This window comes from Pseudoxanthomonas sp. LjRoot127 (assembly GCF_964253495.1).
Classification (GTDB): Bacteria; Pseudomonadota; Gammaproteobacteria; order Xanthomonadales; family Xanthomonadaceae; genus Pseudoxanthomonas_A.
On sequence record NZ_CAXUQR020000001.1, the window covers coordinates 1967443 to 2025113 of the forward strand.

Here is a 57671-nt window from a genome sequence, read left to right on the forward strand (position 1 = left end):
AATAGGGGACAACCAATGAAACAAGCGGCTACAGCCACGACCTGGCTGGCGGTGGCGCTTCTGGCTGGCTGTGCCGGCGGCACACCGGCCTGCGGCGATGACGGGGCGCTCGAACTACTGGATCAAGCGATCGAAAGCGAGGTCGAGAAGTACGCCCCACAAACCCAGCGGGGGACGCCCGAGGAGTTCATGGCCATCCTCGACACCTACGAGATCACGAACATCCGGACGTTAGCCCACAACAAAGACATCGATAGCTACCGCTGCGATGCCCGTGTCACCTATCGCTACTACGAGCGGGAGAGGTCGGTGGACTTCAGCTACCGGGTCGATACCGACCAGGCCAGCGGAGAAACCCTGATCGAGTACCAGAACAAGATGCTCAACCCAATCCTTGGCTACGCCATGGGCTTCTGAGCCAACACACCACCGAACTGCAAGGAGCACCACCGCATGGGCGTCATCCTCTACAACCTGATGTTAGTCGTGTTCATCATCCCGGTAACGCTTCGGGCCTATCTGAGCCTGAAGAACAACCGTTTCCCACTGCCGCACTTTCAAAACAACCTGGTGGTCAGTCGCGTCAAGCTGCGCAAGGCCATCGGGGTGCTGTCGCCTATCTTGTTCTGGGGCTTCCACACGCTCTGGCTGTTCTGGATGATCGTGTTGGAGGCGTGGCTTGGCGTCGTGGCTACGATCGTCTACATGGTGGTCAGCGCGTTGCTGGCGGGCCAGATCAGAGCCCGACAAGTACACGTGGTTGCCGAGCACGCGGCCGCTGGATCGTCCGCGGCTGAACACGACTGAGGTCTGAAACGAGAACGGGGAAGGAGCCAGCGGCTCCTTCCCCGTGCGGAAACTACATTGTTTCTTGCCCAGATACCCCGTTACCCGCTACTAGAGGGTCCCTTGGCTGGGGTAACCCAACAAGCGTACGCACAGACGCGAGCGCAGAAACTTAGTGGCCACCTCGCCATCGAACCTCAGGCGCGCCCACGCGGTGCTCAGCGCGCGCGGGGAGAGCCCTGACAGCAGCTCCACCTTTTCGACCGAAACCCAGTCGCTGCCCTCCTTCCAGGACACCTCGCCGATGCGGTCCTTGAGTGTCTGGGCGTGCTGCGCTGGACGGGACTTCTTGGGGCGCGCTATCTGGCGCGCCGGCTTGGGTGCCTTGGACTTGTTCACCTCCATTGCGATGGCCTGGACGAAGATCTTGCGATGCTGCGACAGGGACCACTGGATGATCTCCCAGGCCCGGTAGACCATCTCCACTCGAATCGGGCCGCCGCCTTCACACATGACCTGAAAGACGGCGGCCAGGCGCAGCGTGTTTTCCGACGCCCGATTGGCTGCCCTGTGGACGTCGGCATATTCAGTCTTCTTCCACCGGCGCAATCGATCCTTCAGTTCCAGCATGAAGGCAGTGGCATCTTTGTCCAGCTTGAGTACCTCACGCGTGAGCTGGCCTGAACGTGCACGCTCTTCAGCGCGCGTCAGGAGCGATGAAACTGTCTTGTGGAAGTTTTCCAGGTCGGCGCCACCAGCACGCGGAACAAGAGAAACGGCCGGCTCGTGGAAGTTATCGGGGTCATAACATGCCGCGATTGCTCGCGGCCAAAGTCCTTGAACCACCGTGGCAAGCTTGGTCTTGATGAGGAAAGGGTAGAAGATCTCCGGCTGGATGCGCATGCCAAACGCGCAGCGGGCCTCCCTCGCGGAAAGCGAGACGCGGTGGACCTTGTACTTGATGGGAGGATTGCCGCTCCAGCCCTGCGTAAGCTTGTCCGGATGCTTCTTGATCAGATCAGAATGGAGAAAGCCTTGTCCATCCTCCTCCTGGATGGACAGATTGCGGCCGTTGCCGTGCAGGGCGCCAGCCAGCGCTCGAAAGCTGCACTCCTGCAGCAACAGTTCACACTCTTGGTCTTCAGATCCGTGTTCTGCCTCGAAGTCGTAGAACGGCTTGAAGAACCCAATGTAGGAGGTGCCTTTGCCGACGCCGCTGCCACAAACGGCGACCGTGTTGATGGTGCAGGGCATCTGGCGGCCATCAGGACCGGCCACGTCGTAGGTCATATGAACCGTACCGGCACCAGCGCCGATGGCGTCGGTCACCAATACTTCGAGGGGGGTCTCGCGGTCCTGAAGATGGAGGCTGTAGATCGCGTTGTAGAACAGGTCGGGCAATGCCCAGGTGGGGCAGGTGCCCGAATGGTCTGGAAACGGGTTCAGTCGGTTTGTGTTGTTCATGGTTGGAGTTCGGGAATGAGGAGGGGACAGGCGATGCGCTCAGATGGGGATGCCCTCCAGTGGCCTGTTACGGGGGCCAGAAAACACAAGGTCGAACGTGGACAAGCTGTCTGGGTGCTTGCGCGGCGCTCCGCGCTTGTGACCTGTCTTCAGGCGAGGCTTGCTGGTGCGGAAGTGCTGGTCTTTGCCGCTGTCGAACTTGAGGACGCAGTCGCGCTTAGTCATGTAGGTCAGCGCTGCGCGAAGACCGATCAGCTTCTGGATGTCACCAACATGGATCATGCCCAATCCGTTAAACTTGAAACGATGGGCCCGCGAGTAGCAATTGAAGTAGCTTGAACGTGCCTGCCCTGCCTGCCGCATCCAGTCCTCGCCGATCTGGCGGCTGAGGCCGTACGCATTGCGGCGATGATGGCCGTCAAGCAGGATTAGCGCGTGCCAGTGTGCCCCCCGGCTGATGCCGTCCTCTCGCTTGTAGATGCAAGCTAGGAAATCCGGCACAACCCGGCCGTCGTACAGGCGACGTTGGAAGTTCCGCATAAGGCGCTCAGCTTCTTTGCTCGTGCCGACGGACTTGGCCCACGGACGGAAGTACAGGTCCACGCGCAGGGCCAGCAGGCGAGACCGGCGAGAGAACCAGTGGCGCAGGAGTTCGCGGCCACTGGCAAAATTGCTCTCTGCCTGCCGCTCGAACTTCTTCTGCTCGTTCTTGAAGGCCCAGGAGCGGCACACGCGGCGAATGAAGCGCGTCAAGCCACGCATGGCATGGACGGCGTCCATGTCGGGCGAGTCACTGCTCACAGAAGTGTCAGCAACGAGCCAGAGGCCCACGCGCTTGGCGTAGCGCGACATGGCGCGCAACATGACGGTGATGTCAGGGCGGAAGACGTAGTCCGCATAGGCCAACAGCCAGTCAGCCCTCTGCTCCTCCTGCTTGAGGAAGTTGACGCAGCAGGCGCGCAGGAGGTGACCCAGGCGGGTGAGGCGGTAGTACGTCACCCCTGAGCCCTGCTCGCCCCTCCGAGGGGGACGTTCGAGACAGGGCGAGTGGTCGTCGCGAAGGATGCGGCGATTGAGCGCGTCGAGCTGGTCCATCAGGTCCTTGATGGTGCGATCCTGGGTGTCGATCTCGAAGCGCTGACCCTCTTGGGTCTGCCAGCACACGAAGCGCTCGGCGGCATGCTGATGCTGCCGCTCGCGCTGCAGGATGTCCCGCGTGGTCTGGTCGAAGTAGTCGTCCTGCTCCTGGTCGAAGGCCAAGAGCGGGTCAGGTGCAAGCGGACGCAGGCCTTCGGCCAGCGCGCGTTGACTGACGGGGTAAGTGGTTACGATGCCCATAGGTATGGTGATCGGGTGATGCGCTATTCGCTATTGGATATAGATCCGGAAATACGACGGGGTAGAAACGTGGACTATTGGCCGGCCTGGAGAACCAGATGTCCAAGGATCTTCCCGATCTCGTTAGATCGAATGTCCGTCGAATTAGCGTTCAACGATTAGGCAGCGAACTGGCGTTCGGCAATCCAGGCATACACCTCGCTCGCATACCAACCCACAGCGCGAGGGCCTAACTTGCGAGGCTTGGGGAACAGGCCCTTGCTGATGTAGAGGTAAATCGTAGATCGGGACAAGCCCGTGGCTTCAAGCACACGGGCCAATCGGTAGATGGTTTCCGGGGGGGTGTAGCTCACATCGTCCTCACCTTCTGAGTAGTGGAAGAGAGATGTTGAGCGGCTTACCGAGGCGGCGCGACGTTTCCATTTGGAAGGTTCCAACTTTCCAAATGGAGCGGGTTGGAAGGTTCCAACTGTGCGGGAACAGCCAGTTGGGAGGTTCCAACTCTTCAAGGCCCGGTGTTCTTCAATGCAGCCGGCTCCCAGCCATGCCCGGCAGGCGGTAGGGGCATCTCCATAGAACTCAGCCGATCATCCTCCGTAACTCGCCGGACAGGACTTTTGCATTACGCAGAGATCGGACGATCTGCCAACTGATTAGACGTAAGCCGCTGTGCTTGATATGAGGTGCGAAGGGGTTAACTTGACTGTGTCCATTGCCGTCCGATTGGCCGTACTAGCCATCTTTCGGCGCGAGTCGTTCCGCCTACAGACGCATTACACTTCCGCGCTTAGAATCTCGAAGGACTCATATGAACAACAAGGTCGAATGGTGGCCTAGGAACGTGATTCCCAGAAATGGGGGGTCGGGTGATTTGAAGTTTGGCGAAGCAGAGGTTCCTTCGGATCCGCTGCGCTTAGCCCGGTACTTGGACGTACCGTGGCATCAAGTCAAGGAAGCAAGGGACAACCCGACTGACTACCTGCGGCGAATGGGTATGCCTGTGTATGCCAGGATCGGGACCGGCGGGAATGTAGTCAGGGTCTATCGGGCCAAGGGAAATATTGACGGCCTCTCCCTTGTCAGTGACAAGGAGGACATTCAGTATTTTCGCTTGGACGATAAGTCACTTGTCTCGTTCTCTATATCCAAGAGTATTGAACTGACTGAGTTCACGGTCGGGGGACTCGTGCCCGTTGACGTAGCCGAAGATGGTGTTCATGGGCGCCCGGTTGCTTTCGAGCAGAGTTACGTACTGGGAAACAAAGAGGATCTGGACGCAGCACGTGCATTGGGAGAGATTGGATTCTCAGACTATCCGCGGTTCGCACTCAAAGTGGCTGTCAGAGAGGACAACCTTTGGTTGCTAACTCGTGATGTGGATAAGATTCTGAATGTCGGGCATTTGCTGGGGGAAGAGAATCACCCCTATCCAGAATCTCTAAGACCTGTCTCTGCGACATACCTAATGTTTCAAGCTGCTTACCGGCTTAACCGTCTCGGCAAGTTTCAAGTGGACACAGGACTGGATAGACCGAGATGGAGCGATGTGCGCGATGCGATCGTCGAATTCTTGCAAGAGGGTGAGCCATCGATTTTCAGCAAGAATGTCGCTAAAGAAGCCGCGAAGTTTGTGAAGTTGAAGGTGCATCGTCGCGCAGGAACGAACGGCAAGCAGCGAGGTGGGAAGCAAATTTCCTTGGGAAAGCTTGCGGAATTCGCTGGAAAGAACGAAATTTCTGACTTGGGCTTTGTCAGCGAAGGTTTGCTTGCGCTCATGGTGGCGGCTGACTGGTGGGTCAGCCGCTCTGATGATCCGGACCCGCAGTGCCCAAAAGTTAATCCTGGCGACCTGCTGAAGGTGCTACGGAGCATGAACTTTGGCGGAAATGAGATGGGGCATCTGATTGCATTGATCAATGGCGGAACACAGTGGAATGGAATTCCTGTTCTCAAATATCTATCAGATCCAACGGCTGTGGATGACGCCGTGTCTGATAAAGCTCCGGCGCCGGCCTAGCCGTGTCGGCTAGCTCGAAGACCTTGCGAAGCGAACACCTGAGGCTTGGTGCGACGAACTCCGCATACAAGCCTATCGGCCACTTCATTGGCGGGGAAGCCGTCGATCCGCCAGGCCTCGCTTACATCATTTTTGGCAGTGGACGTGCGGGCGAGAGTCGCACTGGCGAACTTGTCGCCCTGCATTTTTCCAAGTGGAGATCCAGGTGCTGGCTGAGGATTCGAGACGCCTAACGCCGCACCGGTCCGCGTTCGACAAGTGAATCACTCAGGGCTAGGCTGCGCTGGCCAATACCAGCCAGCGCAGGCGCACCTGCAGTCCTCCTAGTGAGGAGGTGCCCAGCACCAGGTGGCCTCGGGTGACCTCGATGATGTCGCGCGCAATAGACAACCCCAAGCCGTGGTTGCCGCTAAGGTTTCATCCAGGCGGCCCCCGCGGGAGAGGGCCTCCTCGGTGCTGATGTTCAAGCCAGGCCCGTCATCTTCGACCAACAGGTCCAGCGACTGCTCGCTCGCATGGCCGGCCACGCGCACTTGGCGACGCGCAAATCGTTTGGCGTTCTCCATTAGCGCGCCCAGCACTTCCATCAGGTCATCCGGGGCAATGGGCACCTGAAGGTCATCAGGCATGTCGATGTCGTAGAGCCAACTCAAGGCAAGACGTTGGCCGTCATGCAAGTCTCTGGCGGTTCGCAATCCTTCAATGCGGTGAATCAGCCCCGTGTACTTGGACGCTGGATGCGCATGATCACGATCCCAAATCAGTCATCCGTTGCGAAGGCATTCAACGAGTTCGACGAGGATGGGCGCATGAAGCCCTCCGCGTTCTACGACCGTGTCGTGGACGTCGTGGAAGAGCTAGTGAAATTCACGCTACTGACGCGGGATGTCTCACCATATCTGGTCGATGGCTATAGCGAACGGAAGGAAAGCGCGGAAAAGCTTGCCAAGCGGGTCAACCTCCGCGCCATCTAGGTATGGAAGGTGGCCCGCTGATCTCTCTGGTCGGCGGCCCATGTCCGCTTCTGGCCGGTAGCGGACATCTTCATGAGTTCAGCCCAAGGCGTCTTGCCAGTTGAGCCACCAAGCCTTCGGGGGACGAGGCATTCGCTCCCACCAGGAGTTCATGGCATGCACACTCCCGCGCGACCAGGCTTCGCGATGACCGGCTTCGATAGGTTCTCCGAGAAGCGCCGCCAGTTTCGGATAGACCGGCCCCGAAGCAAGTACTGGATAGCGGGTCAGGAGGCTGAGTAGTGCGAATCGGTCTAAAGATGTCGCCTGATCTGCAACTTGTTGCTCGAAGTCGGGCGGGCGCATGCCTTGGGTCAGCGCACTGTCGAGTTGTTCGACGGCTTGGCGGAAACTGATCGATGCGGTAGTCGCGAGCGGAATCCCCCCCCGTTCAGCGTTGAACGCTAGGCTCGATCCGGCAGGCACCAGCGTTTCCTGGCCTTTCACCCGATGCATGATCCAGCCACTAGTGACATGGATCGTGCCGTTGCCGTGCAGGTCGCGGTCCATCTCAAATTCACATCCCAGGTCGACGGTTTCGCTGGCACCGGCTGCAATGGCGAAATATCCAGGGGGTGCCCAGATACGGGCACGCACACGTCCGCTCACCAATTCCAGACGATGATGGCCGGCGCGGGTATCCAGCAGTTTTACTTGCGTGCCTGGCGTCACCTCCATGCGACCGATGCGAGCCACCTTCACCATCGCCGCCTGGCTGGCATCGGTGGTCAGCGTGTCACCAACATCCAGCGCGGCTGGCAGAGATGCGGCCGCAGTGTCGATGACCCATTGCCGACCATCCTGCCACTGCAGACGCCAAGGCATCCAGACTGCAAGACCTGCCACGCAGGCTACCAGCGCCGCTGCGCCTGTGAGCATCATCCGACGCCTACGCCCGCAGGGAATACGTGCCGGCCGTATCGACCACGCATGGTCGGAGGGGGGCGCGTAACGGTAAGCGCCGAGCAGCGACGTCAGGCGCTGAAGCGCTTCGTCACCCGGCAGAGCGGGGTCCCAAAGCGGATCCGGTGTTTCGGACATCATTCTTCTCCTTGCTCCACAGCGATCCCCAGTGCCTGACGCAGCTGGGTCATGCCACGATGCAGATTCACCCGAACCGACGACGGCGTCAGTCCCGTGAGGTTGGCGATCTCGGGGCCACTCAAGCCTTCAACCAAACGCAGGATCAGGGTCTCGCGGTAGGCCTCGGGGAGCTGTCGGATTGCACGCAGTGCTTCATCGGCCTGTGCCGCCGATTCGGGACTGGTACCGGCCCAGACGGGCTCGTCGGCTTCCGCCAGATCCCGCTCGCCCACATCCCCATGCGGTCGATTCCGGCGGGCGATCGTGGCGATCCATGGGCCAAAGCTCGCCGCGTCGCGCAACTGATCCAGCCTGCCGAACGCGATCACGAACGCTTCTTGGGTCAGTTCCTCCGCCCGCGCACGCGAGGTCATGCCCAGATGGATGGCGTATACGAGCGGCGCGAACGTGCGATAGAGCCAGGCAAAGGCGGTCTGCGACCCCCGTCGGGCGTCCTGCACATAGCCGGCAATGTCGGCGGGATCGAGAACGGCCTTCATGGCCTCGTTATCTGGACGGTCGTGAGAGCTAGAGGGTTGCAGAAAGCGGAGTGTTAACGGGCGAGCCGTCGTTAACGGAGTGGCCGGAAGCATGCTCTTCCCGAGCACATCCCGCCGGAGATTCCCATGCCACGCCTTGCGTACCCGTCCTTCATCCCCGCCTTCTGCTTTAATCAGGCAATGGCATTGTGGCTGTTCCTCGCCAGTGCGCCAGCGGCTGCGGCCACGCCCATCGTCGGTCTGCCTTGCGAGGATTGCGAGGTGCCCCTCATTGGGTTGCCAGCCCATCCTCCATCCACGGCTCAACTGGCGCCGGAAGGGGAGCCGGGCCAAGCTCTGCGCTTGACCGGACGAGTCCTCGATGCCGCCGGACATCCGCGCGGCGGCGTGATCGTGTATGCACACCAGACGGACCAAAGCGGAATCTATCCGGGAGAGCGCTCGAACCGCGACCCTGGCATCCGGCGACACGGGCGCCTGCGCGCTTGGGCCACAAGTGATGCGGAGGGCCGGTACACGTTCCTGACCGTGCGCCCCGGCAGCTATCCAGGCACCACCATGCCGCAGCATATCCATCTGTACGTCATCGAGCTAGGCTGCGCGCTCTACTACATCGACGACGTCCTGTTCCGCGACGACCCGCACCTGACGCCAGCGGCTGCCCGAGGGGCCGACCAGGGGCGAGGCGGCAGCGGGATCGTCACGCCCCGGCGCATCGGAAGCGGCTGGGTGGCGCAGCGCGACATCATGCTGGGTCGGAACATTCCCGGCTATCTATCGTGCACGCCATGAGCGGGAGTCCTCGGACACGTTATCCGCTGCCCCTGTGCGTGCTCCATTGGGGACTGGCTTTCCTGCTAGCGGTGCAGCTCTTGCTCGGGTTCGCAGCAGAGCACTGGACGCCACGAACGATCTCTGAGGCCTTGCTGGCGGTCCATTTTCGTCTGGGCATCCTGATCTTGGGACTGATGCTTGTCCGCCTAGCCCTGCGGCTCGCGCTACCTCTGCCAAAAGAGCACATGTCGCGCTGGCGAAGGAACGCCAAAGGCTCGGTGCATGGTCTTCTCTATTTTCTGGTCCTGGCGCTACCCATCAGTGGGCACGTCATCTGGGTCTGGATGGGAGCGGACCGGACGCTGTTTGCGGGGATCCAGATGCCAGCGTTGTTTGTACCGCCTGACAACGAGACGGGGCGTGCAGTCGCTTGGTACGTGCATGTATACGCTGCATGGGCGCTTTTGGGGGTTGTGTTTCTTCATGCGGGTGCTGCGGTGCTTCAATCAATGCGGACACCGGGATTTATAGCTCGACGGATGGGGTTTGGGGGAGCGGGTCGCAAGCAAAGTGGAGCCATGGAGCCGCGCCAATGAGTCGCAGCTGTCGACCCGAAGAGGACTTCAGCCGCTACAGCCCCCGCAGCACACCGAAGGCATGCGCACGATGTCGTCGGGAAGGAGCCGGTAGCCGGCGTGCGAGAATGCGAGCAGCAGCTCCACGGCGAGCGCGCTGGTCGAGCAGCGCAGCTGCCCGGTGACCACGTCGCGATCGACGAGCATGGCGGGGTCGAGGTCCAGCAGGTGGTGCGCCAGGATGGCGAGATCGACCCGTCGCTCGCCCACCCGGATGACGTATTCCATCGCAAGGCTCCTGAAGCGGATGCGCCGCCCTGGGGCGGCGCATCGGGTCGGCTTACTTGGTGACGACCAGCTTGCCCTTCATCAGCGTGGAGTGGCCGGGGAAGCTGCAGAAGAAGCTGTAGTCACCGCCGGCAGTGAGCTTCTTGCCGGGGAAGGTGATCTTGGTCTTCTGCCCGCCGCCGATCAGCGACGTGTGCGCGATCACGCGGGCATCGCTCGCTTGCACATAGGCGCCGGCCGCGCCGGCCTTCATGCCATCGCGCGCGACGCCGGCCAGGTCGGCGGTCTTCGACACGACCACGTTGTGGCCCATCGCGGTGACCGGCAGCTTGCCGCTGTGGGTCAGCTCGATGGTGATGGTGGGGCAGCTGGCGGAGACGGTGGCCTCCTTCAGGTCGAACTTCATCGCGTCATCGCCCTTCAGGCTGACGGTGCAGTTGCCGGCCGCCTGGGCCATGCCGGCGGCGCTGAGTAGGGCGATGGTGGCGAACGTGCGGGAGAGTTTCATGGTGTGGCTCCTTGGAGGGAAAAGCAGGATCGGGAGGGGTGTGGGTGCCATGTCATCACGGCTCGGCGAGCAGCGCCTTGATCTGGATCAGGAAGGCGGGGTCGGCGGCAGCGCCTGTCACTTCGCTGCGGGCGCGCACCCGGCCCTCGGCGTCGAGCAGCACCAGCACGCTGGTGTGGTTGATGCTGCCGTCGTCGCGGAACCGATAGCGCACGTCCAGCACGCTGGCGATCGCGCGGACATCGTTGTTGTACGGTGTCAGGAACTGCCAGTCCTGCGGAACACGATGGCGCTGCGCGACCTCGCGCATCGCCGCCGGCGTATCGCGCGCCGGATCCAGGCTGAGCATGACGATGCCAAGCTTCTTGCGTTCAGTCGCCGACAGCTGCTTCTGCGCGCTCTTGGCGTTCTCGATGATCAGCGGGCACATCAGGTGGCAGTTCGTGTAGAACATCGACACCAGCCGCGGCTGTCCGCGCAGCGACGCCCACGCCACGGGCGCACCTTCCGCGTCCTGCGTGCCGGCTTGCAGGTGGTAGACCGAATCGCCAGGCAGCGACTGCGCGTGCAGCGGCGCGGCGACCACCAGCAGAATGGAGAGGAACAGGGAAGTGATCTTCATGGCGTGCTCCTTGCACAGCGGAAGCCGAGGTTGCCCAGCGTGGCGTCGGGTGGCAGCGCGGACAGCAGCACGAAGCGCTTCACCACGCCGTAGTCGCCGGGATCGTTGAAGCTCATGGCGGTCGCGCCGCAGTAGCGCAACGCGTCGCCGTCCTGCTGGCCGCGGCGGTCGCCATCGCCCAGCAGCGAGGCGACGTCCTCGCTCCACTCCCAGTGCGCGCCGTGCAGGTCGTGGATGCCGTAAGCATTCGCGGGCGCGTCGGGCACCGCATCGATGGCGTGCGGCGTGCCGTCGTTGACCTGGCGCATCCGCCACGCAGTATCGTGGCGCGCGTCACGACGCGTGGCGTCAGCCGCCGCTGCGTATTCCCATTCGACGAAGCGTGGCAGCCGCGCCTGCTGCGCGCGGCAATAGGCGTCGGCGGCATACCAGTTGACGTGCACGACCGGTGCATCGGGATCCAGCGCCGGACCAGGCGCCCCTGCCGTGGCCCAGTGGCCGAGATAGCCCGGGCTGGCGAACACGGCGGGGATGCGGTCGCGCCGCCATTGCGGCTGGCGGGCGACGAACGTGGCGAATTCGCGGTTGCTGACAGGACGTTCCATCAGCGAGAACGAGGCCACCCGCACCACGCGGGTGGTCTCTTCGAAACGTACCGAAGAACGAAAGTCGCCACCCTCGATCCACCGGTAGCCGCCGCCGGCATCGCCGGCGACGGCGAGTGCCGACGCCAGGGCGAGCAGGAAGAGCGTGGCGGTCGGGGGCAGCGTCCGTTTCATCCGTGCCTCACTTGCTGCCCGCGGGCTTGGCTTCGGGGTACTCGATGTCGTGCTGCTGGCCCGTGTAGATGTCGGGGTTCTTGTCGCCCTCCACCTTCAGGATGCCCAGCGAGCCCTTGTGGAACGTGCGGAAGATGCTGTGGTCCACCAGCACGAAGTTGCCCGGCACGTCCGCCTTGAACTCGACCATCGCCGAGCCGCCCGCCGGAATCAGCGTGGTCTGCACGTTCTCCTGGTACTTGCTGCCGCCCTCGGTCCAGACCTTGTCGAAGATCTCGCCGATCACGTGGAAGCTGGAGACCAGGTTCGGCCCGCCATTGCCGACGAACATGCGGATCGTCTCGCCGGCCTTGGCCTTCAGCGCGTTGTCGCCCTGCAGCGCATCCACCGAGCCGTTGAACACCACGTAGGTCGGGTGCTCGTCGATCGCCTTCTCCAGGCTGAAGGGCTGCAGGCCCGGTTCGCCGTACGCGCCTTCGGTGTAGAAGTCGCCCTGCACCACGTAGAACTCCTTGTCGACCGGCGGCAGGCCTTCTTCCGGCTCCACCAGGATCAGGCCGTACATGCCGTTGGCGATGTGCATGCCCACCGGCGCCATCGCGCAGTGGTAGATGTACAGGCCGGGGTTCATCGCCTTGAACGAGAACTGCGTTTCCTTGCCCGGCAGGGTGAAGGTGGCTTCCGCGCCGCCGCCCTGGCCGGTGACGGCATGCAGGTCGATGTTGTGCGACATGTGCGAGTCGTGGCGGTTCTTCAGCTTGAACTCCACCGTGTCGCCCTTGCGCACGCGGATGAAGCTGCCCGGCACGGTGCCGCCGAACGTCCAGAAGTTGTAGGTCACGCCGTCGGCCATGCGCATGTCCTTCTCGATCATCTCGAGATCGACGACGACGTGGGCGGGCGTCTTGCGCGTGATCGGCGGCGGCACCATCGGCGGCGCCGTCAGCACGGCGTGGATCGTTTCGCCGGCGGGGGTGATCTTGCCGCCCTCGGCGAGGGCGGGGCCCGCGAACAGCGCGGCGAGGGCGCAGGCGAGCAGGGACGGGTAAAGGCGTTTCATGGCGTTTCCTTCGATGGCTCTCGGTGGGTGTGTGGCCATGGTGGAAACGCGACGGAAGCACGACGTTGATCTCGATCAATCCGACGGGGTCGGACGCAGGGATTCGTGCGCGGGCTTGACCAAAGTCAAGCGTCGCCATGCCTGCGACAACGCGTCGCATCTGCACTCCAGGGTGCGTCGCGAGAATGGCCGCATCACACGAGGAGAGGCGTCATGAACCGTCATCTGTTGACCGTCGCCCTGCTGGGCGCACTCGCGAACATGCCGCTGGCGCACGCGGACGACGCGCACGCCGCGGTGCATGTCGACACGATAGCGACGACCACGCTGGACGGCATCGTCGTGGTCGGCGTCGCACCCGCGATGGCGACCACCTTCATCACCGACCCCAAGCTGCCGCGCCAGCCGGTACCGGCCAGCGACGGCGCGGACTACCTGAAGACCATCCCCGGCTTCGCCACGCTGCGCAGCGGCGGCACCAACGGCGATCCGGTGCTGCGCGGCATGTTCGGATCGCGTATCAACCTGATGACGAACGACGGCGCGATGAGCGGCGCCTGCCCGTCGCGCATGGACAATGCGCTGTCCTACATCGCACCGGAAACCTACGATCGCCTGGTCGTCATCAAGGGGCCACAGACGGTGCTCTGGGGCGGCGGTGCATCGGCCGGTACGGTGCGCTTCGAACGCGAGATCCCGTACTTCGCCGAGCCCGGCGTGCAGGCCTCCGGCAGCGCGCTGGTCGGCAGCGGCAACCGCAACGACCAGGTGCTCGACATCAGCGCCGGTACGCCGCGCGGCTATGCGCGCGTATCCGCCAACCGCTCCGAGGCCGACGACTACGAGGACGGTAACGGCGACCGCGTGCCGTCCGCCTGGAAGAAGTGGAACGCCGACGCCGCCCTCGGCTGGACGCCGGACGAGGACACCGTGCTGGAACTCAGCGCCGGCATCGGCGACGCGCAGGCGCGCTACGCGGGTCGTGGCATGGACGGCGCGCAGTTCCGTCGCGACAGCCTGGGCCTGCGCTTCGAGAAGAAGCACATCGGCGGCGTGCTGGATGCCGTGGTCGCCAATGTCTACCAGAACGACGTGGACCATGTGATGGACAACTACAGCCTGCGCGATCCCGACCCCACCAGCAGCATGCCGATGCCGATGGCCAGCAACGTGGCGCACCGTACGCGCGGCGGCCGCGTCGCCACCACCTGGCAGTCCGGTCGCTGGGAAGTGACCACCGGCCTGGACCTGCGCGACAGCCGGCACAGCCAGCGCAGCGCCAGCGGACGCGGCGCCTACCTCGCCCTGCCCTGGCAGGTGGACGCGAAGTTCCAGAGCTGGGGCGCGTTCGCCGAATCGCACTGGCACATCACCGACACGCATCACCTGATGAGCGGCGTGCGCCTCGATCGCGCCGAAGCGCAGGATCTGCGCGCGACCACCGGCGGCATGATGCCGATGCCCAATCCCACCGCCGGCATGACGCGCAAGGAATCGCTGCCCAGCGCGTTCGTGCGCTACGAGTACGACCTGGGCGGCCGCTGGGGTGCCTACGCCGGCCTGGGCCACACGCAGCGCATGCCCGACTACTGGGAGCTGTTCTCGCCCACGCGCGGTCCGGTCGGAGCGCCGAATGCCTTCGCCGGCGTGCAGCCCGAGCGCACCACGCAGCTGGATATCGGCCTGCAGTTCAAGGGCGCGAAGGTCGATGCGTGGGCATCGTTATACGCCGGGCGCGTGCAGGATTTCATCCTGTTCGACTATTCGGCCGGGATGATGGGCAGCAGCACGCGCGCGCACAACGTGGATGCCGACATCCGCGGCGGCGAGGCCGGCATCGACTGGCGTCCCGCGCAAGGCTGGAAGCTGTCGGGCGCCGCGTCCTACGCGTGGGGCGCCGTGCGCGACACCGGCACGGCGCTGCCACAGATGCCACCGCTGGAAGCGCGCTTCTCGGTCAGCCATGAACGCGGGCCGTGGTCGTGGGGCGCACTGTGGCGCGTGGCGGCCGCGCAGGAGCGTGTCAGCACCAGCCAGGGCAACATCGTCGGCCGCGACCTCGGGCCGAGCGCCGGCTTCGCGGTGTTCTCGGTCAACAGCGGCTATCGCTTCAACGACCGCCTGCAACTGACCGCCGGCATCGACAACCTGTTCGACCGCGCCTACAGCGAGCACCTCAACCTCGGCGGCAACAGCGCCTTCGGTTACCCGGCCGATCCGGTGCGCATCAACGAACCCGGCCGCACCGCCTGGGTGAAATTCAACCTGCGCTACTGACGGGCCGGTCTGCGGTTTCGGCCATCAGCCGGGACCGTCGGCCTGCCAGGTCCACGCCTGCCGCCAGCACCGCCGTTTCGCGTGCAGGCTGACCGCATACGCCAGGGCCAGCGCGACGCCCGCGAGCCGCGCGACGGCGGGGGCGAGCGTCGCGACCACCACGAGTGCGCCGGCGATCGCATGCAGGAGCAAGGCACGCCGCTTGTCCGCTTCCTCGAACAGGCTGCCCACACCCGGCACGCGGATGCCGCGCGGCACGCGCTGGCGCAGCGCGATCCAGGTGAGGAAGCCGGTGATCTCCAGCGCCATGCCGACCACCAGCAGCGGCAGGCCGAAGCCGAGCACCAGTGCGCCGGCCAGCATCGACGATGGGCCAGGCCACGCGATGACCCCGCTCGCTACGAGCAGGCAGGTGCAGCCCGCCTGCCAGGAGCGGCGCAGTACCGGATTGCGGCGATGCGGGGCACGTGCCTGCAACAGGAACACAGCCAGGGCGAACATCGCGAACGGCCACGCCGCCATGCGCGCGACGGCATGCGGCACCGCACCGGTTTGCCACGCGCCCATCAGCCCCAGCGTCGCCAGCAACGCCACCTGCCACGCACGCGCGCCAGCGTTCGATGGAGCGCGCGTGCCTTGCAGCATCGGCAACGTCACGCTGCCGACGGCCGCGAGCAGCCCGAGCATCCAGCCGATGCCACCGATCGCGGCATGCAGGTCGACCAGGCCTGGTGGTGCAGGCGTGCGCCATCCGGTGCGTGCGGCGAGCAGCACCAGCCCGAGGATCGTTGTGGCCACGAGCGCGATCAGCGCCAGGCCGATACCATCGCGAGCCACGCGCTCGCCGTTCCCGCGCGCCACTGCGACCAGCGCGAGCGCCGCGAACATCACCAGCGACCCGCCGAGCAGTCCACCCGCAGGCCATGCCAGCGCACGCAGCTGCCATGCCAGCGTCGCCAGCAGCGCGACCAGCCCCCCGTTGAACACACTGTGCAGCCACGGCACGCATCGTGAGCACGGCCATGGACTTCCCGCGGCCACCGGCAGGAACTGCACCAGGCTGCCCAGCATCGCGTTGCCGAGCACGCCCAACGCGAACATGTGCACCAGCACCAGCGTGGCCGGGGTCCAGCGCGACAGCGCGACGGCATCGCCGTGCCACGCCAGCCACAGGCCCGCCACGACGCCCCAGGCCAATGCCGTGGTCAGGAAACGCATCGGCAACGCGGGCGGCGGCGCCTGCGCGAACGCCAGTCCTGTCATGCGGCGCGCGGGGGCTGCAGCGCTTGCCGGTCCTCGGCGTGGCAGATGGCGATGCAGGCGTCGCCGGTGGCCGCGGCATAGACGTGGTAGGCGAACCCGCCTTCGTCCAGGATCGGCAACAGCGGCAACGGAGGCCGCGGCGTCAACGCGAGCAGGCGTTCGCCACGCTGCAGGCTGCCCAGGCAGTCGAGGATGCGCTCCATCGGTTCCGGTGCAGGCAGCGCACGCAGGTCCAGGCGTTGCAGGGTCAGGGCAAGCGCCATGCATCCTCCCCGCCCTCATCCATGGCATGCGCGCAGTCCAGCGAAACGCCGGCCGCATCCAGCGACTCGCGCACGCAGCAGGCGCAGGCGCCGAAGGCGTCGGGCAGCAGCGTGCTGTCGAATGCGTTCTCCATCTCAACCTCCCTCTCCGTCATCCGGCCAGCCACAGCAACCAGCCCCATGGATCGTGCGCCCGTGCGATGCCGTATACCTGCATGAAACACAGCGCTGCCGCGGCCACCAGCATCGCCCGCTTGCCAGGCGTCCATGCGGGGCGGAACGCCGCGATGCCCAGCCCGATGTAGGCGAACAGGAAGGCGATCTTGGTGGCCAGCCAGCCGTTGGCGAACAGTCCCGCCGGCAGGATCGTCAGCAGCATCATCGCGCCGGTCAGCAGCACGGTGTCGATGGTGTAGCTGGTGTAGCGCACCAGCGCCGCGCGCGGCCAGCGCATGCCGGCGAGCAAGCCCAGCGCACGCAGCGCGAACAGCGTTCCGCTAGTCATCGCCGCCGCCACGTGGACCAGCTTGATGTCGGGATAGAAGGTCATCATGGTGCTCATCCCGGCCGCCCGTCCGCGCGCGGACTCAGGTAGATGCCGCCGATGCGGCCCACCCAGGGCGCCAGTGCCAGCAGCCAGCCGATGGCGGCGGCGGCCTGCCACGCCATCGCATCCGGCGCGAGGTCGGCGACGATGCGCATCACGGCGACCACCTGGATCGCGACGAATGCGAACCACGCCACCTTCGTCATCGCCAGTGGTCGCCCGGAGTGGCCCTGAGTCACCCGCGTGACCATGGCCACCAGCAGGCTGCCGAAGAAGCCGACGAACATCGCATGCATCGGCGCACGTCCCAGGATGAAGTCGTCCGTCGCCAGGAACGTCACGCTTTGCACGACGTACAGCAGGAAGGTGATCGGCAGCCAGGCCGTGCCGATGAACAGCACCGCCAGCAGCCCCGGCATGCGCCCGCGCGGCCACCAGCGATGCACCGCCCATGCGGTCAGCACCAGCAGCGGCGCATCGGCCAGCCACAACCACGCGTAGGCATGCACCAGTTCCAGCCCCAGGTGCACCATGAGCAGCGCCCACACCGCGCCCAGCCATGGCAGCGAGCGCCACGGCACGTAGCCCGGCACCACGTTGCCGGCGAAGAACGGGAACATGCGGTGCGCGACCGTCACGTAGACCGGCAGCAGCAGGCCGAAGCCGCCCAGCTTGATGCTGGCGAACGCCCACGTCGGCGATGCGCCCAGCGCGAAGGCGATGAACATCGCCAGCCCCAGCCAGCCCAGCAGCAAGCCAGCGAAGCACGAGCGCGCGTGCCAGGTCTTCGCGGTGTCGTCAGCGAGCAACCGGCCCAGCGTCAGCAGCGCCGCAGTCCAGCCGGCCAGCGCCATCCACAGGCCGACGGTCAGTCCCGCCTGCCAGCCGGCCACGCCCAGCAGGATCGCCAGCTGTCCGCCCATCAGGCCCAGCCCGACCGGCACGTAGTGCCAGCGCTTCAGGTCGGGCATGCCCATCCAGCGCGGGAACACGGTCAGCAGGAAGCCGAAGATGAAGCTCGGCAGCACCAGGTACTGCATCAGGAACGCATGCAGCCAGCCCGCGTAGATCGGCGTCTCGGGCATCGTCCACAGGCCCCAGCGCGTGGCGACCAGCCACAGCGTCCACCACAGCATCGCCAGCAGCACGTTGCCGGCACCGATGAAGAACATCAGCCGGTGCGGCGCATGCGCGAGCCATGCGGGCGAGGGGCCGGGCAACGGGGCGGCGGTGCGGGAGCGGGGCGGGGCGACGATGTCGATCTTCATGCGGCCAGCTTGCGCGCGGGCGCGCGGCATCGCCTTGACGTGGATCAGGCGGGCGACGATTTGTCGCCCGCGGTGGCCTTGATCCGGGTCAAGGCCGGCCGGGCGGCGAGCGCCTACAGTCGCGCCATCCGCGCAACCGCGCGCCGACCACAACGAACACAGGAAGCCCGATGTCCGACCACCCTGCCCACCCCACCTCCGAACAACGCCAGCACGCCATGACCGAGGCGCTGCGCGCCTGGGACCCGGAAGCCGAAGTCACCCTGGAATCCGGCACCGGCCGCCTGATGGTGATGACCACGCTGCCGACCGAGCGCGTGGTCGCGATCCTCAAGGAGGCCGGTGAACACGCCGAAGCCGGTGATGCCGAACCGCGCGGCCACAAGGCCGGGCAGTGCTGCGGTGGGTGTTCGCACTGATCAGCGCAGGATCGTGAAGCCTTCCGGCGCCACGTCCGTCAGCATTAGGTAATCGCTGTCCTGGCCGGGATTCGCTCCACCCGCAACAAGCGGGTAACCCGGGGCGCTGCGTGTGTCAGGGCAGCGCTGGCCCATTTGAAAACTGCTACGCTTTTCCAGACCAGTCACACTGGGGGTGGACTTTGGTAGCCAGCAGACAAGTACTTGCTCGCATTGATGGAACTCCCGAAAAGCGGATGTTTCTAGCGATTATCAGTGACTACAACCTTCATACCGGAATCTGCGAGCTTGTCGACAATGCGCTCGATTTCTGGCTCTCGAGTGGAAAAAAACCAGGTCTAAAGGTTGATGTCCAACTCGACGTTGAGCGTCAAATGATTCGCGTCTCCGACAATGCGGGCGGTGTTCGCGAAGGGGATATACGGCTACTTATTTCGCCCGGCGCCAGTAGCATTCGAGATCGCCACCAAGTAATAGGCACGTTCGGCGTAGGCGGAAAGCGTGCTGGCGTAGCCCTCGGCGAACAGGTGGAGATCCGCTCGCGTTTTGGTCGCGGGAAGAGCATTCAAGTTGACATCACCAATGATTGGCTAAACAGTGACGATTGGCATCTCGACGTTCATGAAATTCCTGACCTTCCACCAGGCACCACGTCGGTCGACATCACCAAGGTACGCCAAGGCTTCAACAATGCGGATGTGGATCGACTGCGTCTACATCTTGGCGAAACCTACTCCTGGTTTATAGATCAGGGCTGCGATATTAGGCTGGGAGGACACCCCATAAAGGCTGTTGTCTTCGACAATTGGGCCTACCCGCCAGACTATCGGCCCCGCACCGCAACGTTCGAAATGTCGCCGGCAGACGAAAAGAGTCTAAAGGTAACCCTGCGATCAGGGCTTATTCGCGATCGTGTACCTGAAGCAGAGAATTATGGGGTCTATTTCTATTGCAATAATCGCCTAGTCGTGAAGGAGCTACGTACGCGTGATGTGGGTTACTACATCTCCGCCGAGGCCGGAGTTCCACATCCAGATGCTTCGCTCTGTCGCGCGATCATTGAACTCAATGGTCCACCTGAGGCTATGCCGTGGAATAGCAGCAAGAGCGACCTGAATTACAGCCACCCAGCGTTCATCCAAATTCGACCGCGGCTGATCAACTTTGTCAGTTATTTCAGCTCACTTTCCCGTCGACTCAAGCATAGTTGGGATCAGGATGTATTCGCCTACTCGAAAGGCGAGATGGAGATTGTCGACCCCACCGACGCTTTGTCTACTAGGCGTACAGTCTTGCCCGCGCTGCCTCGCACTCGCAAAATTTCCCGAGTCGACCAGCTGCGTGCCTCGAACAAGCGGGTCATGGACGCGAGGCCATGGACGATAGGTCTTGTGGAGGCGATGGGTCTCATCGAGGTGATTAGCAAGCAACGGCTGGAGACTAAGAATCGAGCTGCCCTCATTCTTCTGGATAGCAACTTAGAGATCGCGTTCAAGGAGTTCATCGTCAGTCGCGCCGACTTGTTCCCACCACACAAATACAGCGATGCAAAAATTCTAGAAATATTCGCGCGACGATCCAGCGTAATCAAAGAAGTTTCTGCTCACGTAACTATTAAGCCGGATGTCATAACTAAGATCGATCACTACTACGGGCTGCGCAATAAGCTCATTCACGAGCGCGCTACCGTTGGAATTACAGATCGCCAAGTCGACGACTATCGGAAAACCGTCGAGGCTGTGCTTCGCTCTTTATTCGACCTGAAGTTTCCAGCAATCTGAAGGTGAAGAAAGTAGCCTGAGTTAGGCCAAAGAACGCACCTTGGAAGACTTAGCTTCCCCGTGTGAAGCGCCCTAGGTGCGCTACGCTTACCCGGGTTGCGTTGGCTTGAATGGAGTTTTAGATATGTAATCTAAATGCGTTTCCACGCAAATCGAGTAGCCTTGCCATAATGAAAACCAAGCGACGAACGCAGGTTGACGTAGAACGCATTGCCCTTTCTTGGATGTAAGTTTTGCTTTATTGCCGCGCGGACCTGCTGCCAAGTAGTTGTAGACTTCGGTGCAAGAGCGATGGACGTCTTGGTTTGGAGGGTCGTTACCTTTCCGAGCGTTCTTAGTGCGCGCAGCATCGTGCGAGAGTCAGCTGGATCGGGGTTGTCCCAGGAGATGAAGTAGTGCCATCTTTTTACTTCTGAGACGAGCATGGATCCTCCTTGTGGGTCTCACTACCTAATAGCTCATAGGTTGGGGTGAGCCTGCGAACCCCAACGGGGTGATTTGCGAAGTCAGTGTGCGTGTTGGGTACGCCTTGCTCAGCCCAACCCACGGACCTAACCTAGGGGGTAGCGCATTAGTTGGTTCGATAGCCAGATACTCGCCGAGATCATGAGCACGGTACATAGAGCACCGAAAGCCCAGCTAGCGAGGTTACGAGGACCGAACATCTCCTTTCGAGGCCGCCACTTGATGTCTCGCTCAAAGAAGATATGCGCGAAATAGCCCCACATCAGCACGATAAGTAGCCACCAAATAGCCTGCAGAGGCCATTCTGCTGTTTTCTGCTGCGCAAACCGGATCGCGGCCAGGATCAGACACCAACCGATCCATTTGAAGGCATTGGGGGCAGCCGTTTTTTGGAATTCCTGCGTCGCGCGGATCCATCTTTCAATCTCGTCCCGCTCGGGTCCCTGTGAGGGCGCCATTCGACTCATTACCTTCTCCAGCGACGTGTCAGAAATTCTGATGGTTCGGAGCCCAGCATGCCCGGGCAAGACCAAAGGCCGCACGCGGAGAACATAACATCCCGTGGAAACGCCCCGGGTGCGCTGCGCTTACCCAGGCTACGCGGGCCAAATTTTGGCGAAGCAGGCAGTGTCGGGCCGTTCGTGCATGCGCGTGTCGAGTGGGAGGAGTGGACATTGCGCCGGAAGAGCTTCCGGACGCACATGGGTCTGCAGCTTCGGCGCCCCTCATCCGGCCTTCGGCCACCTTCTCCCCGTGAACGGGGAGAAGGATTTCAGTCTGATGCCCGCAAAAAAAAGAGCCGCTGTCGCGGCTCTCTCGCTGCAACCCGCAGCAGGTGGCCCGGCCTCCCCACCCGGAGGGGCCGGTTCCAGGGTCAGGCTTCGTTCGCTTGTGCGACCGGCAGGGGCTCGCGGCGCGGGGCCAGCCACAGGCTGATCACGAACCACACCAGCGACAGGGCGCCCACGCTGAAGAGCGTGTCGGCCGGAACGCGCATCCACACCAGCATGTCCACAATCGGCTGCTGCATGAACTCCGCCGAGCGCGCGAACCAGTAACCGTGCTCCAGCGCCGCGTTGAGCTGCAGGATGCCCAGCGGCAACAGTGTCAGCAGCGACATGCCGCCCAGGCCGATGTTGAGCGACCAGAACGCCGTCTTCAGCAGCTTTTCGTTCCACACCACGTCCGGCTTCAGGCCGCGCAGGCAGAACAGCATCAGGCCGATGCCGAGCATGCCGTACACGCCGAACAGCGCCGTGTGGCCATGGTTGGGTGTCAGGTTCAGGCCCTGCATGTAGTACAGCGGCAGCGGCGGATTGATCAGGAAGCCGAACAGGCCCGCACCCACCAGGTTCCAGAACGCCACCGCGATGAAGAACATGATCGGCCAGCGGTAACGCTGCATCCACGGCGTGGCCTTGCCCATCTTCCAGCTGTGGTACGCCTCGAAGCCCACGTAGGCCAGCGGTACCACTTCCAGCGCCGAGAAGCTCGCACCGATGGCGATCACCGCCGTCGGCGTGCCGGTGAAGTACAGGTGGTGCAGCGTGCCCAGCACGCCACCGGCCATGAACACGATGGTGGCGAACAGCACCGCGACCGTGGCGCTCTTCGTCTGCAGCAGGCCCAGGCGGGTGAACAGGAAGGCGATCACCGCCACCGCGAACACCTCGAAGAAGCCTTCCACCCACAGGTGCACCACCCACCAGCGCCAGTACTCGACCATCGACAGGTGCGTGTGTTCGCCCCACATCAGGCCGGCCGCGTAGAACAGGCCGATCGCCACCGTGGACAGGAACAGCAGGCTGACGATGCTGCGCGACTCACCGCCGTTGCGGATGGCCGGCCACAGCGCACGGCCCACCAGCACCAGCCACAACGTCAGGCCGATGAAGAGGAACCACTGCCAGAAGCGGCCCAGGTCGACGTATTCCCAGCCCTGGTGGCCGAACCAGAAGTTGTGCTCAAGCCCCAGCTTCTGCATCACCGCGAACCACTGCCCGGTGAATGCGCCGACCACGATGATGATCAGGCAGGTCCAGAGGAAGTTGACCCCCAGGCGTTGGAACTTCGGTTCGTGGCCGGAGATCGCCGGGCCGATGTACAGGCCCATGCCCAGCCACGCGGTCGCAATCCACAGCACCGCGAGCTGCGTATGCCAGGTGCGCGTCAGCGAGTACGGCAGGATGTCGGCCAGCGCGAAGCCGTAGGCCTCCTGGCCTTCCACTTGGTAATGCGCGGTGATCGCGCCCAGCAGGATCTGCACCACGAACAGGGCGATGACCACCCAGAAGTACTTCGCGGTCGCGCGCATCGAAGGCGTGACCTTGATCTTCGCGAGCGGATCGCTCTTCGGCAGCACCGGCGCCATCTCGTCGCCGTGGTTGACCGCGTAGTGCCAGCCCAGCAGGCCAATGCCGGCGATCAGGAACAGCACGCTGAAGACCGTCCACAGGAAGGCGCTCGGCGGCGGCGTGTTGCCGACCAGCTCGTCCGCCGGCCAGTTCGCCGTGTAGCTGATCTCCGCACCGGGACGCTCGGTCACCGACGACCACGCCGCCCACCAGTAGAACGCGGTCAGCTGGCGGCGGTGTTCGGCGTCGGGCACGGTGTCGTTGCGCATGGCATAGGCCTCGCGCAGGTCGCCGGTGGTCGGATCGGCGGAGAACAGGCTCTGATAGTGCGCACCGACCACGCCGATCGCATCCGCGCGATCGTTCGACAGCGTGATCGTGCCGGTCGCGGCGTCGTAGGTGTTGGGCCGCATCAGCGCCTGCACGCGCGTGGCGTAGGCGGCTTGGGTGGGCGCGTCGAGCTGTTTGTAGCCTTCGACGCCGGCTTCGCGCTTGGCCCATCCATCCAGGATGGCCTCGGCTTCGCGGTGCAGCCAGTCCGCGCCCCAGTCGGGCGCCACATAGCCGCCGTGGCCCCAGATGGAGCCCAACTGCTGGCCACCGATGGACTGCCAGACCTGGCGGCCGGTCTCGATGTCCTGGCGGGTGAAGATCACCCGGCCGTCCTCCGCCATGACCCGTTCGGGTACCGGCGGCGCCTGGCGATGCACTTCGCTGCCGACCCAGAGCAGGACGGCGAACGACGCAATGAGCAGGGCCGCCAACCCCACCCACAACTTGCGTGTCGAATTCATGATGCGGCTCTCCTCGGGAAACGGCCGCATCATCGGCGCGCCGGCCCGGGGGCTCCATGACGCAGGTCAAGCGGGGGAGGAATTGGTGGTACTGCCACCTGTGGGAGCGACGTGAGTCGCGATCGCCTTTAACTCCGGACGGACAAGCTCGCGACTCACGTCGCTCCCACACCGGGATCCCACCATCCGATCAATCCCGCAGCACGGCCAGCGCGAGGGCTTCCAGGCGGGGCAGGTCGAGGATCTCGACGTCGCGCTGCTTGATGTGCAGCAGGCCGTCCTGTTCGAAGCGGCGCAGCACGCGGCTGACCGTTTCGGGCGCCTGGCGCAGGTAGTTGGCGATGTCGGTGCGCGCCATCGTCAGCTGGAACCGGCGCGGCGAAAAACCGCGTGCGGCCAACCGGCGGGAGAGGCCGATCAGGAATGCGGCCATGCGTTCGTCGGCGGTGTTGTCGCGCGCGAACAGCGAGGCCACGCCGATGTCGCGGCTCATCAGCCTGAACAGGTGCGCCTGCAGGTTGGGCAGGCGCGCGGCCAGCATCGCGATCTTCGGGAACGAGAATCGGCACAGCATCACCGTGTCCAGCGCGATCGCGTTGCACGGGTAGCGGTCGCCGTGGATGGCGTTGAGGCCGATCACTTCGCCCGGCAGGTGGAAGCCGAGCACCTGCTCGTGCCCGTTGCGGTCGATCTGGTAGGTCTTCACCGTGCCGGCGCGCACCGCGGCGATCGCGCCGAACGGGTCGCCTTCGCGGAACACGTGTTCGCCGGCGCGCAGCGGGCCGACGTGTTCGACCAGCACGTGCAGGTCCATCAGTGCGCGCTTGTCCATGCCCTCGGACAGGCAGGCCTGCGAGAACGCGCAGGTGGAGCAGAAGGTCAGCGAATCGCCGTCGTCGGCGACGATGCTCGCATCGGTGCGTGGGAAGACCAGCGGCGAGGTCATGCGGACACTCCCGGGAAGGTCAGACCGTGCGCGAGAAGCGAGGCGTCGAGGCTGCGGCGGTGGGCAGGTAGCGGTCGAAGCACATGGCGATGATACGCAACAGCATGCGCCCGCGCGAGGTCGCGCGCAGGCCGTCGCGGTCCAGTTCCACCAGGCCGTCGTCCTGCAGCGGGCGCAGGCGTTGCAGCGCATCGGCGAAATAGGTCGCGAAGTCGATCACGTGCCGGCGGCCGAGGTCGCGGTAGTCCAGCGTGCCGTGGCACATCAGCTGCTGGATGACATCGGCGCGGATCACGTCGTCTTCGTCCAGCCGCATGCCGCGCCACACCGGCAGGTGGCCCTGGTCGATGGCCTGCTCCCAACTGCCGAGATCGCGCGGGTTCTGGCTGAAGCTCGGGCCGATGTGGCTGATGGCGCTGACGCCCAGGCCCACCAGATCGCTCTCGGCATGCGTGGTGTAGCCCATGAAATTGCGGTGCAGCCCGCCGCGGCGTTGTGCTTCGGCCAGGCTGTCGCCGGGTAGCGCGAAATGGTCCATGCCGATGTAGACGTAGCCGGCCTCGCCGAGCTTGTCGATCGCGCATTGCAGCAGGCCGAGCTTCACCTCGGGCGACGGCAGCTCGTCGGCATTGATGCGCTGCTGCGGGCGGAACATCGACGGCAGGTGCGCGTAGCTGTAGATCGCCAGCCGGTCCGGCCGCGCCTGCAGGGTGATGTCGAGCGTGCGCGAGAAGCCGGCCAGGCTCTGCTTCGGCAACCCGTAGATCAGGTCGACGTTGACCGACTGCAGGCCGTGCGTGCGACAGGCATCGATGATCGCCAGCGTCTGCTCGACGCTCTGGATGCGATTGACCGCGCGCTGCACCTCGGGATCGAAATCCTGCACGCCCAGGCTGGCGCGGTTGAAGCCGGCCTTGGCGAGTTCACCCACGTCGTCGGGACTGATGAAGCGCGGATCGAGTTCGATCGAGCAATCCAGCCGCGACGGTGCGGCGAAGGAGAAATGCCGACGCAGCACATCCATCGCTTCGGCGATCTGCCATGGCGTCAGGAAATTGGGGGTGCCGCCGCCGAAGTGCACCTGCTCCACGTCGCGATCGCGGTCGAACAAGGCCGACACCATCGCCACTTCGCGGTACAGCCGCGTCAGGTAGGCGGCGCCGCGCGCGGTGTCGCGGGTGATGATGCGGTTGCAGCCGCAGTAGAAGCACGGGCTGGTGCAGAACGGGATGTGCAGGTACAGCGAGAGCGGACGCGGAATCGGGTCGCCATTGCTGATCGCCGCCATGCCGCGCAGGTCGGCTTCGTCGAAGCCGGGCGAGAACTGCGGGGCGGTGGGATACGAGGTGTAGCGCGGCCCCGGCGTGTCGTAACGCCGCAGCAGGTCGGGGTCGAAGAGGGAGGACAGGCTGGCCATGCGTGCAGGCTAGGCGCGCGTGGCGGGGTTGTCCTTGACATGGGTCAACCGCCTGCGGCGTGGCGTCGCAGCCTTCAGCGGCGTGAAGGCGCGTTCGTTCGCCACGATTGGCAAGCGCACAGGGCCGCACTAGGCTGGTGCCCGCCGTGAGGCCAGGGACGAGGAGGCAGGGTGATCGGGTACCACGACGCGGTGGCACGACTGACGGACGGCGCGGCCCTGCGCGGCACGCAGACGCTCGCGCCCGACGACGCGCTTGGCCGCGTGCTGGCCGCGGCGATCGTCAGCGACCTGGCGCTGCCGCCCTTCGACAATGCTGCAGTGGACGGCGTGGCGCTCGCGACCGGCGGCAGGCCGGTGCCGGATGCACGGGCGTGGGAGATCGGCGCGCGCATCGGCGCCGGCGAGCCTGCGCCGCAGGATGACGCGTTGGCGTGGGAGATCATGACCGGCGCCCCGTTGCCGGTGCGCGCCGATACGGTCGTTCCCGTGGAACGGATCGAGGCGTTGCCTGCGTCGGCCTCGGGCGCGTCGCGGATACGCGTGCTGGGCGACGTGGCGGCCGGCGCGAACATCCGTCGCCGCGGCGAAGACGTGATGCCGGGGCAGGCCGTGTTGCCGGCCGGGCACGTGCTGGATGCCGCCGCGCTGATGCTGATCGCTGGCCTGGGCATCGACCGGATCCCGGTGGCACGGCGTCCACGCGTGGCGGTGCTGGCGACGGGCCGCGAGATCGTCGCGGCGGGCGAACGGCTGCCACCGGGCGGCATCCACGATGCGACTTCGCCCTATCTCGCGCTTGCCATCGCCGCCGCCGGTGCCGACGTGCAGCGCATCGTCCGCGTGGGCGACGACGTGGCCGCGTTCCAGGCCGCGCTGGATGCCGCACTCGCCGAGGGCGTCGACCTGGTGCTCAGCACGGGCGCGGTGTCGAAGGGCTGCTACGACTTCGTGCCGTCCGCGCTCGGCGCGCGCGGTGCCGACATCCTGTTCCACGGCGTGGCGATCCGTCCGGGCAAGCCGGTGCTCGCCGCGCGCTTGCGCGAGGGGCTGCTGTTCGTCGGCCTGCCGGGCAACCCGCTGTCGACCGCGGTTGGGTTCCGCTTCCTTGTCGAACCGCTGGTGCGCACCTGGCTGGGTTTGCCGCCGGAAACGCCGCGCTGGTTGCCGCTCGCCGACGACTGCCGCTCGCGCACCTGGCTGCATGCGGCCTTGCACGGCACGCTGCAGTGCGACGGTGACGGTCGGCTGCGCGCGCACGTGGCGACTGCGCAGGCCTCGTTCCGCCTGCTGCCGTTCGCACAGGCAAGCGCATGGATCACGCTGCCGGCCGACGTCGGTGATGTGGTCGCAGGCACGCCGGTGCAGGTGCACGGGTTGAGCCATCTTCAGCCCCCCGCGTGGATGCCGGCGTGAGCCTGGCATCGCCCGCCTGGCGTGCGGTGCTGCTCGCGGGCGGCCGCTCCTCGCGCATGGGCACGGACAAGGCCTTGCTGCCCTGGGGCGACGGCACGTTGCTGACGCACATGCGCGCGTTGCTGGTCACCGCAGGCGCAAGCGAGGTGATCGTCAGCGGTGATCGCCCGGACATCGGCGGCGTGCCCGACGCAACGCGCGATACCGGACCGATGGGCGCGCTGGCGCAACTCGCCCCGCGCCTGCATGACGGCGCTTGGATCGTGGTCCCCGTGGACATGCCGCTGCTGTCCGCGGACCTGCTGCACGCCTTGCTCGCCGCCGGGGCCGCGTGCGCCTGCGTGGAAGGCCATGCCTTGCCGATGCGGCTGCGGATGGACGACCGCCTGCGCGCCGTGATGGAAGACATCGGCCAGCGTTCCGGCCGCGAGCGTTCGTTGCGCGCGCTGCAGCACGGCGTGGAGACGCAGCTACTGCCCGCGGCACGCTGGGCGCAGGCGCTGCGCAACTGCAACACGCCCGAAGACTGGCGCGCGCTGCCGTATCCGGCGCCCTGAGTTTCCTTGCCGATGACAGGCGCCGGGACGGTCATAGGAATGTGATAGCCTGCGGCCGCAGCATCGTCGCACCCAGTACCCAACCGCAAGGTAGGCATCATGGAGCAGAGCGAAGGATCAGCCGTTGCGAGCAAGAAGCAGGAGCGCACCGCGTTCCTGTTGCTGACGGCGGTCATCTTTCCGCTGGCGGCCGTGCTGATCGTTGCCGGCTACGGCTTTCTGGTGTGGATGTGGCAGCTGCTGTTCTCCGGGCCGCCGACCGGGCCGTGAGCGATGGGCGATATCCGCTCCCTTTCCCGTCGTGCCCTGCTGTTCGGCCACTTGCCCGCCGAATCGTTGCCCATCGCGTTCCGACCGCCCTGGGCGAAGTCCGAGCCTGAGTTCCTTGCCGCCTGCACGCACTGCGATGCCTGCGTGCGGGCGTGTCCCGAGCGGGTACTGGTCCGCGGTACCGACGGCCTGCCGCGCTTCGAGGCGCACGCAGGCGAATGCACGTTCTGCGGCGACTGCGTGGCGGCATGCGACAGCGGCGCGTTCGAGCCTGCGCGCGATCCGCCGTGGACACTCGTCGCCCAGGTCGCCACCTGCCTGTCGGCGCAGGGCGTGGTCTGCGCCAGTTGCCGCGACGTCTGCCCAACGTCCGCGATCCACGTGGCGCCAGGCGCGCGCGGCGCGGCCACCGTCGATCTCGAGTCATGCACGGGCTGCGGCGCCTGCGTCGCGCCGTGCCCGGTGGACGCCATCACCCTGCAGCACGCACCCGCCATGGAGGCCGTCGCTTGAACGCACCCGCACCCGACGTCCATATCGCCAGCTTCGTCATCCAGCATCGCGAGACCGCCGGCGACGCGTTGGCCGCGATGATCCGCGAACACGCCGACCTCGATCTGGCGCTCGCCGGCGGCACGCGCAGCGTGGTGATCTGCGAATCCGCCGACCGCCATGCCGTGATGGAGCGCGTCGACCAGCTGCAGGCGGTGCCCGGCGTGCTCAACGTGCTGCTGGTCTACCACCACGCCGAGCCGGCGCACGCCCTCGACGAACCCTTGCCTTCACTGTCCATCCAGTCCGTGACCGGAGAGGCCCATGAGCACACGTCGTGACTTCATCCGCCACAGCGCGCTGGCCACGGCCGCCGCCGCGGCCGGCCTGCCGCTGACCGGCACCGGCAGCAACGTCGTCACCGAGGGCGACCTGACCACGCTGAAGTGGGACAAGGCGCCGTGCCGCTACTGCGGCACCGGCTGCGGCGTGAACGTCGCGGTCAAGGATGGGCGCGTGGTGGCCACGCACGGCGACGTGCACGCCGAGGTCAACCGCGGCATCAACTGCGTGAAGGGCTACTTCCTCTCGAAGATCCTGTACGGCGCCGACCGGCTGACCCAGCCGCTGCTGCGGAAGAAGAACGGCGTGTACGCGAAGGACGGCGAGTTCACCACGGTGGAATGGGATGAAGCCTTCGACGTGATGGCGGCGCAGTTCAAGCGCGTCCTCAAGGAGAAGGGCAGCGATGCGATCGGCATGTTCGGCTCGGGGCAGTGGACGATCTTCGAAGGCTATGCGGCCAACAAGCTGATGAAGGGCGGGTTCCGCAGCAATCACATCGACCCGAACGCTCGCCATTGCATGGCCTCGGCGGTGATGGGCTTCATGCGCACCTTCGGCATGGACGAGCCGATGGGCTGCTACGACGACATCGAGGCGGCGGATGCGTTCGTGCTGTGGGGTTCGAACATGGCCGAGATGCACCCGATCCTGTGGACGCGGGTGACCGACCGGCGGTTGTCGCATCCGCACGTGAAGGTGGTGGTGATGTCCACCTTCGAGCACCGCAGCTTCGAGCTGGCCGACATCCCGATCATCTTCAAGCCGCAGACCGACCTGGTCATCCTCAACTACATCGCCAACCACATCATCCGCACCGGCAAGGTCAACCAGGACTTCGTCGGCAAGCACACCACCTTCAAGCGCGGCAACGACGACATCGGCTACGGCCTGCGGCCGGAGCATCCGCTGGAGGTGAAGGCGAAGAACGCGAAGGATCCCAACGGCGGGCAGCCGATCAGCTACGAGGATTTCGCGCGCTTCGTGGCGCCGTACACGCTGGAGAAGGCCGTCGAGATGACGGGCGCGGAACGCGGCTGGCTGGAGCAGCTGGCCGAGCTGTACGCCGATCCGAAGACCAAGGTGATGTCGTTCTGGACCATGGGCTTCAACCAGCACACGCGCGGCGTGTGGGCCAACAACATGGTCTACAACATCCACCTGCTGACCGGGAAGATCGCCACGCCGGGCAACAGCCCGTTCTCGCTGACCGGGCAACCGTCGGCGTGCGGCACGGCGCGCGAGGTGGGCACGTTCAGCCATCGCCTGCCGGCCGACATGGTGGTGACCAATCCCGAACACCGGAAGCACGCCGAGGAGATCTGGAAACTCCCGCCCGGCACCATCAATCCGAAAGTGGGCTACCACGCCGTCGAACAGAACCGCGCGTTGAAGGACGGAAAGCTCAACGCGTACTGGGTGATGGTCAACAACAACATGCAGGCCGCGGCGAACCTGCGCGAGGAAACCTGGCCGGGCTACCGCAATCCCGACAATTTCATCGTCGTCTCCGATGCCTATCCCACGGTGACGGCGCAGGCGGCGGACCTGATCCTGCCTGCCGCGATGTGGGTGGAGAAGGAGGGCGCCTATGGCAATGCCGAGCGCCGTACGCAGTTCTGGCACCAGCTGGTGAAGGCGCCGGGCGAGGCGCGCTCGGACCTGTGGCAGCTGATGGAATTCTCCAAGCGCTTCACCACCGACGAGTGCTGGCCGGCCGAATTGCTGGCAGCGAATCCGCAGTACAAGGGCAAGACGCTGTTCGACGTGCTGTACCGCAACGGCAACGTGGACCGCTTCCCGAGCGAGCAGATCGAGCGCGGTTACGCCAACGACGAATCGGCGTTGTTCGGGTTCTACGTGCAGAAGGGCCTGTTCGAGGAGTACGCGGCCTTCGGTCGCGGCCACGGCCACGATCTCGCGCCGTTCGACGATTACCACAAGGCGCGCGGCCTGCGCTGGCCGGTGGTCAAGGGCAAGGAGACGCGCTGGCGCTACCGCGAAGGCGCCGATCCGTACGTCAAGGCGGGTAGCGGCTTCGAGTTCTACGGCAACAAGGACGGCAAGGCGGTGATCTGGGCGCTGCCGTACGAGCCCGCCGCCGAATCGCCCGACGACGAGTTCAACCTGTGGCTGGTCACCGGCCGGGTGCTGGAGCACTGGCATTCGGGTTCGATGACGATGCGCGTGCCGGAGTTGTACAAGGCGTTCCCGGCGGCGGTGGTGTTCATGAATCCGGATGACGCGAAAGAGCGCGGCCTCAAGCGCGGCGACGAGATCATCGTGGCGTCGCGCCGGGGCGAGATGCGCTCGCGGGTGGAAACGCGCGGACGCAACCGGATGCCGCGCGGCGTCGTGTTCGTGCCGTGGTTCGACGCGGGCCAGCTGATCAACAAGGTCACGCTGGATGCGACCGATCCGATTTCCAAGCAGACCGACTACAAGAAGTGCGCGGTCAAGGTCGTCGCCGCCTAGGAGGCTCGCCATGCAGAACAAGCAGCTATGGATCGCGGTGGCGCTGACAGGGGTGCTGATGGCGCTGGTCTTCACGGCCGGGTGGATGGTGGGCCGGCCCGACCGGCACGAAGCGCCGGTGCCCGCCACATCCACGCCGGTCGATGCGCGGGCGGTGTTCGTGCCCGGCGCGGGACAGCTCGACGCGCTTCGGCGAGGCGTGCCAGTGGACCAGGAGGGGCATCCGCCGCCGCTCGCGCACGTGGAGAACGCCGACCTCAAGCGCGCGCGCGCCTATCCGATGCAGCCGCCGACCATCCCGCATGCCATCGACGGCTACCAGGTCGACAGGAACAGCAACCGTTGCATGCTGTGCCATGCACGCGCCAACGCGGCCACGTTCCAGGCGCCGCCGGTCAGCGTGACCCACTACATGGACCGCGACGACCAGTTCCTGGCGACCGTCTCGCCGCGCCGCTACTTCTGCAACCAGTGCCACGTGGTGCAGACGGACGCGCCAGTGCTGGTCGCCAACCAGTTCCGCGACATCGACAGCGTGCTGTCGGTGCCGCCGACCGCGAAGGAGTAGCCCATGTGGTCACGGATGAAGCGGGAGGGGCTGGCGTTCTGGCGCACGCTGCGGCTTCCCAGCCGGCACTACAGCCTCGGCTTCCTGACGGTGGCCGGGTTCCTGGCGGGCGTGATTTTCTGGGGCGGCTTCAACACCGCGCTCGAGGCGACCAACACCGAGGCGTTCTGCACCAGCTGTCATGAGATGCAGGACAACGTGTTCGAGGAACTGAAATCCACCATCCACTACAGCAACCGCTCCGGTGTGCGCGCCACCTGTCCGGACTGCCACGTGCCGCACAACTGGACCGACAAGATCGCCCGCAAGATGCAGGCCTCCAAGGAAGTCTGGGGCAAGCTCTTCGGCACCATCAACACGCGCGAGAAGTTCCTCGACGAACGCCTGATCCTGGCGACCCATGAATGGAACCGGTTGAAGGCCAACGATTCGCTGGAGTGTCGCAACTGCCACGACTACGACTCGATGGATCTCACCCGGCAGGGATCACGTGCTGCGCAGGTGCACAAGCTGTGGTTGGGCACCGGCAAGAAGACGTGCATCGACTGCCACAAGGGCGTGGCCCATCGCCTGCCGGACATGACCGGCGTACCGCAGGGGTAGGCACGCCGGGTGCGCGCGGAACACGATCAATGCCTTCTTCTGTCCGTAAGGTGACATCAGTAGGAGTAGGAAGGCATACGATGGCGTCCAAAGTAGTCCGTTACCAGCAGGTCGAGAAGTGAGTCAAAAAGTGAGTCGCGGCTCGCTGTGGGACGCGCTAATATAAGCAAATACAATCACTTAGATATGAAATGCGATTGATGGTGGGCCCACCAACCGCTTGAGGCTGTCAGGCCTTGTCGTGCCTCGCATGCCGAAGCAGGGCTTCGCCTCTGGTGGGTCGCGACGACCGTCGTGACAGCGAACTTCCTTCGCGGGAAGGCGTCGACGTCGACAACCCGGTACGCGTGCGCAGTCCGGGTACGGTGTGCGGCAGCGTCGGCGAGATCCGGGCCGGCCGTGTTTGCAGTGAATCCCTTTCCCTTGGATCGAACATGCGCCTGCTGGCCGGATGCGAATTGACCGTCGAATGCCTCGAAGACTGCGCGGTGGTCGCGATGCTGCGGCCGCGCAGCGGCGAGTCGCAGTGGTTGGTCAGCGAATCCTATTCCTTCGATCCCCATGTTCGGCCGACGGAGTACGTCGATGTGTTCGGCAATCTGTGCCAGCGCTTCGTGGTGCCGCGCGGGCGCATGCGGATACGCGCGGAGCTCGAGGTCGAGACCGAGCGGGACATCGCCATCGCGCCTTGGGTGGCGCCGACACCTGCGGCACGGCTGCCCGATCACGCGCTGCAATACCTGCTGCCGAGCCGCTACTGCCCGAGCGATCGTGCGTTCGAGCAGGCGCAGGCCATCGTGGACGCAGCGGACCCGCGCAACGGCCAGGTCGGGGCCATCGTGGAATGGATCCGCGCCCATATCGCCTACCGGTACGGGGTCAGCGATGCCACCACGGATGCGCTCGGCACGCTCGAGGCGGGTGCCGGCGTTTGCCGCGACTACGCGCATGTCGGGATCACCTTGTGCAGGAGCCTGCGAATTCCGGCCCGCATGGTGGTGGGTTATCTGCATGGCCTGGAGCCCATGGACCTGCACGCGTGGTTCGAGGCGTTCCTGGATGGCCGTTGGTACACGTTCGACCCGACCCAGTCCGCCCCCCGCGGTGGCCGGATCGTGGTCGCGCACGGGCGCGACGCCGCCGACGTGGCGTTCCTGACGAACTACGGTTGGCTGCAGACCGTGGACATGCAGGTGTGGGTGGGTGAGCGGATGGGCGAGGCGCCTGCTTCGTCGTCGAGCGGATAGCGTTCGGTCGCCGTCCACCTGCTTCCGCGGAGTGGTGGGCTTCTGGTCTCTGATGCACGCGCGCTGTCGACCGATCGCCGCGACCGTGCGTCGGTGCCGCGCTTCCCATGACTCCTGGCGTCGCGTTGACCATGCCTGCACATGCGATCGGACAGCATGCGCGCTCGCCGCGGCCGCTGCGGAACGCCGGAGGCGCATGCTGTGATGTTTCGCCGTGCCGGGCGGCACCCGCGCCGGCTCGTATAGACTGCGCCGAGGCTGCGGGACGCTCGGTCCCGTCCCGGGTTCGCCCACCGTTTGCCGGTCCGTCCCGAGGAACCCTCCGATGCCGCATCGATCCCCCGATCTTTCTCTGGACACCCTGGACAGCGAGCGCGTCCGCGTTGCGTTGGCCGCAGGCGCCATCATCGGAACCTGGTTCTGGGACGTGCAGTCCGACACCGTGACGGTGGATCCGGCCCTTGAGCGCAGCTTCGGCCTGGAACCGTCGGGCGACCGATGGAAGCTGCACGACCTGATCCAGTCCGTCCATCCCGAGGATCAGGGCGGCCTGGAAGCCGCCATCGGCGACGCGATGGCTCGGGGCGGCCAGTACCTGCACCGGTATCGGACCCGCGGGGGCGAGGAGGGGTGGCGGTGGGTGGAGGCGCGGGGCTGGGTGGATCTCGACGCGCACGGCGCCGCCGTCCGCTTCCCCGGCGTGCTGATCGACATCAGCGAGGCACGCCGCGTCGAGGACGCGCGCGACCGCGCGGAGAGCCTGCTCAATACGTTCGTGGAAGCGGTGCCGGGCGTCGTCTACGCCAAGGACAGGCAGGGTCGATTGCTGATCGGCAACCGCGGCACGACCGAGCTGATCGGCAGGCCGCCCGAAGAGTACCTGGGCCGCACGGATGCCGAACTGCTGGATGACCCGGCGCAGGCCGCCGCGATCATGGCGGCGGACGCGCGCATCATGGCCTCCGGCAGGATCGAGCAGCTGGAAGAGGAAGTGAGCTACCCCGACGGCCGGCGCGCGTTCTGGCTGTCGACCAAGGCGCCGTTGCGGGACGCGCAAGGCGAGATCGTCGGCCTGATCGGTGCCTCGCTCGACATCACCGACCGGAAGGCGGTCGAAGCCAGCCATCGGGAGATCGAGGAGCGCTACCGCCTTGCCGCGCTCGCCACCAGCGACGCCATCTGGGACTGGCGGATGGTGGACGGGCATGTGATCTGGAACGAAGCGCTGGCGACGCTGTTCGGCCACGATCGGCTGGAGAGCAGTGCGCAATGGTGGCTGGACAACATCCATCCCGACGATCGCGAGCGGGTCAGCGAGGGCATCCATGCGGTGATCGATCACGGCGGCGATGCATGGACGGATGAGTACCGGTTCCGTCGGGCCGATGGCGGATACGCCGACATTCTCGACCGCGGCACGGTGCTGCGCGGATCCGCCGGCGAGCCGGTCCGCATGATCGGCGCAATGCTGGATCTCAGCGCCCGCAAGGCCGCCCAGGCCGCGCTGGCAGAGAGCGAAGAGCGGCTTCGCCTTGCCACCGAGGCATCCGACATCGGCTTCTGGGATGTGGACCTGGTCAACGACCTGCTCATCTGGCCGCCGCGGACGAAGGCCATGTTCGGCATTTCGCCGCACGTGCCTTGTTCGCTGGAGGACTTCTACGCAGGCCTGCATCCGGAAGACCTGGAACGGACCAGCGTGGCCTTCGCCGCCGCGGCCGATCCCGCGCAGCGGGCGCTCTACGACGTCGAGTACCGCACGGTCGGCAAGGAGGACGGGGTGACGCGCTGGGTGGCCGCGAAGGGCCGGGGCCTGTTCGATGGCGACCGTTGCACGCGGGTGGTGGGCGTGGCGATCGACGTCACGGGCCGCAAAGCCGCCGAAACGCAACTCAGGGAACTCAACGAACGACTCGAGAGCCGCGTCGCCGAGGAAGTGGCCGAGCGCACGCGCGTGGAGGATGCCCTGCGCCAGAGCCAGAAGATGGAGGCGGTGGGCCAGCTGACCGGCGGCATCGCCCACGACTTCAACAACATGCTGGCGGCGATCATCGGCCCGCTCGATCTGCTTGCCGGCCGGCTCGATCCGGAGGATGCGCGTGCCAGGCGCTACGTGGACATCGCGATGGAAGCGGCGCGTCGTGCGGCCCAGCTGACCCAGCGGTTGCTCGCGTTCTCGCGTCAGCAGCCCCTGCAACCCGAGTCGCTGGACGCGAACAAGCTGGTGGCCGGCATGTCGGACCTGCTGACCCATTCGCTGGGGGGCGACGTGCAGCTGGAAACCGTGCTCGCCGGCGGTCTCTGGCGAACCCACGCCGATCCCAACCAGCTGGAGAACGTGATCCTCAATCTCGCCGTGAATGCGCGCGACGCGATGCCGGAAGGCGGCCGCGTCACGGTGGAAACCGCCAACTGCTACCTCGACCATGGGTACGTGGAAGCGAACCCCGGTATCGCGCCGGGTCAGTACGTGCTGGTCGCGGTGTCCGATACAGGCGGCGGCATGCCGGCCGACGTCATCGCGAAGGCCTTCGATCCATTCTTCACGACCAAGGAGGTGGGGCGTGGCACCGGTCTGGGCCTGTCCCAGGTCTATGGCTTCGTGAAGCAGTCCGGCGGACACGTGAAGATCTATTCGGAAGTCGGCAGCGGCACCACCGTCAAGGTGTACCTGCCGCGCCAGCTCGGCGCGCATGCGGTGACAGAGAGCGTGCCGAGCGCGCACCCGATGCCCCGCGGCGAGTTGCAGGAGGTCATCCTGGTCGTGGAGGACGAACCGGCGGTACGGCAGTTCTCCGTCGATGCGTTGACCGAGCTGGGGTACCGCGTCTTCTCCGCAGACAGCGCCGCGGCGGCACTGCGCATCCTCGAAGCGGAGCCGTCCATCAGCCTCTTGTTCACCGACGTGGTGATGCCGGAGACCAACGGACGCAAACTGGCGAACGAAGCCTGCAGGCGCTGGCCGCACCTGAAGGTCCTCTTCACCACCGGCTACAGCCGCAACGCCGTCGTCCACAACGGCGTGCTGGACCCCGGCGTCAACCTGATCGGAAAGCCCTTCACGCTGCAGGAGCTCGCGGCACGCGTGCGCGAGGTACTGGAGAAGCCGGCCTAGGGATCCACCAGGTGGCGTGGTCGCAGGAGCTCGCGACCGCCACGCGCGCGATCACCACCACGGTCGGCCACGCGCGTGGCACGCCGTGCTTCCGCGGGCTAGGCGGCGGCGCCCTGGCTCACGCCGGCGCTGCCGGAGGACTTGCGGGGAGGCGACATGTCCGCCATGCGGTAACCGGCGCTCTGGACGGTATGGAGCAGCGGATTGTCGAAACCGCGATCGATGACCCGCCGCAGGTTGTACAGATGGCTGCGCAGCGAGTCGGAATCGGGCAGGTCGTCTCCCCACAACTCGCGTTCGATTTCCCGCCGGCTCACGACGCGCGGCGACTCGCGCATCAGGATGTTGAGCAGCTTCGTGGCGACGGGCGACACCTCGATCTCCTTGCCGGCGCGGTGGATGCGATGGCAGGCGGGATCGAAGGACAGATCGCCGACCTTCAGCACTTCGCGCCCCAGTTCCCGGCGGTTGCGGCGGATCACGGCGCGAAGGCGCGCCTCGAGCTCCGGCGTGGCGAAGGGCTTGGTCAGGTAATCGTCGACCCCGCGTTCGAGCCCGGTGATCTTGTCCTCCAGGCGGTCGCGTCCGGTGACCATGATGATCGGCGTCGAGAGGCGCGCCTCGGTGCGGAGCCTGTTGACGATGTCCAGCCCATCCAGTCGGGGAAGATGCCCGTCCAGCACGATGGCGTCGTATCGCGTCTCGGTGGCCAGGCGATAGCCTTCCGCGCCGTCGTGGGCGTAGTCGACCTCCATGCCTCGTGCTTCCAGGTAGGCACCGACCGATTCCGCGATGAGCCTGTCGTCCTCGATGATGAGAACAAGTGCATTCGTAGGCATGGCTGCATTCCGTGTCATGACGTCATCGTGATGAAGGGTGCGCCGTCCATCGTCATGGTGCCGTGAAGCCGGCGCGCGTTATCACCGTCCGGACCGTCGCGCATTGGAGTCCGCGGTCCGCCTGCATCGTCGCGCGCAGCAGGAACCCGCGGCCGTGCGGGTCTTCACGCGTCGCGGGTGGGGCCGGGTGAGACGATGCCGGCATTCCTGCCCCCACAGGTTCTTCATGACCAACTTCAGGCGCACCTTCGGACGCTGGCTACGCCTGCGCCGGCGGCTCAAGCGATTCCGCCGTACCCGCTTCCCCGTCGATCCCGTCGCCAAGGGCGAAGAGCCCCTCCGGGCGCAACTGCTCAGCGTCGAGCAGATGGAGGCGTACGGCCGGTCGCTTGCGCATGCGCACAAGGTGAAGATGGAGCCGACGGAAGAGCGGCTGTTGGCGCGGCTGCAGTCGAACCAGAAATTACTCGGCGAGGCGAACGACCTGCTCAACGATCTCGTTCGCGAGGAACTGAGGATCTCGCCGGCCGGCGAATGGCTGCTGGACAACTACCACGTCATCGAAGAGCAGATCCAGCTGGCGCGGCGCCACCTGCCCACGGGTTACAGCCGCCAGCTGCCTTCGCTGTCGCAGGGCGCCCTGCGCGGCCTGCCGCGGGTGTATGCGCTGACGATCGAGGCGGTCTCCCACGGTGACGGACGCATCGATGGAGAGACGCTGCGTCGCTTCATCGCAGGCTACCAAATCGTTGCGCCCCTCAAGATGGGGGAACTATGGGCCGTGCCCATCATGCTGCGCCTCGCGCTGATCGAGAACCTGCGCCGCATGGCCTCGCATGTGATGCGCGACGGCGCGCATCGTCGTTTGGCCAGTACGTGGGCAAGGCGGCTGAACCGGGCGGCGATCGACGCGCCCGGTGACGTGGTGCTGATCGTGGCGGACATGGCGCGTTCCACGCCGCCGCTGACGGGCGCATTCGTCGCCGAGCTGATCCGCCGGCTCGATAGCCGCACCGGGCCGCTGGCGCTGCCGGGCGCCTGGCTCGAACAATGGGTCGCAGCCGCGGGCTACCGGATCGATGAGCTGGTCACTGCCGAAAGCCAGCAGCAGGCCGCCGACCAGGTGTCCATCGGCAACAGCATCGGCAGCCTGCGCTTCCTCGCCACGATGGACTGGAAACGCTTCGTGGAAGACATGAGCGTCGTGGACCGGCGCCTGCAGGAAGACCCGGCAGGCATCTACGGCCTGATGGATTTCGGCACGCGCGACGCCTACCGGCACGTGATCGAGAAGATCGCACGTTCCAGTGGTGCGTCCGAGGAAGACGTGGCCGGCGTGGTGGTCACGCTCGCGCGCGACCATGCCGGGCCCGATGGGCCGGACATGCCTGACATGCCGCGCCCGCAGACCGGGCATGTGGGGTACTGGCTGCTGGACGACGGACTGGATCGCACCCGCGAGGTCGTGGCCAGGGCAGCGCCGGGCTACCGTCGCGCGCGACTCCGCCCACGGCACTATCCGCTGCTGGCGTACCTGATCCCGATCGCCGCGATCATCGCGCTGGCGACGTGGGCGCTCGTGGCCAGCGGCTATGGCGATGTTCCCCTGTGGATCGTCGTGGCGCTGTCCATCGTGGTCTTCAGCGAGCTGGGCATCGCGCTGGTCAACTGGCTGGCGACGCTGCTCGTCGCGCCCCGTCCCCTGCCACGGATGGACTTCAGCACCGGCATACCGGACACCTGTCGCTCCGTCGTCGCCGTGCCGACCATGCTGTCGAGCGAAAAAGGCATCGACAGCCTGGTCGAAGGGATGGAGGTGCGCTTCCTCGCCAATCGCGATGCGCAGCTCAGGTTCGTGTTGCTCACGGATTTCCTGGATGCGCCCAGCCAGTCGATGCCCGGCGATGAGGCGCTCGTCGCGTACGCGGCAGCGCAGATCGAACGGCTCAACCGGCGGTACGCCCCCGAGACGCTGGACCGGTTCTTCCTGCTGCACAGGCCGCGGCAATGGAACGCCTCCGAAGCCGTCTGGATGGGGTATGAACGCAAGCGCGGGAAGCTGTCGGCGCTCAACGCGCTGATCCTGGAAGGGGAGCAGGCTCCCTTCATGCGCATCGTGGGCGATGCCTCGGCGCTCCGGCATGCGAAATACGTCATCACGCTCGATACCGACACCCGCTTGCCGCGGGATGCAGCCCGGGAATTCGTGGCGACGCTGGCGCATCCGCTCAACCGTCCCGTGATCGATCCGCGACGCAACGTGGTGATCCGCGGCTACGGCATCCTGCAACCCAGTGTCGGCAGCAGCCTGAGCGGGCGCAGGCCGTCGCGCTTCGCCACGGTCTTCGGCAGCGAGCCGGGCATCGATCCGTACACGCGGACGGTCTCGGACGTCTACCAGGATCTGTTCGGCGAGGGCTCTTTCGTGGGCAAGGGCATCTACGACGTGGCGGCCTTCGAGCACGTGCTGGCGGAACGCCTGCCCGAGAACCGCATCCTCAGCCATGACCTGCTCGAAGGCTGCTTCGCCCGCGCGGGCCTGGTGAGCGACGTACGCCTGTACGAGGACTATCCGGAACGCTATGCGGCCGACACCAAGCGGCGGGCACGCTGGATGCGCGGCGACTGGCAGCTGCTGCCGTGGCTGCTGCCGCGCATCCCGACCGCCGACGGGACTTGGGAACGCAATCCGCTCAGCTGGCTCTCGCGCGGCAAGCTGCTGGACAACCTCCGGCGCAGCCTGGTGTCGATGGCGGCACTGGCGCTGTTCGTCATCGGATGGGTCCACGCGCCCCAGCCGCTGGCGTGGACGCTCATCGTGCTCGCGCTGTGGTTCGCGCCGTTGATCCTCTCGGCGCTGAAGGACGGTATGACGTTGCCCGACGACATGCCGGCGGAGTCGCACTGGGTGCAGGTCGGGCGCGCGACGGCGCGTTCCCTCCAGCGCGCCGCGCTCAACGTGGCGTGCCTCGCCCATGAAGCGTGGCTGGCCGGCGGCGCCATCGTGCGCACGCTGTGGCGACTCGGCATCAGCCGCCGCCACCTGCTGCAATGGAACCCCTCCAGCGAGGTGGAGCGATCGCTGGCCGGCGACCGGAGCGCCGACTGGCGCGGCATGTTGCCGGGCTCGGTGATCGCGGTCGGCATCGCATTCCTGCTGCTGTGGCTGCGGCCCGACGCGCTGGCGATCGCGGGACCGTTGCTGCTCGCATGGATGTGGGCCCCTGCCGTGATGACCTGGCTGAGCCATCCGCCAGAACGCGAGGATGCGGCACTCAGTACGCCCCAGCGCGCTTTCCTTGGAAAGCTATCGCGCCGCACGTGGTCGTTCTTCGAGACGTGGATCCGGGAAGAGGACCATTGGCTGCCGCCCGACAACATCCAGGAACATCCCTCGCTGGTCGTGGCCCGGCGCACGTCGCCGACGAACATCGGCTTGTCCCTGCTCGCGAATCTCGCCGCCTGGGACTTCGGCTACCTGCAGGCGGGCGCAGTCGCGGAGCGCACGCGGAACGTCTTCGACACGCTGGAGCAGCTGCCCCGGCACCGCGGTCACTTCCTCAACTGGTACGACACCTCGAACCTGCAGCCGCTTCCGCCGCGTTACGTTTCCACGGTGGACAGCGGCAACCTGGCCGGGCATCTGCTGACGTTGAGGCAGGGACTGCTGGCGATGGTCGATGCGCCCATCCTGGCGCCCACGACGTTCGGCGGCATCGCGGATACCTTCGGTATCGTCGAGGAAGAAGCGGCTGCGCAGCCTGCGCGGAGCGCCGCCGTCACCCTCGAGCTGGCGGCTTTCAGGGGCGGCCTTGCAGCCATCGACACGGATAGCGCCCTCTCGTTGGAGCAGGCGATGTCTTCGCTCACCGGCCTGCAGACGCATGCCGCGAATCTGCTGGCCGCCTGGCCGGCCCCATCCGACATGGCGCCCGGCGACCGCCACTGGCCACAGGCGTTGAGTGATGCCTGCACCGGTGCCGTGGAGGCGCTGGCGCTCTTCTTTCCGGACGCGGCCCTGCCGCGCACCGGCGCGTCGCCCGGCCGGACCATCCCGAGCCTGCGGCAACTCGCCACCGCGGGCGAGGATGCGCGGGCGTCGCGGCTGGCGCGGGAACGCATCCGTGAGCTGGAGCGGCTTGCGCACCTGGCCGGGCAGTTCTCGTTGATGGAATACGGCTTCCTGTACGACCGTTCCAGGAACCTCCTGGCGATCGGCTTCAACGTGGACGATCACCGCCTGGACAACAGCTTCTACGACCTGCTCGCATCGGAAGTGCGCCTGGGCGTGTTCGTCGCCATTGCGCAGGGGCAGCTGCCGCAGGAGAGCTGGTTCGCGCTCGGTCGCCTGCTGACCGAAGTCAATGGAATGCCCGCGCTGCTTTCCTGGAGCGGCTCGATGTTCGAGTACCTGATGCCGCAACTGGTGATGCCGGATTACCCGGACACCTTGCTCGACCAGACCATGCACAACGCGGTGGAGGCGCACATCCAGCATGGCAGGAACGTGGGGCTGCCGTGGGGTGTGTCGGAGTCGGGATACAACGCGGTCGATACGCGCATGAACTATCAGTATCGGGCGTTCGGCGTGCCCGGCCTGGGCCTCAAGCGCGGACTGAGCCAGGACAGCGTGGTCGCGCCGTACGCCAGTATGATGGCGCTGATGGTCAACCCCGAAGCGGCCTGCGAGAACCTGCAGCGCCTGCAGGCGCTGGGATTTTCCGGACGCTTCGGCCTGTACGAGGCGATCGACTACACGCCGTCGCGCGTGCCGCCGGGGCAGGAGTGCGTCCTGCTACGCTCGTTCATGGCGCATCACCAGGGCATGGGCTTCCTGTCGCTGGTGCACCTGCTCGGCAACCAGCCGATGCAGCGGCGTTTCGTCGCCGATGCGGAGTTCCAGGCGACCTTGCTCCTGCTGCAGGAACGCATTCCGCGCGTGGGCGTGTTCCATCCCCACGAGGTGGAAACGCTGGAAACCCGGACGCCGGTGGGCGAGGGCGAAGCGGTGCTGCGGGTCATCCGCGATCCGGAAGGCCCGCGTCCTGAAGTGCAACTCCTGTCCAATGGACGCTATCACGGACTTCTGAGCCACGCGGGGGGTGGTTACAGCCGCCACCACGACATGGCGACCACGCGCTGGCGCGAGGACGGCACCACCGATGCCTGGGGCACCTTCTGCTATCTGCGCGACATCGAGAGCGGGGAATTCTGGTCGGCGGCGCACCAGCCGACCTGCGTGCAGGTGGACCAGTACGAAGCCATCTTCTCCGATGCCAAGGCCGAATTCCGGGGCCGCAAGCACGGCTACGAAAGCCATCTCGAAATCGCCATCTCGCCCGAGGACGACATGGAGCTGAGGCGGCTGAAGATCGCCAATCGCAGCCGCCGCGCGCGCACCATCGAGATCACCACCTACGCGGAAGTCGTGCTTGCGCCGCCCGCGTCTGACGACGCGCACCCGGCGTTCAGCAACCTCTTCGTGCAGACCGAGATCGTGCGCGAGAAGCAGGCACTGTTATGCACGCGGCGGCCGCGCGCGCACGATGAGGTGCCGCCGTGGCTGGTTCACTTGGTCGCCGTGCACGATGCCGACGTGGCCACGATCTCCTACGAGACGGACCGGTCGGCATTCCTCGGTCGCGGCAATACCCCGCGTGCGCCGAAGGCCTTGAGGGGCGCAGTGGCGCTGTCCGACAGCGAAGGTTCCGTCCTGGACCCGATCGTGGCGATCCGCGTGCGGGTGACGCTGGAACCGGAGCAGGTGGTGCAGGTCGACATGGTCTACGGCGTGGCGGCGAGTCGCGAGGCCAGCGAGACGCTGATCGACCGCTATCGCGACCGTCGCTTGGCCGACCGCGTCTTCGATCTCGCATGGACGCACAGCCAGGTCGTGCGTCGCCAGATCAACGCCACCGTCGCCGAGGCGCAGTTGTACGAGCGGCTCGCCAGCCTGGTGGTCTACGCCAATCCGCATCTGCGTGCGCCCGCGGATGTCCTGCAGCAGAACCAGCGCGGCCAGTCGGGGCTGTGGGGGCATGCGATTTCCGGCGACCTGCCGATCGTGCTGCTCAAGGTTCACGACGCCGACAACATCGAGGTGGTGCGGCAACTGGTGCAGGCGCATGCGTACTGGCGGCTCAAGGGACTGCGCGCCGATCTGGTCATCTGGAACGACAGCAAGGCCGGTTATCGGCAGCAGTTGCAGGACCAGATCCTGGGCATGATCTCGGCCGACGCGGAGGCTTCCGTCCTCGATCGGCCGGGCGGCATCTTCGTGCGGCCCGCGCAGAACATGTCGCAGGAAGATCGGACGCTGCTGCAGGCGGTCGCCCGCGTGCTCATCGACGATCGGGAAGGCACGTTGGCCGCGCAGCTCGGACGGCTGGTCCCGCCGAAGCCCTGGCCGGCCGCATTCGCGCCGCGACCGGCTGCCGACGACGCGTTGAGCACCCCTGCGTCGGACGCGGGCGACGAGAACGAAGAGATCGACCCGCGCAGCGGGCTTCCCGCACCATGGGAAGGCGACGAAGAGCAGCGGGAAGCGCTGTGGCCGTTCCTTCCGGTGGAAGCGGAGCGCATGTTCGACAACGGGATCGGCGCGTTCACCGGCGACGGCCGCGAGTACGTCGTGGTGTCGCGCGAAGGCATGCCGACGCCCGCCCCCTGGTGCAACGTGCTGGCCAACGATGCGTTCGGCTGCGTCGTCAGCGAGAGTTCGCCGGGCTACACCTGGTTCGAGAACGCGCATGAGTACCGCCTGAGTCCCTGGCACAACGATCCCGTCTCCGATGTGGGCGGCGAGGCGTTCTACCTGCGCGACGATGCAAGTGGCGAGATCTGGTCGCCCACGCCGCTTCCTTGCCGGGGCAGCGGCGACTACCGGACGCGCCACGGGTTCGGCTATACCGTCTACGAACACCAGGAACGCGGCATCCACACCGAGTTGTGGATCTATGTGGGGGTCGACGAGGCGGTCAAGCACTCCATGCTCCGCATCCGCAACGTGTCGGGCCGCATGCGCACGCTGTCGGCGTTCGGTTACGTCGAATGGGTGCTGGGCGACCTGCGCCACAAGTGCAGGATGCACGTGGTGACCGAAGTGGATCCGGTCAGCGGTGCGTTGATGGCGCACAATCCTTTCAACACCGAGTTCGCCGGCAGGACGGTGTTCTTCGACACCGACGCCAGCGGCTGCAGCTGGACGTCCGACCGCATCGAATTCGTGGGGCGTAACGGAGGTTTGCACCGTCCCGCCGCCCTGAGCCGCGAACGGTTGAGCGGACGTGTCGGCGTCGGGCTCGATCCCTGCGCCGCGATACAGGTGCCGATGACGCTGGGCCCGGGCGAGGAGCGCGAGGTGGCTTTCCGGCTGGGCGCGGCGAAGGACCGCGACAGCGCGCTGGCGATGGCGCGTCGCCCGCAAGGCATGCACGACGCGCACGATGCACTGGACGCGGCGCGCATCCATTGGCGGGGTCTGCTGGACTCGATCCAGGTCCGTACGCCGGATGCCGCCTTCGACGCGCTCGCCAATGGCTGGCTGCTCTACCAGACGCTCGGATGCCGCTATCTGGCGCGCAGCGGCTATTACCAGTCCGGAGGCGCGTTCGGCTTCCGGGACCAGCTGCAGGACACGATGGCGACCATCCATGCGCGTCCCGACCTGAGCCGCCGGCACCTGCTCACCAGCGCTGCGCACCAGTTCCCGCAGGGCGACGTCATGCACTGGTGGCATCCGCCGCAGGGACGCGGTGTCAGGACGCGCTGCTCGGACGACTATCTCTGGTTGCCGCTGGCCACCAGCCGCTACCTCGAAGTGACGGCGGACCGTACCGTGCTCGACGAAATCGTCGGTTTCGTCGAGGGCAGGGAGGTCAATCCCGATGAGGAAGGCTATTACGACATGCCGGCCCCCTCTGCACTCCGGAAGACGCTCTACGACCATTGCGTCCTGGCGTTGCGGCGCGGCTGCCGTCTGCTGGGCGAGCGCGGGCTGCCGTTGATCGCCACCGGCGACTGGAACGACGGCATGAATCGCGTGGGCGAAGGCGGGCGCGGCGAGAGCGTCTGGCTGGGTTTCTTCCTGGTGGACACGCTGCGGAAATTCATTCCCGTGGCCGAGGCGCGCGGCGATGCGGAGGTCGCGCGCTGGTGCGCCGAGCAGGCGGATGCGCTCGGCGTCGCGCTGGAGACGCACGCCTGGGATGGCGAGTGGTATCGCCGTGCATGGTTCGACGATGGCACCGCGATCGGCTCGTCCAGCAGCGACGAGTGCAGGATCGATTCGATCTCGCAGAGCTGGTCGGTGCTCTCCGGCGTGGCCGACGCCACGCGTGGCCAGCGGGCCCTCGATGCCCTCTACACGAAGCTGGTGAAGCCCGAGGCCGGCCTGGTGCAGCTTCTCGATCCGCCTTTCGACCGGACGACGCATGATCCGGGCTACATCCGCGGCTATGTCCCGGGGGTGCGCGAGAACGGTGGGCAGTACACGCATGCGGCGGTATGGGCGGCGATGGCGTTCGCGCATGCCGGCGACCCCGAGCGTGCGTGGGAACTGGCCCGCATGATCAATCCCGTCAACCACGCGCTGGATGCCGACGCCGTCCAGGTATACAAGGCGGAGCCGTACGTCATGGCCGCCGATGTCTACGCGGTGGCGCCCCACACCGGCCGCGGCGGCTGGACCTGGTACACCGGATCCGCCGGCTGGATGTATCGGTTGATGATCGAATCGGTGCTGGGCGTGCGACGCAAGGGCGATGTCCTGACGCTGGATCCGCGTACGCCGTCGGCATGGGAGGCATTCGAAGTGCGATACCGCTTCGGCAGCGCGACCTACCGTATCAGCGTCACCCGGGGAACGTCGGGTGACCCGACGGTGATGCTGGATGGCGTAGCGCGCGACGCTCTCGACATCCCCCTGGTAGACGATGGAAAGCTGCATCGTGTCGTCTACACGACGTGAGACCAGGCATGGCGCTGCGACCCACCACCGAAGCGAAGTGGCGCAACCTGGTCGACGCGCTCCCCGAGTGGACGAGCCGCGTGCGTCATCCAGCGCAGTTCTGGCCCCAGTTCCACGCCCTGGTCCATGAAATGGAGCGCGAATGCGGCCCGCGTGAATTAGCGGAGCTGCGCGATCGGGTAAGGGCGCTTGTTGCGAGCCTTGGTGCGGCGGAATGATGGGTGGCTGCCGGCCGACATCCGACCCGCCAGTCCCATGGTTTGACTAAGCGCGTGTACCTCTACAGCCTGCCTGCTACGCATGCGGATCATCGAAGGTGGGCAGCGTGAAAAGCATCGCCAAAGCGTCATCGACACGACCGACTTGCCGACGTGCGTTGTGCCTTCTGTTCTGCACCGCATTCACAGTCGCCGCGGCACCCGCACCTGCGCCGGCAGCAGCGCCAGCACCCACCGCTGCCATGATGCCGACGGCCGATCGCCTCGAGATCGAGCGGCAGCTGACCGAAGAGGTGCAGGCGCGAGTCAACCGGCAGAAGCGGATCGAGGGACAGGGCAAGGACGTATCCGTGCATGTCGAATTCGACCGCGCCAGCACCCGAGTGATCGTGGATCTGGGTCGCGGCTATGTCCCCAGGTATGCCGGAGGCGAACTGGAAGACCTGCAAGCGCAACTGAGGACCGTCGTCGAGGAACTGCTGATGGGCCTGGTGGACTTCAGCGGCGTCCAGTTCCGCTACGACGGAAAATCGATCCAGCACTTCCATCCCGATCCGCCGCGGCCGACGTTCCGCTCATCCACCCAGAGCCCGATGGGGTCCCCGCACTGAGACGGTATCCCGTCGGTCCGTCCGCCTTCGATCGGAAGCGGACGTCGGCGGGTAGCGACGTGCTTTCGCGCAGCCATGGAATGGAATCCACGTCGGAACAGTAGGCCTGCATCGGCCTATTCTCGGTTTCGTCGCCTGTCGGTGTGCGCTGCGCCTGGTGGATGCCAGGATCGCCGCGTCTCAAGTGTGGCGGGGAGCAGGGCTTGCGCGTATTGACGGAGGACTTGCCCGTTCGAGAAGAACGGACCGGTACTGAAGGTGTCGCGCTTCCGGCGGGTCAGTTGCCTGCTCGCCGTGCCGGCTGCGCGGGCACTGGAGAGATCCTCGTGCTACCCAGTGGCGTGCAGCTGGCGCGACTTGTACCTACGATCCCCGCCAGAGAGTTGCCCAGGCATTCGCACGAAGAGGCGCACCTGGTTCTGGTGTTGAGCGGGAAGTACATCACGTCCGCCCAGCGTGGTCCTTCTGCCTGTCCGGAAGGCGCTCTCATCTACAACGCGCCCGGTACCACCCATCGCGACAGGTTTCATGACCTGAAGGGGGAGTTCGTCACGATGATGATCCCGGAGTCATTGAGGTTGCAGTGGGGGGATCGCCTGGATCGTGGGGCGCGCCATGTCGGCCGAACGGGCCAGGCGCTGGCTTCGGGAATTGCCACCGCCATGATGTCGTGGCAGGACGACGATGTCAGCCTGGCCCAGGTCCTGCTGGACGAACTGCTGGCCGGGATCAGTGGACCGGAGGACGACGTGCGGCGCACGCCAGGATGGATGCTCTTGGCAGAGGCCTACCTGCGGGATCTGCACGACAGGCCTGCCGACATGGCCCGGCTCGCCAGTATCTGCGATGTCCATCCCGTCCATCTCGCTCGTGTGTTCCGGATGCGGCACGGATGCACGCCTGTCGAATACTCGAGGAAACTTCGCCTTGAGCGCGCCGCCGCAGAACTGCTTCGAGGCAGTGACTCCATCGCGGAGGTCGCGTCGGCCTTCGGGTTCTCCGACCAGAGCCACTTCCATCGTCTCTTCAAGCGCGCATACGGCCGCTCCCCCTCCCTCTATCGACGGTTTGGCTGAATAGCCATGTTGCCGCCGTGCAAGCCATGCGGCACTGAGCAGACCATCATCCACCCAGTCCCTTCGGCCCTACCTTCAGGATTTCCGCATGCACGCACGCCTTTGTAGCGCAGTCATTCTTCTCGCCCTTCCCATGGCAGTCATCGCCAGCGACAACACGTCGCAGGACTGGCCGATGGCCGATCCGGTCAAGGCCGGCCTGGATCCGACCGCGTTTGCCGAACTGGAGCGCGCGGTCGGCGCCGGTGAGTTCAAGCAGATCACGAGCATCCTCGTCGCCAGGGATGGGGCCTTGGTCTACGAACGCTACTTCGACGAAGGTGGGCGCGATGCGAGACGCAACACGCGTTCCGCCACCAAGACGGTGGCCGGCATGCTGGCAGGCATTGCGATCGCCGAAGGAAAGATGGCCGGGCCCGATGCTCCTGTACTTCCGATGCTGAACCGAGCACCTCCCGCCAATCCAGATGCGCGCAAGCAGGCGATTACGGTCGGAGACCTGATGACCATGTCGTCGCTGCTCGAGTGCGACGACTGGAACCAGTGGTCGCGCGGCAATGAGGAGCGGATGTACCTGATAGAGGACTGGGTAGGGTTCTACCTGGACTTGCCCATGCAGGGGTTTGCCGCCTGGATGACGCCTCCCGAACGGGCGCCCTACGGTCGTAGCTTCCGCTACTGCACCGCCGGCGTCACGACATTGGGTGCCGCCATTCAGGGCGCTACCGGCATCCCGCTTCAGGACTATGCAAAAGACAGGTTGTTCGGTCCCTTGGGCATCGATGCGCCCGAGTGGCAGTTCTCGCCTTTGGGTCTGGCCCAGGCGGGCGGCGGCCTCGGCTTGCGCAGCCGAGACCTCCTGAAACTGGGCGAGCTTTATCGTCGCGGAGGGCAGTGGGAGGGCCGTCAACTCGTGCCCGCCAATTGGGTGGCGGAATCCTTAAGGCCGCATGCACGCATCGAAGAAGGGATCGACTATGGATACCTGTGGTGGCTCCATCATGAGACCAGCGCCGGCCGGTCGTTCGACTCCTATGCCATGAATGGCACGGGAGGAAACACGGTGCGCGTATTCCCGAAGGAGCGGATGGTCGTGGTCATCACGACGACCAACTATCAGGTGCAGAACGCCCCGAGGCTCACATTCCAGCTTCTCAACCAGAAGCTCTTGCCCGCGATAAGGTAGAGGTGACGTCCGCTCCTGGCCGGAAACGGACATCCGCGAGATGGGACTGGCACAGCAGATAAGGGATCACCGCGACCCAGTCAACGTGTGCCCACACCAGAATGAGACCAATGAAGTCCTCAAGCAGCCGCCGCTACCGTCCGACGGCCTGTGCGCCCATTGAGATCAATGTAAAGAAATAGCCATCGGCATCCAGTATCGAGCGTAGCCTCTGCTCCACTGGGATCCGGTTGAAGTCATATCTTGCCCACAGGCCGTAACTGGGGCGAATCGCGTGACCGGCATCGTTCTGCGTCCGGCGGCTGACGCCAACGTCTGGCGAGTCGCAAGCCGTAGCCCATATCGACCTCAGTGCGAGCGGGCCAATTGACTGGCCAAGGCCAAGACGAAGAACGAAGACCTGCCTTCTTTCGTTCTGAGCCTTCGTTCGATAGGCACGTAGTGGCATGAGTCCTGATCGCTCCTATGACAACTAATGGAACATTCCAGGCCACAGAGAATGGTGTGTAGATGCATGCCACTGCTCTGCGCGGGAAAGGGCCTCTGGCTTCGTCAGGTCGGCCTTGGCGAAGAAGAACCAGCAGGCATCCCCGCCATGATTTCTCTGCTCATGAACGAGGCGAAACGAATTCAATCGGGAATCCATCTCCGGATCGAGGCGCCCTTCAATGCACTCAACGCTCTGCAACGAAATAACCAACGAGATGCTATCCATGACTGCGATGCTGTGTGCCCGAGGTCACGAGCGCCAAGCCGCGTCGCGTGCTCGGTCCTATACGACGAGGCGCAGGCGTTCTCCAAGACCAGAAGAACGCTTCCTCTTCGATAGACTGGTCGCGTGGCCGCGCGATGCGTTGAGCAAGATTGGACTGGGCTACTACGAAAGAGGGTTCGATCACGTCATCAAGGACGGGCCATCCCTCATTCTCGGCACACTGCAACGCGCAATCCCTCAACGCATGAGTGACGCTCTGGAAAGGGGATTCGGTCGATACGACACGATGTCGTTTGATAGTCATGGCAGCTCCGGCACATTGTGCGAACCGGCACACTGCGGGCGCGAAAGCTAACCAAGCATCGGAATTCCGCGTCGCATGACGCTACCACGTTTCTTCACGTGGCGGCAGACTATTCCTGCCAGCGTCACGCCAGACTAACAACCAAAGGCGCAGGGTGCAAAAGTTGCGGTGCAATACCGTATCGGCTGCTCAGCCGCGTTCCACCCCTCCTACTCTCCGCATTGAGCTCGTGCCTGGCATTTCGCCTGGCCACGGCTTTGGCCGTCCGCTTGACCCTGATACGGGTCCACTTCGTAGGAAATTCCCATGGAAATGCAACAGAAAGAAGGCCTCGCCCAGCAGAACCTTTTGGGCACGCTGAAGACCAACAAATCCTTCTCGACCTTTATCAATGCCGTCGACAAGGCAGGCCTTACGGCCTCGCTGGCAGGTGATGAGCAATACACGCTCTTCGCCCCCACCGACGAAGCGTTCTCTGGCCTGCCGGCAGGCGCGCTCGACCGGTTGCTCGAGCCTGCCAACAAGGATGAGTTGGCTTCATTGATCAACTATCACCTGGTCAGTGGCCGTAAGACGACGACCGACGTCGGGAAGTGGCAATTGGCCCGCACGGTGCAAGGCCAGGCTGCGCCGATCAAGGTCACTGAAGGCAAGCTCAGCATTGGCGCCGCTCGCGTCACGCTTCCGGACATTCTTGCCAAGAACGGCGTGATCCACGGTATCGACAAGGTCAACCTTCCGGAATCCAAACCCAACTAAGGTGCGGATGCAAAGGACTGCTTGCGGCGGGAGGAAATTCCCGCCGCATCGCTTCTTCGGCGACAGAACTTCCCATGGGCCCACCCATCAAACCCCACGCATCAACCTCGATCGGCGTCGGTACGGACCGGCCCAAGGCGGCTGCCGCCCTTATGAACAAGATCGCATATCAGCTGAGACCGGCAAGCAAGACGACCATGTCGCCCTGCGTGCGATGCTGTAGGCCAAGTCCAGGCGGCCAGCCTTGTGCGAAGTGTCTGACAGACGAGTTGGGCACCCTCATCAACAATTTTGGTGCGGCGTCGCGCTGGCTCGAATCGACCAAACAAGCAAGCCAGGACGAAGGTACGGTACTCCGCTATGCGGGACTCGCAGAAGCGAACTGATTGCCTCGAGTCCTCGTGCAGAGTCCTGTCCGCTTTCCAGTCATTCGGAAATGTTTCTGCGTCATACGGGGAAGTGGGATCTACCGCGACGTCGCTGCCACTCATGCGAACAACTCCTGATCCCCGGAATGCCGGTTAGCACGAGGCTGCGCCAACCGATGAAACTCTCTGCAGAATCACGCCGGTGTACTGCCTCCGATTTCGTAGCACTCCCGGTGGGCGACAGCCATCGTACGAACCGGAGGTTATGGAGATGCGAACAGTTTCCGAACTCAGCACTATTCTTAGCGAGAGCATGGCAAGGCTTCGCGACGGCCAAGTAGGGCCTGACGCTCGAGAGTTCGTACGGAAATTGCGTATCCAATTGCGTGATGACGCTCCCCAAGATGCGCGACTGGCCATGTTCGTGAGTCTCGTCGCAATGGAAACAATGCTGGACAAGAGAGAGGCAGCGTTGCGCCACTCTGCAACGAGGGCTACGCCCGCCGTGGTCTAAGCACTTTGGCATCAATCCACATACGCCTCTTTATAGATCCTGGTCTGCGCGACATGCTGTCCGCTTCAGACCTAAAGCGGACATCCTGCAGTGGCAGTAGTTGCGGTCAGTTCACCCGATGAGGTTAGCTTGAGACGAGGTCGAATGAGGCATCGCCCGCTCGCTCCACGTCATCGGGTCGCTTGTCAGCCCACCCCAGTCGCCTCAAGGCCAAATCGTGCCAGTCCATCGTGCTACCGGGTGGTACCAGGGGGAATGCCTGCGGGTCCATTCGGAAGCGTAGATGAGGATGGGGTCGCCATGATTGGCATCCTGCTGGATGGGTCGGCAGCGTATGGCGACCGGCTGGACTGCGCCAATCACCTGGGTGAATACATCGATGATGATGTGGAGAGCGCGCTGTGTCATATCGCATGTAATCTAGCGGAGGATGAGGATCTGGTTGAAGACTGTGGCGAGGCTTTGGCAAGTGTTCGGTTGAAGAGAGGTCGTGTTAGTCACGAGCTTCTTTCCAGGCTTCCCCGTCGCGTGCAATTGATGGCGCAAGCCGTACTGGATTCTTAGAAGAGTTCGGTAGTTGGAGGGGCTACAACCAAGGTCAGCGAGGAATACACCCAGCGTGTTTTTTCTTATGCGGCTTCTGAGATGCCCGTTTTTGGCCGGAAGCGGTCGCTATCCGCGGGCACCTGTCCAGCGCATGTGCTTCCGCAAGACTCAATACTTGCGTTTACTGAAAACATTCCGATGTGCGGCTGCCTGTTTCACCCGCCAGTACCGTTAGAACCCGCAAAGTGCTCGCCTGAGTGAGTGCCGGAGAGGGAGTACGTGGCGGACATTCGACTGCTGGATGGTGGCCACGCACGGCGGCTCGAGCTGTTGACGGGTATTGCGGATGATCTGGACCGATCGGTCGCCAGCGTCGATCGGGTTCTCTGCGGTGGCCCCAAAGAGGATCTGGAGTTGGCGTGGACGGACGCGCTTGTCCGCTACGGACGGTGCTTCGGGAAGGGTGTGCCCGCATGGGGTGCGTCCCGGATACTCGGAGGTCTGAGCGAGATACTCCTTGTCCGGCACCGTCACTTCCGGCGTCTGAGAGATACGCTCGTCAGCCACCCTGGTGGGATTGGACGCACTTACAGAAGCGAAGCGGTGCTGGATGCGGGCGATGTTCCGCACGTACGCTGCGAGCCGGTCCCCATGTTCGTACTGGGGCAGCTGGAAGCCATGGACTTTGCAGAGCTGTTGTCCACGGTTCGCGAGCTGGTCGGACGACTGCGGTTCGAAGTCGAGAACGAGCTTCGCTTCGACCTGGCAGAGATGTCCGATGAACAGTTTCGACAACTGCCTTTGCCGGCTCGCTTGGACGGCAATCAAGCATAGTGTTGGTGGGACCCTATCGGGTTCCAACCCTGAGCGGGCATCTGCATGAGTGCGCTCGCCTACTTGCCGGACAGGATTTGTGGCTCGTCATACTTCAGCAACCAGTGCTCGGGCCCACGCCGCAGCGCAGGGCACAGTGGCGCACGAAACGCTTGGTGGCTCTCCCGCCGTAGTCGACGCCCTCTATGGCGTGCCTTCCGATGCACGTCCGGATAGCCCTTCTCCGGATCCGGGCGTCCGCTGCGCGGCGGCTTTGGGCTATTCGATTCTTCGCTGTGCACGTCATAGTTGCGGTACTTGTCGTGGGTACTGGCATCCTGAGCATCGCTGCCGGGATTCAGTGGGGACACGGATTGCCTGTCGGGATCGCCGTGGTCTTGTGATCGGCTCGATGGCAGGCATGCGTGGTGATGGAAGCGTGATGTGGCGGCCTCGACATTCACCCGATGCTCACCGGCTGCGCGAACAATCCGTCATGGATCGACACGAGGCACATGCATGACTACCGCCCCCCTACCGCCGAGCGAGGGCAAGCTTTCCCGTCGCGCGGCCATCCTGCATTTCCTGTTCCGTTACCGGAAATCCGGCGTCTTCCACGGACTGACGCTTGAGCCGGCGATGCTGGAAGCCGACGCGGTGGAAGAGGGCAGTCCGGAACGCTTCGCCGACGAACTTGAAGCATTGGGACCTACGTTCGTGAAGCTGGGCCAGATGCTGTCCACGCGTCCGGACCTGGTGCCGCCCGCGTACGCGTCCGCACTGGAGCGGATGCAGGAGAAAGTGTCCCCGGTGCCGTTCGAGGTGATCCGTGAACAGGTAGAGGAATCGCTGGGCGTGCGCATCAGCAAGGCCTACGCCAGCTTCGACGAAACCCCGCTGGGCTGCGCCTCGCTGGCGCAGGTGCATCGCGCCACGCTGCGCGACGGCCGCGAGGTGGCGGTGAAGGTGCAACGGCCCGGCGTGGCGCAGCAGCTGATGAGCGACCTCGAGCTGCTGCGCGGCATCACCGATACGGCGGACCGATTCACCAGCGTCGGCCGCAACGTGCGCTTCTCCGAATGGCTGGGCGAGTTCTCCCGCTCGCTGACCGCCGAACTCGATTACGTGGCAGAAGCCGAGAACCTGGACCGCTTCAGGCTGCATCTGGCGCCGTTCCGACAACTCTGGGTGCCCGCGCCGATCTGGGACTACACGGGCAAGCGCGTGCTGACGATGGAGCTGGCCGATGGCCGCCGCGTGGATGAAATCTCCGGACTGCGCCGGACCGAGCAGGGCATGACGCCGCTGGCCGAGGATCTGCTGCGAGGCTATCTGGACCAGATTTTCGTACATGGCGAGATCCATGCCGATCCGCATCCCGGCAACCTGCGCGTCACCCAAGACGGGCGGCTGGCGATCTTCGATCTGGGCATGGTGGCCAACCTGCCGCCGCGCCAGCGCGACCGCCTGCTGAAGCTTCTGTTCGCCGCGGTGGACGGTCGCGGGGAACAGGTGGCGGAGGAGTGCATCGCACTCGGCATCCGCCTAGAAGACTACGACGAGCCGCGTTTCCTGCGCGAAGTCGGACAACTGGTGGCCCGCTACGGTGCGCACCAGACGTCGATGTCGGAAGGTCGGGTGGTGCTGGAGCTGGTGCGCATTGCGACCCATTGCGGCCTGCGGCCCCCGCCCGAGCTGAGCCTGCTCGGCAAGACGTTGTTGAACCTCGATGCGGTCTGCCACCTTCTGTCGCCCGAACTCGACACCCAGGGCGTGGTGGAGGACCAGCTGCAGCACGTCATGCGTGCCCGCCTGCGCAAGTCGCTTTCCTCTCCCAACGTGGCCAGCGAGATGATGGAAGTACAGGCCTTGCTGCGCGACGGTCCACGCAAGCTGTCGGACATCCTGTCGCTGGTGGCCGAGAACCGGTTCCAGCTTCGGGTCACCGGGCTGGAAGAGTCGCGGCTGATGGAAAACCTGCAGAAGATCGCCAACCGCATTGCGGTAGGTGTGATCACAGCCTCGCTGATCCTGGCGTCGGCGATGATGATGCGGGTGTCGTCCACGCACACGTTGTGGGGATATCCGGTGGTGGCGCTGGTCCTGTTCCTGCTGGGCGTGGCGCTGGGTGCCGGCATCATCGTCAGTTCGCTGCTCAGCGACCACCGCGCGCGTTCGCGTGAGGAGCGCGGCCCGCGCTGATGCGTCCCGCGTCCGCGTTGCCTCCGTCATCACGAAGCCGGCGCTAGGCTCGAACCATAGACGACGGAGCACGCCCATGGCGAAGAAGACGGCGAGTAAGGTCACAAAGACAGTGGTTAACGAAGCCAACGCGACCTCGTCGCGCCAGCGCGCCCTGCAGCGAGAGGCATTGAAGAAGGCAGCCGCCGTGCCCAAGCCGAAGAGGAAGGCAGTGCAGGCTGGCGTACGCGCGCAGCCCAAGCCGCCGCTGCCGAAACAGCACCTCGACAAGCCGGGCAACGAGGGCGACCTGCTGCTGCAACCGAAATTCCTGGCGCCTGATTATGCCGGCAGCGGCAAGCTGCAGGGCATGACGGCGATCGTGACGGGCGGCGATTCCGGGATAGGGCGTGCAGTCGCGGTGCTGTTTGCCCGTGAAGGCGCCGACGTCGCCGTGCTGTACCTGGACGAACACGAAGATGCGCGAGTCACCGCCGAGCATGTCGAGGCCGAGGGGCGCCGTTGTCTGGTGATCGCCGGCGATGTCCGCGATCCCGGGTTCTGCGAGACGGCCGTGGCGAAGACGCTGGAAGCATTCGGGCGACTCGACGTGCTGGTCAACAACGCCGCATTCCAGCAGCACGCGATGCGGCTGGAGGACATCAGCGACGCCCAGCTCCAGGAAACGCTGCAGACCAACATCGGTGGCTACTTCAATATGGCGCGCGCCGCGCTACCGCACATGCAGGAAGGCGGTTGCATCATCAATTCAGGCTCCGAAACCGGCATCTTCGGTAGCCAACACCTGCTCGACTACTCGGCGACGAAGGGCGCAATCCACGCGTTCACCCAATCGCTGGCCAGCAACCTGCTCCCGCGCGGCATCC

At 65.1% G+C, this 57671-nt stretch carries 51 protein-coding genes and 1 pseudogene (1 of these 52 running past the window's edge); 28 read left to right on the forward strand and 24 right to left on the reverse strand.

Annotation, left to right across the window (positions count from 1 at the left end; genetic code table 11):
- The first annotated feature begins 15 nt into the window (after positions 1-15).
- Positions 16-417: a hypothetical protein gene (locus ACSQ19_RS09130; protein WP_435996434.1), complete on the forward strand. Its 402-nt coding sequence runs from the start codon at positions 16-18 to the stop codon at positions 415-417.
- 36 nt (positions 418-453) lie between these two features.
- Positions 454-807, forward strand: a complete 354-nt coding sequence (locus ACSQ19_RS09135; RefSeq protein ID WP_435996436.1) for a hypothetical protein — start codon at positions 454-456, stop codon at positions 805-807.
- Positions 808-897: 90 nt separating this feature from the next.
- Here ACSQ19_RS09135 and ACSQ19_RS09140 read toward each other — a convergent pair whose 3' ends face one another.
- From ACSQ19_RS09140 to ACSQ19_RS09150, 3 genes are all read right to left on the reverse strand, one after another.
- Positions 898-2250, reverse strand: coding sequence for a DUF3987 domain-containing protein (locus ACSQ19_RS09140; RefSeq protein WP_435996438.1), 1353 nt, complete (start codon positions 2248-2250; stop codon positions 898-900).
- Positions 2251-2289: 39 nt separating this feature from the next.
- A complete protein-coding gene (locus tag ACSQ19_RS09145; RefSeq protein ID WP_435996440.1) occupies positions 2290-3588 on the reverse strand; it encodes a hypothetical protein in 1299 nt (432 codons plus the stop codon).
- Between the two features lie 158 nt (positions 3589-3746).
- The gene (locus ACSQ19_RS09150; protein WP_435996442.1) at positions 3747-3941 is read right to left on the reverse strand and encodes a helix-turn-helix transcriptional regulator; all 195 of its coding nucleotides are present in this window, start codon (positions 3939-3941) and stop codon (positions 3747-3749) included.
- Positions 3942-4396: 455 nt separating this feature from the next.
- Between ACSQ19_RS09150 and ACSQ19_RS09155 the strand changes: the two genes are divergently transcribed.
- On the forward strand, positions 4397-5605 hold the full coding sequence (locus ACSQ19_RS09155) for a hypothetical protein (RefSeq protein ID WP_435996444.1): 1209 nt from the start codon (positions 4397-4399) through the stop codon (positions 5603-5605).
- 323 nt (positions 5606-5928) lie between these two features.
- Here ACSQ19_RS09155 and ACSQ19_RS09160 read toward each other — a convergent pair whose 3' ends face one another.
- Positions 5929-6258: a hypothetical protein gene (locus ACSQ19_RS09160; protein ID WP_435996446.1), complete on the reverse strand. Its 330-nt coding sequence runs from the start codon at positions 6256-6258 to the stop codon at positions 5929-5931.
- Between ACSQ19_RS09160 and ACSQ19_RS09165 the strand changes: the two are divergent.
- Positions 6244-6579, forward strand: a pseudogene (locus tag ACSQ19_RS09165) (arsenical resistance protein ArsH); the annotation flags it as partial. The gene ACSQ19_RS09160 and the pseudogene ACSQ19_RS09165 overlap by 15 nt on opposite strands.
- Positions 6580-6657: 78 nt before the next feature.
- On the opposite strand, the gene ACSQ19_RS09170 reads toward ACSQ19_RS09165, so the two are convergent.
- A complete protein-coding gene (locus ACSQ19_RS09170; RefSeq protein WP_435996448.1) occupies positions 6658-7659 on the reverse strand; it encodes a hypothetical protein in 1002 nt (333 codons plus the stop codon).
- Positions 7659-8201 carry an RNA polymerase sigma factor gene (locus ACSQ19_RS09175; RefSeq protein WP_435996450.1) on the reverse strand — a complete coding sequence of 181 codons (543 nt, stop codon included), beginning with the start codon at positions 8199-8201 and terminating at the stop codon, positions 7659-7661. Before ACSQ19_RS09175 ends, ACSQ19_RS09170 begins: the two co-directional genes overlap by 1 nt.
- A gap of 126 nt (positions 8202-8327) precedes the next feature.
- Between ACSQ19_RS09175 and ACSQ19_RS09180 the strand changes: the two genes are divergently transcribed.
- Complete coding sequence (locus ACSQ19_RS09180) at positions 8328-8993, forward strand: hypothetical protein (protein WP_435996452.1); 666 nt, start codon at positions 8328-8330, stop codon at positions 8991-8993.
- Positions 8990-9571: a cytochrome b gene (locus ACSQ19_RS09185; protein ID WP_435996454.1), complete on the forward strand. Its 582-nt coding sequence runs from the start codon at positions 8990-8992 to the stop codon at positions 9569-9571. Before ACSQ19_RS09180 ends, ACSQ19_RS09185 begins: the two co-directional genes overlap by 4 nt.
- Before the next feature lie 27 nt (positions 9572-9598).
- Here ACSQ19_RS09185 and ACSQ19_RS09190 read toward each other — a convergent pair whose 3' ends face one another.
- The 5 genes from ACSQ19_RS09190 to nirK are packed head-to-tail and all read right to left on the reverse strand — an operon-like array spanning position 9599 to position 12807.
- A complete protein-coding gene (locus tag ACSQ19_RS09190) occupies positions 9599-9838 on the reverse strand; it encodes a hypothetical protein (RefSeq protein ID WP_435996456.1) in 240 nt (79 codons plus the stop codon).
- A 52-nt stretch (positions 9839-9890) separates the two neighbouring features.
- A complete protein-coding gene (gene azu, locus ACSQ19_RS09195) occupies positions 9891-10346 on the reverse strand; it encodes an azurin (protein ID WP_435996458.1) in 456 nt (151 codons plus the stop codon).
- Between the two features lie 55 nt (positions 10347-10401).
- Positions 10402-10968 carry an SCO family protein gene (locus ACSQ19_RS09200; protein ID WP_435996460.1) on the reverse strand — a complete coding sequence of 189 codons (567 nt, stop codon included), beginning with the start codon at positions 10966-10968 and terminating at the stop codon, positions 10402-10404.
- Positions 10965-11747 carry a formylglycine-generating enzyme family protein gene (locus tag ACSQ19_RS09205; RefSeq protein ID WP_435996462.1) on the reverse strand — a complete coding sequence of 261 codons (783 nt, stop codon included), beginning with the start codon at positions 11745-11747 and terminating at the stop codon, positions 10965-10967. The genes ACSQ19_RS09200 and ACSQ19_RS09205 overlap by 4 nt, the downstream gene beginning before the upstream one ends.
- A gap of 7 nt (positions 11748-11754) precedes the next feature.
- The gene (gene nirK, locus ACSQ19_RS09210; protein ID WP_435996464.1) at positions 11755-12807 is read right to left on the reverse strand and encodes a copper-containing nitrite reductase; all 1053 of its coding nucleotides are present in this window, start codon (positions 12805-12807) and stop codon (positions 11755-11757) included.
- A gap of 213 nt (positions 12808-13020) precedes the next feature.
- On the opposite strand from nirK, the gene ACSQ19_RS09215 reads away from it, so the two are divergent.
- Positions 13021-15084: a TonB-dependent copper receptor gene (locus ACSQ19_RS09215; protein WP_435996466.1), complete on the forward strand. Its 2064-nt coding sequence runs from the start codon at positions 13021-13023 to the stop codon at positions 15082-15084.
- Positions 15085-15108: 24 nt separating this feature from the next.
- Here ACSQ19_RS09215 and ACSQ19_RS09220 read toward each other — a convergent pair whose 3' ends face one another.
- Genes ACSQ19_RS09220 through ACSQ19_RS09240 form a run of 5 tightly spaced genes read right to left on the reverse strand, consistent with a single transcriptional unit; the run spans position 15109 to position 18425 of the window.
- The gene (locus ACSQ19_RS09220; protein WP_435996468.1) at positions 15109-16347 is read right to left on the reverse strand and encodes a hypothetical protein; all 1239 of its coding nucleotides are present in this window, start codon (positions 16345-16347) and stop codon (positions 15109-15111) included.
- Entirely contained in the window at positions 16344-16610 is a 267-nt protein-coding gene (locus tag ACSQ19_RS09225) for a DUF2249 domain-containing protein (RefSeq protein ID WP_435996470.1), read from the reverse strand. Before ACSQ19_RS09225 ends, ACSQ19_RS09220 begins: the two co-directional genes overlap by 4 nt.
- A complete protein-coding gene (locus ACSQ19_RS09230; RefSeq protein WP_435996472.1) occupies positions 16595-16744 on the reverse strand; it encodes a hypothetical protein in 150 nt (49 codons plus the stop codon). The genes ACSQ19_RS09225 and ACSQ19_RS09230 overlap by 16 nt, the downstream gene beginning before the upstream one ends.
- A 17-nt stretch (positions 16745-16761) precedes the next feature.
- Positions 16762-17172 (reverse strand): SirB2 family protein, encoded by a 411-nt coding sequence (locus tag ACSQ19_RS09235; protein ID WP_435996474.1) that lies wholly within the window; start codon positions 17170-17172, stop codon positions 16762-16764.
- Positions 17169-18425 carry an NnrS family protein gene (locus tag ACSQ19_RS09240; protein WP_435996476.1) on the reverse strand — a complete coding sequence of 419 codons (1257 nt, stop codon included), beginning with the start codon at positions 18423-18425 and terminating at the stop codon, positions 17169-17171. Before ACSQ19_RS09240 ends, ACSQ19_RS09235 begins: the two co-directional genes overlap by 4 nt.
- 170 nt (positions 18426-18595) lie before the next feature.
- Here ACSQ19_RS09240 and ACSQ19_RS09245 point away from each other — a divergent pair, with 170 nt between their 5' ends.
- A complete protein-coding gene (locus tag ACSQ19_RS09245; protein WP_435996478.1) occupies positions 18596-18844 on the forward strand; it encodes a hypothetical protein in 249 nt (82 codons plus the stop codon).
- 110 nt (positions 18845-18954) lie between these two features.
- A complete protein-coding gene (locus ACSQ19_RS09250; RefSeq protein WP_435996480.1) occupies positions 18955-20625 on the forward strand; it encodes an ATP-binding protein in 1671 nt (556 codons plus the stop codon).
- Positions 20626-20756: 131 nt separating this feature from the next.
- Here the strand turns inward: ACSQ19_RS09250 and ACSQ19_RS09255 are convergent, their stop codons facing one another.
- The 5 genes from ACSQ19_RS09255 to hemN form a co-directional block, all read right to left on the reverse strand.
- Positions 20757-21050: a hypothetical protein gene (locus ACSQ19_RS09255; RefSeq protein ID WP_435996482.1), complete on the reverse strand. Its 294-nt coding sequence runs from the start codon at positions 21048-21050 to the stop codon at positions 20757-20759.
- Between the two features lie 126 nt (positions 21051-21176).
- A complete protein-coding gene (locus ACSQ19_RS09260; protein WP_435996484.1) occupies positions 21177-21557 on the reverse strand; it encodes a hypothetical protein in 381 nt (126 codons plus the stop codon).
- Between the two features lie 407 nt (positions 21558-21964).
- A complete protein-coding gene (locus tag ACSQ19_RS09265) occupies positions 21965-24238 on the reverse strand; it encodes a nitric-oxide reductase large subunit (protein WP_435996486.1) in 2274 nt (757 codons plus the stop codon).
- Positions 24239-24428: 190 nt separating this feature from the next.
- Entirely contained in the window at positions 24429-25184 is a 756-nt protein-coding gene (locus tag ACSQ19_RS09270) for a helix-turn-helix domain-containing protein (protein WP_435996488.1), read from the reverse strand.
- A 19-nt stretch (positions 25185-25203) separates the two neighbouring features.
- Complete coding sequence (gene hemN, locus ACSQ19_RS09275; RefSeq protein ID WP_435996490.1) at positions 25204-26601, reverse strand: oxygen-independent coproporphyrinogen III oxidase; 1398 nt, start codon at positions 26599-26601, stop codon at positions 25204-25206.
- 171 nt (positions 26602-26772) lie between these two features.
- On the opposite strand from hemN, the gene ACSQ19_RS09280 reads away from it, so the two are divergent.
- From ACSQ19_RS09280 to ACSQ19_RS09325, 10 genes are all read left to right on the forward strand, one after another.
- Positions 26773-28017 (forward strand): molybdopterin molybdotransferase MoeA, encoded by a 1245-nt coding sequence (locus ACSQ19_RS09280; protein WP_435996492.1) that lies wholly within the window; start codon positions 26773-26775, stop codon positions 28015-28017.
- Positions 28014-28574 (forward strand): molybdenum cofactor guanylyltransferase, encoded by a 561-nt coding sequence (gene mobA, locus ACSQ19_RS09285; protein WP_435996494.1) that lies wholly within the window; start codon positions 28014-28016, stop codon positions 28572-28574. Before ACSQ19_RS09280 ends, mobA begins: the two co-directional genes overlap by 4 nt.
- A gap of 99 nt (positions 28575-28673) precedes the next feature.
- Complete coding sequence (locus ACSQ19_RS09290) at positions 28674-28844, forward strand: periplasmic nitrate reductase, NapE protein (protein ID WP_435996496.1); 171 nt, start codon at positions 28674-28676, stop codon at positions 28842-28844.
- Between the two features lie 3 nt (positions 28845-28847).
- The gene (gene napF / locus ACSQ19_RS09295) at positions 28848-29357 is read left to right on the forward strand and encodes a ferredoxin-type protein NapF (protein ID WP_435996498.1); all 510 of its coding nucleotides are present in this window, start codon (positions 28848-28850) and stop codon (positions 29355-29357) included.
- A complete protein-coding gene (locus ACSQ19_RS09300) occupies positions 29354-29677 on the forward strand; it encodes a chaperone NapD (RefSeq protein WP_435996500.1) in 324 nt (107 codons plus the stop codon). The genes napF and ACSQ19_RS09300 overlap by 4 nt, the downstream gene beginning before the upstream one ends.
- Positions 29661-32153 (forward strand): periplasmic nitrate reductase subunit alpha, encoded by a 2493-nt coding sequence (napA, locus tag ACSQ19_RS09305; RefSeq protein WP_435996502.1) that lies wholly within the window; start codon positions 29661-29663, stop codon positions 32151-32153. The genes ACSQ19_RS09300 and napA overlap by 17 nt, the downstream gene beginning before the upstream one ends.
- Positions 32154-32163: 10 nt before the next feature.
- Complete coding sequence (locus tag ACSQ19_RS09310) at positions 32164-32721, forward strand: nitrate reductase cytochrome c-type subunit (protein ID WP_213605314.1); 558 nt, start codon at positions 32164-32166, stop codon at positions 32719-32721.
- A gap of 3 nt (positions 32722-32724) precedes the next feature.
- Positions 32725-33324, forward strand: a complete 600-nt coding sequence (locus ACSQ19_RS09315) for a NapC/NirT family cytochrome c (RefSeq protein WP_435996505.1) — start codon at positions 32725-32727, stop codon at positions 33322-33324.
- A gap of 434 nt (positions 33325-33758) precedes the next feature.
- Complete coding sequence (locus ACSQ19_RS09320) at positions 33759-34571, forward strand: transglutaminase family protein (protein WP_435996507.1); 813 nt, start codon at positions 33759-33761, stop codon at positions 34569-34571.
- A gap of 325 nt (positions 34572-34896) precedes the next feature.
- Positions 34897-37686, forward strand: a complete 2790-nt coding sequence (locus ACSQ19_RS09325; protein ID WP_296279193.1) for a PAS domain-containing protein — start codon at positions 34897-34899, stop codon at positions 37684-37686.
- A gap of 98 nt (positions 37687-37784) precedes the next feature.
- Here the strand turns inward: ACSQ19_RS09325 and ACSQ19_RS09330 are convergent, their stop codons facing one another.
- Entirely contained in the window at positions 37785-38525 is a 741-nt protein-coding gene (locus ACSQ19_RS09330) for a response regulator transcription factor (protein WP_299344235.1), read from the reverse strand.
- A 226-nt stretch (positions 38526-38751) separates the two neighbouring features.
- Between ACSQ19_RS09330 and ACSQ19_RS09335 the strand changes: the two genes are divergently transcribed.
- The 5 genes from ACSQ19_RS09335 to ACSQ19_RS09355 all read left to right on the forward strand — a co-directional run bounded on the left by ACSQ19_RS09335 (position 38752) and on the right by ACSQ19_RS09355 (position 50584).
- A complete protein-coding gene (locus ACSQ19_RS09335) occupies positions 38752-47493 on the forward strand; it encodes a GH36-type glycosyl hydrolase domain-containing protein (protein ID WP_435996510.1) in 8742 nt (2913 codons plus the stop codon).
- Between the two features lie 8 nt (positions 47494-47501).
- Positions 47502-47711, forward strand: coding sequence for a hypothetical protein (locus ACSQ19_RS09340; protein WP_435996512.1), 210 nt, complete (start codon positions 47502-47504; stop codon positions 47709-47711).
- Positions 47712-47953: 242 nt separating this feature from the next.
- Entirely contained in the window at positions 47954-48322 is a 369-nt protein-coding gene (locus tag ACSQ19_RS09345) for a hypothetical protein (protein WP_435996514.1), read from the forward strand.
- Between the two features lie 203 nt (positions 48323-48525).
- Complete coding sequence (locus tag ACSQ19_RS09350; protein ID WP_435996516.1) at positions 48526-49398, forward strand: helix-turn-helix domain-containing protein; 873 nt, start codon at positions 48526-48528, stop codon at positions 49396-49398.
- Between the two features lie 133 nt (positions 49399-49531).
- Entirely contained in the window at positions 49532-50584 is a 1053-nt protein-coding gene (locus tag ACSQ19_RS09355; RefSeq protein ID WP_435996518.1) for a serine hydrolase domain-containing protein, read from the forward strand.
- Between the two features lie 472 nt (positions 50585-51056).
- Here the strand turns inward: ACSQ19_RS09355 and ACSQ19_RS09360 are convergent, their stop codons facing one another.
- Complete coding sequence (locus ACSQ19_RS09360; RefSeq protein WP_296279200.1) at positions 51057-51299, reverse strand: hypothetical protein; 243 nt, start codon at positions 51297-51299, stop codon at positions 51057-51059.
- 610 nt (positions 51300-51909) lie between these two features.
- Here ACSQ19_RS09360 and ACSQ19_RS09365 point away from each other — a divergent pair.
- Entirely contained in the window at positions 51910-52362 is a 453-nt protein-coding gene (locus ACSQ19_RS09365) for a fasciclin domain-containing protein (RefSeq protein WP_435996520.1), read from the forward strand.
- Between the two features lie 1182 nt (positions 52363-53544).
- Positions 53545-53808 carry a hypothetical protein gene (locus tag ACSQ19_RS09370; RefSeq protein ID WP_435996522.1) on the forward strand — a complete coding sequence of 88 codons (264 nt, stop codon included), beginning with the start codon at positions 53545-53547 and terminating at the stop codon, positions 53806-53808.
- Positions 53809-54021: 213 nt separating this feature from the next.
- Here the strand turns inward: ACSQ19_RS09370 and ACSQ19_RS09375 are convergent, their stop codons facing one another.
- Positions 54022-54585 (reverse strand): hypothetical protein, encoded by a 564-nt coding sequence (locus tag ACSQ19_RS09375; protein ID WP_435996524.1) that lies wholly within the window; start codon positions 54583-54585, stop codon positions 54022-54024.
- Positions 54586-55122: 537 nt separating this feature from the next.
- Here ACSQ19_RS09375 and ACSQ19_RS09380 point away from each other — a divergent pair.
- The gene (locus tag ACSQ19_RS09380; protein ID WP_435996526.1) at positions 55123-56805 is read left to right on the forward strand and encodes an ABC1 kinase family protein; all 1683 of its coding nucleotides are present in this window, start codon (positions 55123-55125) and stop codon (positions 56803-56805) included.
- Between the two features lie 76 nt (positions 56806-56881).
- Positions 56882-57671 carry the 5' portion of an SDR family oxidoreductase gene (locus tag ACSQ19_RS09385; RefSeq protein ID WP_435996528.1) on the forward strand. Its footprint extends 215 nt past the window's final position, so only the first 790 of its 1005 coding nucleotides appear in the window; the start codon lies at positions 56882-56884; the stop codon falls past the right edge of the window.

What these genes read in the sequence shown, in the direction of transcription:
- ACSQ19_RS09130 (WP_435996434.1), top strand. Translation starts at nt 16, where the DNA reads ATGAAACAAGCGGCTACAGCCACGACCTGGCTGGCGGTGGCGCTTCTG.
- ACSQ19_RS09135 (WP_435996436.1), top strand. Translation starts at nt 454, where the DNA reads ATGGGCGTCATCCTCTACAACCTGATGTTAGTCGTGTTCATCATCCCG.
- ACSQ19_RS09140 (WP_435996438.1), bottom strand. Translation starts at nt 2,250, where the DNA reads ATGAACAACACAAACCGACTGAACCCGTTTCCAGACCATTCGGGCACC.
- ACSQ19_RS09145 (WP_435996440.1), bottom strand. Translation starts at nt 3,588, where the DNA reads ATGGGCATCGTAACCACTTACCCCGTCAGTCAACGCGCGCTGGCCGAA.
- ACSQ19_RS09155 (WP_435996444.1), top strand. Translation starts at nt 4,397, where the DNA reads ATGAACAACAAGGTCGAATGGTGGCCTAGGAACGTGATTCCCAGAAAT.
- ACSQ19_RS09170 (WP_435996448.1), bottom strand. Translation starts at nt 7,659, where the DNA reads ATGTCCGAAACACCGGATCCGCTTTGGGACCCCGCTCTGCCGGGTGAC.
- ACSQ19_RS09175 (WP_435996450.1), bottom strand. Translation starts at nt 8,201, where the DNA reads ATGAAGGCCGTTCTCGATCCCGCCGACATTGCCGGCTATGTGCAGGAC.
- ACSQ19_RS09180 (WP_435996452.1), top strand. Translation starts at nt 8,328, where the DNA reads ATGCCACGCCTTGCGTACCCGTCCTTCATCCCCGCCTTCTGCTTTAAT.
- ACSQ19_RS09185 (WP_435996454.1), top strand. Translation starts at nt 8,990, where the DNA reads ATGAGCGGGAGTCCTCGGACACGTTATCCGCTGCCCCTGTGCGTGCTC.
- ACSQ19_RS09190 (WP_435996456.1), bottom strand. Translation starts at nt 9,838, where the DNA reads ATGGAATACGTCATCCGGGTGGGCGAGCGACGGGTCGATCTCGCCATC.
- azu (WP_435996458.1), bottom strand. Translation starts at nt 10,346, where the DNA reads ATGAAACTCTCCCGCACGTTCGCCACCATCGCCCTACTCAGCGCCGCC.
- ACSQ19_RS09200 (WP_435996460.1), bottom strand. Translation starts at nt 10,968, where the DNA reads ATGAAGATCACTTCCCTGTTCCTCTCCATTCTGCTGGTGGTCGCCGCG.
- ACSQ19_RS09205 (WP_435996462.1), bottom strand. Translation starts at nt 11,747, where the DNA reads ATGAAACGGACGCTGCCCCCGACCGCCACGCTCTTCCTGCTCGCCCTG.
- nirK (WP_435996464.1), bottom strand. Translation starts at nt 12,807, where the DNA reads ATGAAACGCCTTTACCCGTCCCTGCTCGCCTGCGCCCTCGCCGCGCTG.
- ACSQ19_RS09215 (WP_435996466.1), top strand. Translation starts at nt 13,021, where the DNA reads ATGAACCGTCATCTGTTGACCGTCGCCCTGCTGGGCGCACTCGCGAAC.
- ACSQ19_RS09220 (WP_435996468.1), bottom strand. Translation starts at nt 16,347, where the DNA reads ATGACAGGACTGGCGTTCGCGCAGGCGCCGCCGCCCGCGTTGCCGATG.
- ACSQ19_RS09225 (WP_435996470.1), bottom strand. Translation starts at nt 16,610, where the DNA reads ATGGCGCTTGCCCTGACCCTGCAACGCCTGGACCTGCGTGCGCTGCCT.
- ACSQ19_RS09230 (WP_435996472.1), bottom strand. Translation starts at nt 16,744, where the DNA reads ATGGAGAACGCATTCGACAGCACGCTGCTGCCCGACGCCTTCGGCGCC.
- ACSQ19_RS09235 (WP_435996474.1), bottom strand. Translation starts at nt 17,172, where the DNA reads ATGAGCACCATGATGACCTTCTATCCCGACATCAAGCTGGTCCACGTG.
- ACSQ19_RS09240 (WP_435996476.1), bottom strand. Translation starts at nt 18,425, where the DNA reads ATGAAGATCGACATCGTCGCCCCGCCCCGCTCCCGCACCGCCGCCCCG.
- ACSQ19_RS09245 (WP_435996478.1), top strand. Translation starts at nt 18,596, where the DNA reads ATGTCCGACCACCCTGCCCACCCCACCTCCGAACAACGCCAGCACGCC.
- ACSQ19_RS09255 (WP_435996482.1), bottom strand. Translation starts at nt 21,050, where the DNA reads ATGCTCGTCTCAGAAGTAAAAAGATGGCACTACTTCATCTCCTGGGAC.
- ACSQ19_RS09260 (WP_435996484.1), bottom strand. Translation starts at nt 21,557, where the DNA reads ATGAGTCGAATGGCGCCCTCACAGGGACCCGAGCGGGACGAGATTGAA.
- ACSQ19_RS09265 (WP_435996486.1), bottom strand. Translation starts at nt 24,238, where the DNA reads ATGAATTCGACACGCAAGTTGTGGGTGGGGTTGGCGGCCCTGCTCATT.
- ACSQ19_RS09270 (WP_435996488.1), bottom strand. Translation starts at nt 25,184, where the DNA reads ATGACCTCGCCGCTGGTCTTCCCACGCACCGATGCGAGCATCGTCGCC.
- hemN (WP_435996490.1), bottom strand. Translation starts at nt 26,601, where the DNA reads ATGGCCAGCCTGTCCTCCCTCTTCGACCCCGACCTGCTGCGGCGTTAC.
- ACSQ19_RS09290 (WP_435996496.1), top strand. Translation starts at nt 28,674, where the DNA reads ATGGAGCAGAGCGAAGGATCAGCCGTTGCGAGCAAGAAGCAGGAGCGC.
- napF (WP_435996498.1), top strand. Translation starts at nt 28,848, where the DNA reads ATGGGCGATATCCGCTCCCTTTCCCGTCGTGCCCTGCTGTTCGGCCAC.
- napA (WP_435996502.1), top strand. Translation starts at nt 29,661, where the DNA reads ATGAGCACACGTCGTGACTTCATCCGCCACAGCGCGCTGGCCACGGCC.
- ACSQ19_RS09310 (WP_213605314.1), top strand. Translation starts at nt 32,164, where the DNA reads ATGCAGAACAAGCAGCTATGGATCGCGGTGGCGCTGACAGGGGTGCTG.
- ACSQ19_RS09315 (WP_435996505.1), top strand. Translation starts at nt 32,725, where the DNA reads ATGTGGTCACGGATGAAGCGGGAGGGGCTGGCGTTCTGGCGCACGCTG.
- ACSQ19_RS09320 (WP_435996507.1), top strand. Translation starts at nt 33,759, where the DNA reads ATGCGCCTGCTGGCCGGATGCGAATTGACCGTCGAATGCCTCGAAGAC.
- ACSQ19_RS09325 (WP_296279193.1), top strand. Translation starts at nt 34,897, where the DNA reads ATGCCGCATCGATCCCCCGATCTTTCTCTGGACACCCTGGACAGCGAG.
- ACSQ19_RS09330 (WP_299344235.1), bottom strand. Translation starts at nt 38,525, where the DNA reads ATGCCTACGAATGCACTTGTTCTCATCATCGAGGACGACAGGCTCATC.
- ACSQ19_RS09335 (WP_435996510.1), top strand. Translation starts at nt 38,752, where the DNA reads ATGACCAACTTCAGGCGCACCTTCGGACGCTGGCTACGCCTGCGCCGG.
- ACSQ19_RS09340 (WP_435996512.1), top strand. Translation starts at nt 47,502, where the DNA reads ATGGCGCTGCGACCCACCACCGAAGCGAAGTGGCGCAACCTGGTCGAC.
- ACSQ19_RS09345 (WP_435996514.1), top strand. Translation starts at nt 47,954, where the DNA reads ATGATGCCGACGGCCGATCGCCTCGAGATCGAGCGGCAGCTGACCGAA.
- ACSQ19_RS09355 (WP_435996518.1), top strand. Translation starts at nt 49,532, where the DNA reads ATGGCAGTCATCGCCAGCGACAACACGTCGCAGGACTGGCCGATGGCC.
- ACSQ19_RS09360 (WP_296279200.1), bottom strand. Translation starts at nt 51,299, where the DNA reads ATGGATAGCATCTCGTTGGTTATTTCGTTGCAGAGCGTTGAGTGCATT.
- ACSQ19_RS09365 (WP_435996520.1), top strand. Translation starts at nt 51,910, where the DNA reads ATGGAAATGCAACAGAAAGAAGGCCTCGCCCAGCAGAACCTTTTGGGC.
- ACSQ19_RS09370 (WP_435996522.1), top strand. Translation starts at nt 53,545, where the DNA reads ATGATTGGCATCCTGCTGGATGGGTCGGCAGCGTATGGCGACCGGCTG.
- ACSQ19_RS09380 (WP_435996526.1), top strand. Translation starts at nt 55,123, where the DNA reads ATGACTACCGCCCCCCTACCGCCGAGCGAGGGCAAGCTTTCCCGTCGC.